Source organism: Wolbachia endosymbiont of Ostrinia scapulalis (assembly GCF_023559145.1).
Taxonomy (GTDB): Bacteria; Pseudomonadota; Alphaproteobacteria; order Rickettsiales; family Anaplasmataceae; genus Wolbachia.
Genome location: NZ_CP096926.1, coordinates 922747 through 980417, shown reverse-complemented (window position 1 = coordinate 980417; position 57671 = coordinate 922747). Strand labels below are relative to the sequence as shown.

Here is a 57671-nt window from a genome sequence, read left to right as displayed (position 1 = left end):
GTAATAAAAAACTGTGTACAGAACATTATAAGCGTCGGTTTTATCTTGATCTAAGTCACTTTTCCAAAAACGCTCGCGACTGCGACGAATATACCAATTATTTAGCACTTCAAAAAAATCTGTCAAGATTTTGCAAGCTTCCTGAGAGTTATAGTTGTTCATAGAAGCTCGCATACCTTCCACAGCTTCAAAACATTTTGAAATCATGTAGCAATCAATAGTATTCTGATAATCCCTACAAATCTCAGCTTTAATTCCATCTGCATTTGCATACATAGTAAAAAAGTGATAACTGTTCCAAATAGGTTTTATTACGTTTTTCAGAACATCACGCACTAAATTTCCTTCTTTGTCGAGTAGTAAATTACCACCGCAGACAATGGAACCAGACAGCATAAGAAAACGCAGCGCATCAGAACCATATTTGTCAAACACTTCCATTGGGTCCGCATAATTATTCAGACGTTTGGATAATTTCTGCCCTTTCACATCAAGAACCACACCGTGGCATATGCAGTTCTTAAATGGCTCACTGTCAAATAAAGCAGTGGAAAGCACAAAAAGCGTATAGAACCATCCTCTTGTTTGTGCTATATATTCAGTGATAAAATCCGCAGGGAAATTTTTCTCGAACCATTCTTTATTTTCAAACGGATAGTGAACTTGCGCGAACGGCATCGAGCCAGACTCAAACCAACAATCAAACACATCAGGCACACGACGCATAACTGATTTTCCTGTTGGATCATCAGGATTTGGTCTCGTCAAAGTATCGATAAACGGTCTGTGCAAGTCATCTATCTTAACATTAAAGTCTCGCTCTAGTTCTGCTATTGAGCCATACACATCCACTCTTGGATATTTTGCATCGTCTGATTTCCACACAGGAATTGGAGTACCCCAGAATCGATTGCGTGAAATAGACCAGTCGTGCGCTCCTTCAAGCCATTTTCCAAATTGACCATCTCTTATATGATTTGGCATCCAATTAACTCTCTTATTTAGCTCTGTCATTCTTCCCTTAAATTTTGTCACAGCAACATACCAAGAAGGCATAGTGCGGTAGATTAAAGGAGTGTCAGTTCTCCAGCAGTGTGGATAATTGTGAATATATTGCTCAGTTTTAAACCAGCTCCCCTGCCTTTTTAATTTCTTGATTACTGTATCATTGGCATCAAAAACATGAACTCCTGCCAAATCTGAAACTTCAGTAGTAAATTTTCCAGCGTTATCAACTGGACAAACAGCTCGAATATCATGGCTTTGGCAAAGGTAAAAATCTTCTTCACCAAATCCAGGAGCAGTGTGCACAACACCAGTACCATCTTCTGCTGTAACATAATCGGCAATGAAAACACGGAACGCATTCTTTGTATCTTTAAAGTAATCAAACAGTGGTCTATAAGGAAGACCTGCAAGATCACTTGCTTTAAGTTTTATATTACAGTTTTCATATTGAATATTGCTTTGTTCACAGTGGCTGACAAATTTCTCTAAATAACTTTCAGCAAAGATGCAAACTTCACCATTTACTAACACCATACAATACTCAATATCCTCCCCTACTGCCAGTGCGAGGTTGCTTGGCAACGTCCAAGGGGTTGTAGTCCAAGCAAGCAACTTACATTTTTGTTTAAATTGCTTTGGGTTTTCTAAAAGTTCAAACGCAACAGTTACAGCCTTGCTAGCTTTTTCTCTATAAGCATTATCTAGTCTTGTTTCAAAATTAGAGAGTGGAGTTTCGCACGCCCAGCTATAGGGAACAACGCGTATTGATTCATACACCAGACCTTTATCATAAAGCTGCTTAAATGCCCACATGACCGACTCCATGAATGACTTATCCATAGTCTTATAGTCATTGTGAAAATCTACCCATCTTGCTTGTCTATTTACATACTTCTCCCATTCTGATGAAAATTTCATCACAGAAGTACGGCAATGATTATTGAATTTTTCAATGCCAAACTTCTCTATCTCAGTTCTACCAGATATTCCAAGTTCCTTTTCTGCACCCATCTCAGCTGGTAAGCCATGGCAATCCCAACCAAATCTACGTTCAACCCTTTTTTGCAGCATAGTTTGATATCTTGCAAATGCATCTTTTATAAAACCAGTAAGCAAGTGTCCGTAATGCGGAAGTCCATTTGCAAACGGAGGCCCATCATAAAATACAAAACAATGACCCTTGGAACGTTTCTTGACTGACTGCTCAAAAATTTTATTTTCCTGCCAAAATTTTATGATTTCCTTTTCTAGCAATGAAAAATCAGGACTGCTGCTTGTATCAGGATAATACTTCATATTCATTTTAACTGGATAAAATCAAAGAATATAGAGCTTTCTGGAAAATTACAAATTCAAAAACTCTGTTTCTATAAACATAGATAGGTATTGACATCATTATACAACATATTAATTCATTAGACTTATTTATTGAGGTTGAAGATGAATAAAGACAATAGAAGTTGGCCTTATCATAAATTTCATGATGCTAACAAAAATAATAGTAAAAGTAGCTTTATTTGGAAATCGCTTTCTTATGAATACAACAATTCTGGAGAGATTGAGAGAATACGCTATCAGTGGGAAAAGAAAAAAAATCCCGCGAATCTATTATATCAAGTCTCATATGATTGCGTAACAGAGAGCTGTAGTCCTTTAAGGATTAAATCTAGATAGCTTATAAACTTATAAAACACACAAAGTACTTCTACATGAGACCATGGGAGCACTTTTCTCTAATTAGGCAGCGCATCCCAACAAACTATTTTGCCGAGCTTCCAATATCCTTACATTTACTATTTTATCTTTGTATTTATCGTCAGGATCATCAACGCATACTGATTGCATGTATGGGCTTTTACCAATAATTTGATTTTGGTGTTTACCTTTTTTATCACTGAATAGAACAGGAATAGTTTTTCCTATCATACTCTGATTAAATTCAAGTTGTTGCTTGCTAATTAATTCCTGTAACCGAAGAAGACGCTCTGTTTTAACCTCTTCTGGTACTTGATCTTTTCTTTCCGCCCCTGGCGTTCCTGGCCTTGGGCTATATTTAAAACTATAAGCCTGAGCGTACTTTACTTTTTCTACTAACTTCATAGTTTCCTCAAAATCTTTTTCAGTTTCTCCAGGAAAACCAACAATAAAATCAGAAGAAAATTCGATTTCAGGTTTCAATTTGCGAAATCTGTCTATTATTTCCAAATACTCCTCTGCAGTGTGTTTCCTGTTCATTGCATGCAATATTTTATTCGAACCTGACTGCACAGGTAGGTGAACAAACGGCATGAGTTTTGGCTCTTCCGCATGCACCAAGTAGAGAGATTCGTGCATATCTCTTGGATGAGAAGTTGTGTAGCGGATTCTTTCTAGGTTTTCAATTTTAGCAATGTGACTAATTAATTTTCCTAAATCCCAGACCTCTTCTTCGCACTCTCCATGATAAGCATTAACATTTTGACCGAGCAAATTGATTTCCCTTGCCCCATTTGCAACTAACTTCAATATTTCACGGAATATTTCATTTACTGGTCGTGAATACTCAGCCCCGCGAGTGTAAGGCACCACACAAAACGTACAAAATTTATCACAACCTTCTTGTATGGCAAGAAACGCAGAAGACCCCTGGCTATTGCCATAACATTCATCCGGCAATTTATCAAACTTTGCAACTTCAAGAAAGTCAGTATTTATTATATGACCTTTACTTCTACTTGCTTTGACTATCAATTCCGGTAAAGCAGCGATACTCTGTGGACCAACAACAATATCAACAAAAGGAGCTCTTTTGAATACCTCTTCCCCTTCTGCTTGCGCTACACATCCAGCCACTACTATGGTCCTTTCTTTTCTTGACGAATGAATTCTTCCAAGCTCTGAATAAAGCTTTTCTGCTGCCTTTTCTCTAATATGACAAGTATTCAATATCACCAAATCAGCTTGTTCTACATCACTAACAACGTTGAATCCTAGAGGCTTAACTATATTCTCCATTAAAATGGAGTCATAAACGTTCATCTGACAGCCGTAAGTTTTAATGTATAGGCCTTTCATATTTAAAATTCTTCACACAAATTCTAGCAAATTATACGAAAAACTGAATTCTAGTACAACAGCCAATAAAGATTGCTTGACAAACCTTCTCGCTTTCCTTACCCTAACAGTAGAGGTATTTTAAGAGCTCAAAAATCTATCTCCGTCTGCAGGCTTTTCAGTCAATTTCTCAATAAAAAGTGTAGCGTATCTTCTTCAGTGTATACTGTAGTATGTGCGCTGTATTTTTTTTCTAATCTTTCAGGGGGATTTTATGTCCAGAATTCCAGATACTTGACCTTTATTCTTAAGCTAAAAACCGATTGGTACCTATGGTTTTTATAAAGAAAGTGCAAAAAATACTTTAAAGAATATGAAATAAAGGTAGAAAAGGTTTGAGTAACCAAAAACTGTTTCCAGGCATAAATTTGCGATGCATACTTAAAAAGTAATTACATTAATATAATGTTCACACTTATATGCCAATATAGATATAATACTAATTAAAGAGCATGTTATGCAAGAAGAAGTATTAGATTTTACAGATGCTCTTTGTCAAAATAAATGTGATTCCTTTCGAGTGACACTCTCTTATATCCTTCTTTAGGTTATACAGAAGTCTAACACAATTATAGAACAAGCTTAAAAGTTCTGGTAAAGTAGTTTTATTTATAAAGAGCATGCTACTTGATATTGAAAAACGCAGCATAACAAATGCACTGTGGAAGTTACAAGAAGCAGATCAAAGGGAGATTTTTACTCTTATACAGAGATTTGAGTTGCCAGAAATATTAGCAAGAATATTAGTTGCTCGTGGTGTTAACATAGAAAATGCACATGACTTCTTACACCCACTAATCAGATCGCTATTACCAGATCCCTTTCACCTCCTTGATATGGATAAAGCTGTTTCTCACATAATAAAAGCAATAAACAATAATGAGAATATTGCAATATTTGGTGATTACGATGTTGATGGTGCAACGTCATCAGCATTGATTAATAGATACCTAAGAGCGATTGGGACACACTCTATAATCTATATTCCAGATCGTGTTGATGAGGGCTATGGATTGAACACAGATGCTTTATTACAACTTAAAAAGAATGGTATTGATTTATGTATTTCTGTTGATTGCGGTACGCTTGCATATCAACCAATAGAAGAGGCAAGGGTTTTTGGACTTGATATTATAGTTATCGATCATCACCTTGGTATAGAAAAATTACCAAGTGCTGTAGCAGTTGTTAATCCCAACCGCCTTGATGAGAGCTCTCCTTATAATAACTTAGCAGCAGTTGGAGTGTCATTTCTGCTAATTGTTGCTCTTAACAGAAGCCTACGTGAGCAAGGATTTTTTACCAACAAAAAAGAACCAGATTTATTTGATCTACTGGATTTGGTTGCTCTTGGAACTGTTTGCGATGTTATGCAGATTACAGGCCTAAATAGGGCTTTTGTTTTACAAGGATTAAAAGTTATGTCAGCAAGAAAAAATGTTGGCTTACGTGTTTTGTTTGACGCTTTGGGAATCCTTGAAAAACCAAGTGTTTCACGATTAGGGTTTAGTATTGGGCCATGTATAAATGCCGGAGGAAGAATTGGAGAAGCATCGCTCGGTGCAAGGTTGCTTTCCACTGATGATGAAGAAAAGGCGCATTCAATCGCGCTAAAACTAATAGATTTGAATAATGCAAGAAAAATGCTAGAAAATGAGGCTATTTTGGAAGCTACAACACAAGCGGAAAATTTTGCCCACTTAGGTGTAAATTTTATAATGGTAAGTGGTAATTGGCACCAGGGAATAATTGGTATCATTGCATCAAGACTAAAAGAGCAGTTTCACTTACCAACGATAGTGATATCTTTAAACAATGGAATAGGAAAAGCAAGCTGTAGGTCAATTTCTGGAGTAGATATTGGTGCTGCGGTTCTTTCTGCAAAATTTACCAACCTAATCATTGAAGGTGGTGGTCACAGTATGGCAGCAGGATTTTCGATTGAAGAAGATAAAATAAGTGATCTACATGATTTTTTTACTGAAAGATTTGCAAACTCTACAAATGACAAAATCATAAAAGCCGATGGCATAGTAACAGCTAAAGCAATAAACTTATCCCTTTGGAATCAATTGCAACGCTTAGAGCCATTTGGTGTTGGCAATCCTGAACCGAGATTCATCATTCAAGGAGCAAAGATAAGAAAGCCGGAAGTTATAGGAGTTGACCATATAAAATGTTTTATTGCTGACGATAATGTTATGGTCAAAGCTATTGCGTTTCGCTGTGCAAATACTGAGCTTGGCTCTGCTATTATGCAGGGTAATGTTAAAGCCATTTTGGGTAAAATCTCTATGAATTACTGGAATGGCAATGAATTTATACAATTTATGATAGAAGATGTCTTAACCATTAGTTAAGTTACTATTTTACAATAATTACCTATCAATCTCACCAAAGACTATGTCGAGTGAACCGATAATTGCTGCAATGTCAGCAAGCATGTGTCCTTTTGCCATGAAATCTAAGGCCTGTAAATGCGCAAAGCCAGGTGCTCTTATTCGACATCTATAAGGTCTATTGGTACCATCTGAAACTATATATACTCCAAACTCACCTTTTGGCGCTTCAACAGCTACGTAAGCCTCACCCTCTGGCACGTGATATCCTTCTGAATAAAGCTTAAAATGATGAATCATAGCTTCCATGGATTCTTTCATTTCCGCTCTTGGCGGTGGAGAAATTTTTCTATCTTCAGTTTTTATTGGCCCTTCAGGTATCTTCTCTATGCATTGCTTCACCAAGCTGATAGATTGCCTAATCTCCGCCATTCTTACTAAATAACGGTCATAACAGTCACCATTTTGACCGATTGGTATATCAAAATCTAACTGATCATATATCTCATATGGCTGGCTTTTTCGCAAGTCCCAAGCAAGTCCAGCAGCACGGAGCATTGGTCCAGTAAAGCCCCAATCAAGCGCCTGTTTTATTGATATTTCACTAATTCCTACAGTGCGTTGCTTCCATATCCTATTTTCTGTTAGAAGCTCATCAACATCATCTATATACCTTGGAAATTGCTCTATAAATTTTGCAATATCTTCAATCAAACCTTCTGGGATATCTGCTGCAAGTCCACCTGGCCTTATATAAGCTGCGTGAAATCTTGCACCTGAGGCCCTTTCATAGAACTCGAGTATTTTTTCTCTCTCTTCAAAGAGCCATAAAAGAGGAGTCATCGCCCCAACATCAAGTGCTTGGGAAGAGATATTTAGTAAATGATTTAGTATTCTTGTCAGCTCACAAAATAGAACACGCAAATATTTTGCCCTAATCGGAACTTCGCACTGCAATAATTTTTCTACACATAACGAATATGCATGCTCTTGTGACATTGGTGACACATAATCAAGGCGGTCAAAATAAGGCAGAGCTTGAAGATACGTTTTATGTTCTATTAACTTCTCAGTGCCGCGATGCAAAAGTCCAATGTGGGGATCTGCCCTCTCGATCACTTCACCATCCATTTCTAAAACAAGACGTAGCACCCCATGTGCAGCTGGGTGCTGAGGGCCAAAGTTTAGCATCATTGTCTTTAGATCTGGCATGTTTGGAAGTTTAAGATATTAAAATTGTATAGGGTAAAATGTGCTTAAAGTCAATAGGCTTCTTGTACAAGCTATAACTCATCGTTACAATAGAAAAACTCTCAAAAACTTCACCACTTCTTCATGATCTGATAGACAATGTTTATGTGTCACATACAATTATTGCACTTATGTTGATCAAGGCAGCGAAATTATGTATAGATAATTTTGATTGAGTTTGATTGAGAAATAGTTTTTCTACTATATAAATTCTACTTTAGAGTAATCAAAATTAATGAAAAACAATAAATATAGTTTAGGCTTAAGGATCATTCATTGGTTAATGTCTGCTCTTATTATTGGTATGCTTTATTCTGGACTGTACATGAAAAGTTTGCCGATTAGCAGTGAAATTAAATTCAGCATATACGCTATTCATAAGGCTTGTGGTATCACCGTTTTTGGATTAATTATAGTACGTATATTTTTTCGTGTCTTTACTTATGTTCCTCAATTACCGGCAAGTTTTTCTCGGTTCGTAATTAATGCGAGCAAAACGATACACTTTGGTTTGTATTTTTTGATGGTGCTAATGCCATTATCTGGTTATGTCATGTCTTCTGCTTCTAGTAAAGAGATCAAATATTTTGTTCATATCCCTTTGTTAATCAATGAAAACAAAGAGCTAGCTAGTGCAGCTAATCAGCTACATTCGATGCTTGCATATCTTATGATAGTCTTTATAACCTTGCATATACTTGGTGCTTTAAAACACACATTTATAGATAAACAAAACATTTTTAAACGTATGATATAGGCTATATGTTGAGCAACCTTTGGAAGAAAGGAACGAATTTTCTCGGTAGTGAGTTTGCAGTAATGGGTGGTGCTATGAGCTGGGTTTCAGAGAGAAATTTAGTTTCAGCAATCTCAAATGCCGGTGGTTTTGGTGTAATTGCATGTGGTGCAATGTTTCCAGACTTACTGAAAAAAGAAATCATAGAGACACAGAAATTAACTCATAAGCCATTTGGTGTCAATCTAATTACTATGCACCCAAATTTGAGTGAGTTAATAGATATATGCATTGAAACAAAAGTAAGCCATGTAGTTCTTGCTGGCGGATTACCAACAAAACCTAATATAGCAAAAATCAAGAATGCAGGCATTAAAGTTATGTGCTTTGCACCAGCATTAAGCCTTGCGAAAAGGTTAGTAAACATGGGAGTAGATGCGTTAATAATAGAAGGTATGGAAGCAGGAGGACATATCGGTCCTGTTAGCACTTCTGTTCTCGCACAAGAGATATTACCTCATTTTAAAAATGAGAAAACACCGGTGTTTGTTGCAGGTGGAATAGGAAGAGGCGAAATGATAGTGAACTACCTAGAAATGGGAGCAAGTGGCTGTCAAATAGGTACATTATTTGTCTGCACGAATGAGTCAATCGCTCACAAAAATTTTAAAGAAGTATTCATCAAATCAGCTGCGCGTAATGCTGTATCTTCTGTGCAGATTAGTGCTGATTTCCCTGTAATTCCAGTAAGAGCTATAGCCAACAAAGCAAGTGATGATTTTATGAAGCATCAAAGAGACATTATCGATAAATATCAAAATGGAGAAATCTCAAAAGAAGAGGGGCAACTTGAAATAGAAAAGTTCTGGGCTGGAGCTTTAAGAAGAGCAGTAATTGATGGAGATGTTGAAACAGGATCTTTAATGGCTGGTCAAAGTGTTGTCATGGTTGATAGAGAAAAGCCTGTAAAAGAAGTAATAGATATACTAGTTCAACAGGCAAGCAATTATGTTGAAATGTAAAATCAGTAATCAGCAAAGAAAATAGTTAGCAAATTGCTATAATTATCTGCAATAAGGCATAACTGCCCAGTTTTAATGTAAAATTAACGCTAAAGAGGTATTCATACATTTTGTTATGTATGGAGAAATGTTACGCTAAGTCGTTTTGCAAAACATCAGAAGAGTAAAGAAGATATTAATCAACAATTGTACAATGCTATATACAAAAAGGTCACAAAAAAAACACATAATAATGAAAGTCCAAAAAAGGGAGATGGAACTATCGCAAAATGCATAGAGTTGTTCAACAAAGGAGCTGCTCCCAACGTATTAATTGAATTAGAAAAGTCATTGAGAAAACAAGAAAAATATTATAATTATTACACCGAGAAATTTCTTCCAGAATTGGAAAAAGAAGTAATGGGATCAGAAGTCGGACTTCCAGTATTTAAGAATGAAATAGAACAATCACAAGGATCACCAACAAGAAGAGGAAAAATATTAGGAATAATTTCAAGGATTACTAATAAAAGTAGTGACAAAAATCATTCTAGTAGCGTTATTCAAAATCAAAAAGATAGACAAGGTAATGCTATGGAACTATTTAACAAACAAAGTCTTTCTGGTGAAGTTGAAATTCCCAAAAATTCAGGTATTAATCCTCTGGAAAAGGATTCTTTAGCTAAGGGTGTAAGTGGAAAAGGAACCCCTGGAATATATAATCCCTTGAGAAGTTCAGGTTGTTATGGTGCTTTAACAACTCCTACATCAGAACAATTGCAAGCAAGAGGTCCTGTAGAAGTGCCAAGCGGTGCAAATACTTCTAAACTCAGTAGTAGTAGTGATTTAGATAGTGGAATAAATTCATCTAGCTTGGCATCAAGTAGCAGAAGGAACAGCTTAACTTCAGTAACAAGCATTTCATCTGAGGAAAGTGTACACTTAAAATTAAACCCTGCTGAGGAAGATAATAGTTTGCAACTAGAAGATGAAGGAAAAACAAAATTAGCACATCCGAACAAAACAAGGCCCAAAGGCCCAAGCGGCAGAATATCCCCTTCTAAACATTATAAGAAGACTGAAGAAGGGCCTCATTGTGTGATCTCAGTGACAGGCAGTAAGGTAAAAGATACAATGCAATCCAATAATTATAAAAATAGTAGTAAAAACAAAAATCTTCACGTCGCACTTGTAACAAGTTCTGCTCTCTTAGCAATAGGGTGCATTGTTGCAGGAGCAATGACATCAGGATTAGTAGGAGCAGGACTGTTTGTGGTGGCTGCAGTGTTTGCTACAGCAGCTGCTGCTGAATTTTGTTCAAATATTCTGTCAAGTAAATTGACATCCATTAGTGTGAGTCCTCTTGTTGATAATAAAGAGCTAACACGGTGATAAAAGTTAAATATGAGTTACTTATGGTGAGCAAGTGAATTCGGTTCTTGCCTATTGATGTAAAAATTGTTACATTTGAGGAGTATCTTAAAGGTATTTAGCTGATGCATATTCAATTGGGTAGAGTTTTTGCTATTGTAGCCCTGTTAAGTTTTATCTTCATGTCATGTTCTAGCAAAGCAAGTGATGAATTGAAAAATATACCAGGAACGTTGAAAGAACTTATTTCTTCATTTTCAGTTAAAGATACTGTAGAAAATATGAGTCCCTCAACAATTATAGGTTTATGTATAGCTACAGTGATACTTGCAGTAGTGTTCAGAGGCCTAATTCTTTTCATGATAATATTTGGCGTACTGATCATGATGTTTGGAAGCACAGAAAAGGCAACAGATTACCTGAAAGAAAAATTCAACTTTGCAAAGGACATACAGTTACAATCCAATAACAAAAAAGAAGATAAGGATTAAGTAAGATAGATGATTCTTTATTATCTTTTTATTGAATACGCATGATATTATATGCAACCAAAAGTACCAGCCACTAGCTCTAATTCTGAAAAAAAGAACAATTTAGCGTTACTAGAAAGTATTAATTTAGATTTTATCCCTTATGCTTGCCAATACGATGAAGAAACTATACTAACAAAACAGGGGGAATTATTAAAAATAATCAAATTAGAAGACTATTCTTCAGTTGATAACTATGGTGATCTTAGAACTGAAATTAGAAAAAGTATATCAAAAAATATCAAGAGTTTATATTTTACCGTTTGGATTCACACTGTCCGTAAGCGCAATAAACTGAGCTTACAGTGGAATAAAACTGCAGACTTTTCCGATCAGCTACACTCAACGTGGTTTAATAAACTAGTTGATAGTAAACTACAGTATATAAATGAATTGTACATTGTGGTGTTACTTAGTGATTTTGGCAAACATATTAATAATGCATTTTTTTTTGGCGGGATAAAGAATAGGCACAAGTTATTTTTACAAAAAAATCATCAAGAATTACAAAAAATAACTGACCTGATTCAAAAAGATTTAGAACCTTTTGGAGCTAAAAAACTGGGCCTTAGGTCTAGTGAAGGCAAAATATATTCTCAAATGATGGAATTTCTCCATTACATTATTACATTAACGCACAAAGATTATCCAATATGTGAAAGGGATCTATCGCAGCATGTTAAAAATTTAAAAGTAGCTTTTGGTTTCAATAAATTTCAAACATCGTTTGAAGGTCAACAGAAGTTTGGTTCTATTTTTTGCATAAAGGAATATCGAGAAATCCCCTTAGAAAATATAGATAGGTGTTTGCAACTTGACTCTGAGCTTATCATCACAGAAATAATAATATTTACTAGTAATAATAAAGCAGTAAAAGAATTTAAAAAACAAATTAATATACTGCAAATCAGTGAGGACAATACCTTACTTCAAAACTCAGGAATAAATGAAATAATAGAGCTTGAAAAAATTTCTGCTATGGATTTTTGTCAACAGAAAATTATTGTTACAATCTTTGCAGATGATAAGAATAGGTTAGCTAAAAATATCAGCGATTTATCCTCTGTAATGTCGTTAATCGGGTTGATGATGTTTAGAACTGATCTGCACATGGAAAATCATTTTTGGGCACAGCTTCCTGGAAACTTTGCTTTTGTTACACAACCAAAAAATATATTAGAAAAATATGCTTGCAGCTTTGCTATGTTGCATGATTTTACATCAGGTACGTTAAAAGGAGGAAGATGGAAAGAAGCAGTAACAGTTTTTTTTTCAAAAAAAGGCAGTCCTTACTTTTTTAACTTTCATGGAAAGAAAAATAATGGTCATACCACAATACTTGGAGCTCCAAATTCAGGTAGAACCTCACTGATCAATTTCTTACTTTCGGAATCAAGAAAATTTAACCCTAGGATTGTTATATTGGATAATACTGGAAAATCAATAATATTTACTAAAGCAGTAAGCGGTCAATATTACATAATTGATCCAAAATATAAAGATAAAAGTCTAAAATTCAACCCACTGAACATTGAAAATAGTGCTTCTAATCGCAATATGCTTGTTGAATTGATCAAAAGGATGGTTGCAGATGCAAGTTTGGTAGACGTAGAAGAAAAGACAAAAAAAATTGTAGATTCTATATTTGCTATACCAAGAGAATCGCGATCTATTTCTCAAATTTCTGAAGTGCTTTTACTTCTTGGGGGTAAAATAAGTAAATGGTGTGGTGATGGTGAATTTGCTTACTTATTCCAAGATGGTGATGAGTCAGACATTGACTGGGGAACAAAAACTATATCCCTCAATACTGCAAATCTCACTAAGCAAAAAGAATGTATGTCCGTGATACTTTACTATTTCTTATACTCTTTCGAAGCAAAATGTGATGGCTCACCTGCAATACTTGTTTTGGATGAAGCATGGGAGATAAGTAATATTTTTCCTACAGAGGGAGAGTTTGACAACTGGATGCAAAGAATGACAAAGTTAAATGTTGTAGTAATTCTAAGTACTGAAAACTTAAACCTAGCATTTGCTAGCAAGTTTACTCAATATTTAGATAAGCATGTCGATACGAGAATCCTGATGCCGAACATAAATGCAAACAGGTTATACATGAAAGCATTTTCTCTGTCGAAAGAGGAACTGAATGTCATTTTGCAAACACCAACACAGGAAGGTTTATTTTTGATAAAGCAATACAAAGGTTTAGTAACTTTAAATCTAGATTTGAAGAATATGAAAGAAATACATGTACTTTCAGCTAATAAAGAGACTATAAAGTATATGTATGAAGCAATAAAGGAAAAAGGCGAAAAAGTGAGTAAGTGGTTACCGGCGTTCTATGAAAAATGTAAAGCTTAATTTTTTATTGATATTCTCCTTGATATTTTGTCTTTCTTATCAAGGATATGCTGATTGTCCAACATTTGTAAAAAGTAATACTGAAATTGAAGCTACAGGAAGTAAAGCAGGAAAAGGTATTGCGAATTTTTTTAAAGGCAAGTGGAGCGATTTAGATTTTGACGAAAAATTATTGCAATTTATTAAAGTTACAGCAGTAAATAATCAGGGACCAGAAGGTTACTTCGATCCAAAGATTAAGGTCTGCGATTACGAAGGGAACGACAACTGTTATATATTATCCAGTGGAACATTCTGCCGCCAGATATATGGAACGCAGAGTACAGGAGCTGGAGTTTCTGCAGCAGCTTTTATCGATTGGGAAGGAGATAAAACAAAAGCTGGAGGAGAAATTGCCCAAGGTCTTGGATGGGAATGGGCAGATGGTGTTACTGATGAAGAAAAAGTAAAATTTGCTAATGCCCCTAAAATATGCGCTTGTAGTCAAAAGGGGGCTTGTATGTCAGGAATTTCTTCATGGGGCTCTAGAGTATTTTCTGGGGAAAATATTTTTCGTCCTGGAGAGATGGAAAAAGCTTGTGATACATGCTATCAAACAAAAGTAAAGTGTGCCCCTGTGCAACTTGCACCTGGCCCACCTGCATTTTGTGAACAACTTGCGATGTCACCACCACAAGTTAAAATTGTTCCTATAACAAATGAAGAAAATGATTATTTCCATCCAAGAGTTGGAGTCATTATTGGTAAGCTGAAAGAAAGAAGGGAGATATATGTTCCATCTGCTGTTTCAAATCACAAGAATATTCCAAGTTGGGCATATACTATTCCAGATAAAGATACTATCCATTATTTCAAAACCTATAGAAAGAAAGATCAGCTCTGCGCTGAATATTATGGCACTGAAAAAGAAGAATCAAAAAGAAAATTACAATTTCCTGCCCGTTGTTTTCCATCACCAACTGCTCCAAAGCCTGAGGAAATAAAGGTAGTAAATGAAAATACGCTAGAGGTAAAAATGAAGATGGATGAGAGAGTTTGTACTGAGAGGGCACGTGGAACTCACAATAATGGAGTCTGTACTTTTAATATTAATGCTGACACCAGTCGCTCTATAGAAGTCGGCCCTCTATTCTTAAAAGTAGTAAAGCCGGCAATAGTAGAAAAAACAACTGGTACCGGTAACATAAAAAGCGATATCGATAACATAATAGAAGGTATATTAAAAAATAATTCGCAATTTGAAGTTCTAGAAAAATATGGGTATGTTCCCGATATCGAAGCAGAATGTAAAGAGTTTCAGGGAAATAAGTGCAAACTGGATAATTTAGGATATCCTAAAATAGAAGTAAAATATAAAGAAAATCCTAAAAGCAAAATGCTATGCCTTTCTGGTTGGCAGCCAGAACCGGAGGAATTCGTTCTTGAAAAAGGAAGTGAGCTAATATCACTGAAGTCAATGAGAGCAAGCTATGCTAAACACAATACTGTTTACTCGAAAGAATCAAATCAATCTTATTATTTTCCTTGCAAAAAAGGGGAAATTATTGAATTAGTTGATGTTTTAGCAAAGCCACAAGATGCACTAGATGAAATAATATTCAATAAGAAAGGATATATTTCTATTCCTGAAGAAAATAAGCCTAGAGATAATTGCATGGCAAAAGAGGATAAAGAGGTAGATACAAAACAAAATTGTGACAAATGCAAAATAGTATATGAGTTAACAGATGGAAAGTATGAAGAAAAAAACTGTAATCACGGTGATGATGGTTGCCTCTGCTTTGATGGAGTGTGTAGTCGCTCAACACAGCATGTGAACAAGGACAACAAGCCTTTTTACTTAAGAGTTTCACAGGATGAAAATGGAGTTGTAAAGAAGTTAGATCATCCAATTAAAGCAAATAGAACAGAAGTCTTTTTTGCTGATAAATTATGCAGATTCGATTTAGATGGTTTAAAAAAGAGATTGCGTGAAATAATAATAGCACAATTGAAACATAAGAAGCAGATTATTGAAGACAGGGATCAAAAACTTTATGAGCTTGGAGATGGCTATACAGATGATCTGTCAATGTATGATTACGTTGAAATAGAAGCATGGGGAGGTGGTGAAGCTGGTCATATAGCTGATAAAGCTCAGTCTACAGAAAATAGACCAGGAATGCCAGGTGATTACATTAAAGCTAAACTGAGAGTCAACCCTAGTTATCCATATATTAAAGTAAAAGTAACAGAAGGAGGTGGTGGACAAGAAAATGATAAATCTAACAAGGATGGGGGACCTACTTTAGTAAAAATGTGCAGAGACCTTTCAGAAACAATTTGTAAAGATTTAATTACTGTTGCAGGTGGAGGTACATACAGAACCTATGGGGGAAAGAATTACAAAGATACAATAATTCATGAACAAAGTTTAAAATTAAAAGAAGAAATTAAGAAAGGGGACAAGCTAAACTCTAGTAAAGATAATAAAATAGCATATATAGAAAATGGTGAGATTGGGTATAAAGATGTAACAAAATGTAGTAAAAACTACGTGAATAAAACATATGGTGCTGGTGGTTGTATCAACGAAAACAGCAAAAGTTATAGCAAGGGCGCTCCTGGTTATGTGAAAATTAAACCTATATTTGATGAAATTAATAAAGAAAGAGTAAAAAAAATAGATGATGCTATTGAAAAAATGATACAAAATCCAGATGACATCACAGGTATTGATGATTCCTTAATAAATAAACTTGATAAAAAGATTATTGATACAATTAAAGAAGAAATTAGAAAAGAATTGTTAGGTCTATAGTCAAAGAACCCTGATGGTTGCAAATGGGGTAAAGTTGAATTTACATCACTGAGAGTATCTGTTCAGATGCATGTGAAACCAGTGTTTCTTTTTTTGTATCTCAGTTCTCATAATGTCATCCCAGTGCATAATGCACAGCTGTACAGAACATTGAAGATGTCATTCCAGTGCGTGACACTGGAATCCATGTAAATTTAACTGGACGCCAATGTCACAAACTAGTTTTCCCATCTATCTTATTTTGCTACTCTGCTGAACAGATACGTCAATTTCATCTACTGATGAGCTAGGTCTGCTGTCCTTTATATGTTGTACCAAAAGCTCCATAATTTTTTTTTGCTCATAAAATTGCTGAAATGAATATATTCCATTCGAGCCAACTAACACGAAGAATCCTCCTTGTACATTTGGAGGATTATCATGCCAGCTAATGTTTCTTACGTATTCAGCAGCTTGTAAGGAAGTATCTCCTGAAAGGTTTTTAATATTAGGATCAGCACCTTTTTCTAGCAGTAATCTTGCCATTTTTTCATTACCTTTCATAGCTGCTATATGTAGAGGTGTATTGCCAAGCTGATTGCCAATATTGACATTCACCCCTCCTACACTAAGTAATAATTGAGCTACCTCGTCATGGCCATTATTAATAGCTACACACAAAGGATTCATACTGGTATCACAGCCATTGACTTTAGCACCATTATCAAGAAGCAACTTAACTACTGCTGCATGCCCATTCTGAGCAGCTAGATACAAGGGTGTGACATTATTTTTTTTATCTACTATGTTAACATCAGCATTTTTTGTGCTAATTAATAGTTCAACTATTTCAGTATGTCCGTTCTGAGAGGCTAAGTACAGAGCTGTTATACCAAATTCATTGTCTTTAGCATCAATCTTAATTTCTTGAGTATTAAGTAACACCTTTACAACTTCTACAAGTCCATTTTGAGCAGCAATATGTAAAGGTGTCTTACCATCAGTACAGTCTTTTATATTGGGATCAGCTCCCGCTTTAATTAACTCCTCTACTATAGCTTTGCTTTTAGCTACAACAGCAAAGTGTAAAACTGTACTGCCTTTAGTAGTTCTTGCATGAATATTAGCTTCTTTACTGATTAGTAACTTTACTACGTCTAAATGTCCTGAATAAACAGCAAAATGCAAGGCTGTAAATCCTTTTTTATCCTTGATATTGATATCAGTTTTTACATTAAGTAATAACCTAACTTCATTTATGTTACCGTTATAAGCGGCTTGATGTAATAGAATATTTTCAACCGGAAGCGATTGAGTGCTGAACATATTTACCTCTATATAATAGTATGCCTAGTGGTACTACATCAAAACAAGGAACATTCAAGAAAAATTTTTGCATCTGGCAATCTATTTTCTCTATTCTAATATATACAAACTCTTTAAACCCACCTTGTAATCAGGATAAACTAGAGAGACACCAAGATCTTTTTTAATTTTAGTATTGCTTACTTTTTTTGACCCTAAATAAAAACCCCGTGCGTAATTTGGTACGGAAGAAATCTCAACTGGCTCTGGAGGGCTAATATTGAGAAGCTCGGCTGCATACGTGACCACTTCAGATTGCGTAGCAGGTAAATCATCTGCACAATTGTATATCTCATAAGGCTTTATATTTTGCATGGAAGAAAATAAAATATTCGATATATCTTCAACATGAACACGAGAAAAAATTTTTTTCACATTTCTTGCTTTGCCAAGCTGCAGGTCAATTAGCGCATTTCTACCAGGACCATATATCCCAGCCAAACGAAAAATATGTACAGGCAATTTGCTACTTAGCCACTTCTTTTCAGACTCAAGGCGCTTTTCTCCTCTAATTTCTATAGGCTTTGTTTCAGATTCCTCATTCACCCAATTACCACAGTGGTCACCATAAACATTAGTTGCAGACAGATAACCAAGCCATTTAATATTCTCCAGACAATGACCGTATCTCTCCATAACATCATCGCCGTCTGGAGGAATAGAAACTAAAACATGCGTTACGCTTTTAAGCAGATCTTGATCAACCTTTTCATAATCAAAAAGTTGTATATCTTTATTTCTTGATGTACCGTTAACTTTCCAGCCTAAGTTTAGCAATTTTTTCGATAGAAATTTAGCTACATATCCGTAACCAAAGCAAAACAAGTGCATGGAAATTAATTTCCAAAATTCTTCTTGATAAACTCAACCCCTAACCTTATTCCTTCTTCATTAATAATATGGCCTAATCCATGAATTGGGTATCCTTGAGCGTTTACTCCATTTTCTTTCAGAGCTTTAACCGCTAAATCAAGGGAAGAAAAAGGTACCACATCATCAGCGTCACCATGAATAACACATATGCTGGGTTTTGATTTGATCTCCGGTGCAATTTTTGAAGGTGAAAGAAACCTACCAGAATATGCAACAACCGATGCACAAGACTGAAGCCGGGTAAGAGCTACATGCATTGCAAGCATTGCCCCTTGAGAAAATCCAACTAAAGAAAGCTGAGTATCTTTTAAATTAAGCTCCTTTAATTTTGTACCAATAAAATGATTTACAATTGATGCAGCATTTTTCACCCCATTATATAGTGCTTCCTCACTACGATCCTCTAAACTAAACCACTGATAACCATCACCTATTTCTCTTTCAAATGGAGCATTGGGAACTACTAAATATGAATCAGGCAAAAACTTGCTCATAACTTTAGCAAGATGCATGAAATTATCGCCACTTGAGCCCCAACCATGAAAAAAAATAATCAAATTTTTCTTATTTTCATTTGGGCAAATTTCTTGGCTTTGTAGTTTAATCATCTCTTTTGTGTTTATGTTTTTTTGTAAAACTGACTCATGCATCAATATTAAACAAAATTCTATAAAATTCAAGAATTTCCACATCACCCAAAAAGGTAAAATACTATTTTAAAGATAAAAATCCTATTTAAAAACAAAGCAGTATCTCAAAAGAGCTATATCTTTTCAAATACTTTTTTATTGTTATTTAAATCCGAGCTTCTCGTCCTTAGCATACTGTCGGCCAGGTACTCCATTGAATAGTAAGGATATTTTTAAGTGCAGTAACTACTGCTATACCTGGATCTTCACGTTTTTCTCTTTTTACTTTTATAGCTAAATAACCAACTACTGCACCCAATAATAAACCAGTAACAGCTGATGTTGCACACGTTGCAATAGCTGCTTGTGTATTATATGCTACCGCAAAACCTGTAATAAAACCTACTGCACCACAAACGCTAATGCAGACACGCTCCTTCCGAAGTTCTATTTCATTAATTTTTCGTACATGATTTTTCAAGTACTTTCTTACATCTTGAGTAGTACGTGTTAGAGCAGTTGCTCCATAGTAGTTTTTTGTGTTAGCATCTGCTTTTGCTTCTACCAGGCACTTTACTATACCTAAATCACCTCTCTGAGCAGCTAGCATTAGAGGAGTGTTTCCTTTTCTATCTTGCGTATTAACATCTGTATTTCCTTCTTTTACTAGATACTTTACTACATCCAAATGAACCTTATATATAGCTGATATTAGAGCAGTTGTTTCTTCAAAGCGTCTACCATTACTTCTTGCATTAACATCTGCTTTTGCCTCTACCAGGCACTTTACTATACCTAAATGACCCTTTTCAGCAGCAAATATTAGAGGAGTATCTTCACAGTCATTTCTTGCATTAACATTTGCTTTCGCTTCTTTTACTAGATACTTTACTACATCCAAATGACCATTTTTAGCAGCAAACATTAGAGCAGTTTCCCCAAATTCATTTTTTGCATTAACATTTGCTTTCGCTTCTTTTACTAGATACTTTACTACATCCAAATGACCATCTTCAGCAGCAAATATTAGAGGAGTGTTTCCAAATTCATTTCCTGCATTAACATCTACTTTTGCTTCTTTTACTAGATACTTTACTACATCCAAATGACCACTTTCAGCAGCAAACATTAGAGAAGTGAATTCAAACATATCTTGTGCATTAACATCCACTTCTGCTCTTTCTACCAGGTATTTCACTGCCTCTAAATCACCATTTTTGGCAGATGAAAATAATTTAGAAAGTAGCTCAGTACGACTTCTAACTATTCGTGCAATTGATAATGCTTGTAACGTAGAAGGTTGTCTCAATTCTTGAGTATCACCTTCTAATTTTGGTACAAGATTTTTTAGCCAAGGAGCTACATGTGTGAAATAATTAAGATTCTCTTTTGTGAAACAATTCAATAAATTTTTTACAGTATTAGATTTGTCACTTTCTTCAATTTCTCTATTTATACCATAATATTCTAACAAAGCATCAAGTATTGCTTTATTGTTAAAATTATACACCATTTACTAGCCCCCTGAATAAACTTCGAAACCATCTTAACCCCTATTAAGGAATGAAAGCATTTTGTAGACTTTTTCTTTTAATACTTATGCCTTTTATTTAAAATTGGAATGAGAGCAACCTCACTACTGCCATAGCTCTTTGAATACTACTTGTAATAAAAACTACTTAGCTTCAACTTTCTCTATCAATTTCTTGACCAAGCCTCTCAATCTTCTGCTGGAATCATCAAGCTCTTGAATTTGTGAAGGATCTTTTCCCATGAGCTCTTTGTGATTACTCTTTATGTAATCATACATCTCCTTCATCTGAGCAATCATCTTGTTGATATCCATACCACCCATATCAGGTATCATGCTAGGCATATTTCCTTCTAGCATACCACCAGCCATAAGTTGCTGAGACATTTGCATGAATGGCTTTAAGGTCTGTTGAAGCAAATTAGGGTCGCTTGCCAATTTTTCTATTTGCTCTTTGCAAGTATCCATGTACTGCTTCATAAATTCATCATCTTGCACTTTATCTGTCATAATTACACCTATTTGAAACTAATATTATATATTGTTTTTAATTAAAAACAATACAAGAACAACTATATTAATACTTGATTAAATGACAAATTAACTATTTTAAAGGTTCACATACTCTCTTTAACCATTCCTTATCTTTTATGCCATTTTCTATATTTTTATAAACAAATTGGTGATAGCTATTTATCCATTTAACTTCATCTTCAGTAAGCATTTGTATATCTATTAGCTTTTTATCATAAGGAACAGAGGTCAATTGTTTAAAGCTTAAAAAGACGTTTTCTCGCCTTTCAATATACATCAGATTCTCAATTCTTATTCCATACTTTCCTGGAATATAATAACCAGGCTCGTTAGAAAGTATCATGCCTGGAATGAGTTCCACTTTATTTCCTCTTGATATTGCTTGCGGTCCTTCGTGTACCGAAAGGTAACTTCCTACTCCATGTCCTGTACCGTGCATGTAATCCATTCCAAATTTCCATAAATGTATACGCGCTAATATGTCCAATTCCCCACCAGTGGTGCCAGAAGGAAAGACCGCACTTGCTATCGCAATGTGAGCTTTTAATACTATTGTGTAGTGAGCTCGTTGCTCATTGGTTGGACTACCAATTGCTATAGTTCTTGTAACATCGGTTGTGCCATCAAGGTACTGACCACCAGAGTCAATTAAATACAGCCCATCTTCTTGAATGACTTTATTTGTCTTATTGCTTGCACGGTAATGAATGATTGCTCCATTCTCGTTAAATGCTGAAATTGTTGGAAAACTCGATTGCTTAAACAAATTCTGCTCTTTTCTGTATTCTAAAACTTTTTCTTCAGCTTCAAGCTCAGTAATTTCACTGTCAATATTGTTTTCAAGCCAATATAGAAAATTTGTAACTGCTACTCCATCTTTGATGTGCGCACTTATAGCTCCAGTTATTTCAGTTTGATTTTTTACTGCTTTGTGAATCAAACAAGGATCCTCCTTCTCAATTATCTGCTTATTTTCTATTAGACCTCTTTCATTACTTATTGTCATCTCAGTGCTTGACACTGGGATCCATGCTTTTTTATTTCTGGTCAAGCACTGGAATGACACCGAAGCTGATTTTTCATTTAAATAATGGTTATACAAGGAATCTATTGCATTCATAATGCTCATTGGAGTCGTGCTTGGATCTATCACCACCAAATTTAACTTATGTAGTGAATTTTCTAGCTCACTAATATCAAAAACATTTATATGGTTATCAAAATTTGCTTCTATAGTTGAATGTTTTTTATCTTGAATAAATAAATCAACATTGGCATTTTTATACAATATAGCACGACCCAATATACAAGGAGTATATTCCGCACTTTCATTTCTTAAATTTAATAACCACGAAATTGAATTTGGATCAGTCAGAAGAACTGCTTCAGCCTCTATGTTTTTAGCTACTCTTTCACATTTATCCTTACTACTCTCACCAGATACATGTGAGACTATTGTTTGTGCTTTATGACTACTATCTTTTTTAATTAAGTATGGTACTAGTTTACAAATGCCTTCATATTTTCTTATGTCCTTCATAGTAAAATATTGCGGATAGTAACCCAGTGAGGTAGTCAATGTTAAGTTTGCTTTTACCCATTTGTGTGGATCCTCTTCTTGTATATTATATACTCGAAAACTGCCCTGATCGAGCTGACTGCGAGCTTGTGTGATATAGCGTCCATCTGTAAAAAATGGGCACTTATTACTCTTTGTAACGATAAGTAGCCCATTTGTTCCCGTGAAGCCACATAACTCTGCTAACTCTTTTGAATATTCATTTAAATACTCGTCTTTAGTATGCAACATAAATGCATCAACATTTATTTCGTGCATAAAAGAGCGAAATTCTTCGATTTTTGACATGGAATACCTTACGCAGAATTAGCAGCTATTTTCGTTTTCTTATTCCTAAGGTACACTAATATGCTAACTATTGCTGCTGGAGTGATGCCCTGTATTTGCTTTGCAATGCCAATTGTTGCTGGTTTTATTGATTGCAACTTCTCTATCACTTCAGTTGACAAGCCTTTAATCTGTGAGTAGTTGAAATTAGTTGGAATTTGAGTATTAACTTCCTCTTGTAGAAACTTCATATCGGCTTCTTGTCTTACTAAATAAGGCTTGTATTTTGCTTCAATTGCAACTGCTTCATATATTTCATTCTTGGCTATGCTATCAGTTATAGTGTTATTCCACCACATGACGCTGGAATCTACATTTTTTTCAGTGTCAACTGCATCCATTCTATCATCATTCAAGTACTGGATCCCAGTGTCAAGCACTGGGATGACAGGAAGAGGTGCTTTGGTGTTATGCAAGTAGCTGACACTGGAATCCATGTTTAACTCTGGCCATATTTCTCGTAATTTATTCCAGTCAATATTTGGATAACCGAGCAAATCTAATGCTGTTTTTCTTATTCCATCATAAGATATTTTAATGCCATAGGACCTGAGCTGCTCAGGAGTAATTGTTAGGCTCTCTAATTTCTCCTCAAGTTGCTTAATGGATTTAAGTTTACCCTGCAAAACAGAGTATCTCTCATGCGACACAAGAGAGATGTCATAACCTTTTTGTGTCAATCTTCTATCTGCATTATCTGACCTGATTGCCAGTCTATATTCTGCACGCGAGGTGAATAATCTGTAAGGCTCAGCAATTCCCTTAGTGACCAAGTCGTCTATCATTACACCGATATATGAGTCTGTACGATGAAGAACAAAACTTTTTTGAGATAAAGAGAGTGCTGCATTGATTCCGGCAATAATTCCCTGCCCAGCTGCTTCTTCATATCCAGTGGTACCATTAATTTGACCAGCAAAATATAGTCCTTTAACTTTCTTAGTTTCGAGAGTATGAAATAGCTCTCGTGGATCGATATAATCGTATTCAACTGCATATCCAGGTCTTAATATTTCTGCATTTTCAAGCCCTTTTATACTCTTTATCATTTCATACTGCACTTCGATGGGCAATGAATTTGAAATTCCATTTGGATATATAGTGTTATCATCAATCCCTTCTGGTTCTAGAAATATTTGGTGATTATTTTTTTCTGCAAATTTTTTAACTTTAGTTTCAATTGATGGGCAGTATCTTGGTGCAATAACGTTATCTAAATATGAAGAAGCTGATCTGTGAAGATTCTCTCGAATTACTCTGTGTGTATGTTCATTAGTATGAGTAATAAAACATGAAACCTGAGGCTGGTTAATTTTCTCTGTAAGATAAGAAAATGGTGTAGGTGGATTGTCACCCACTTGTTCTTGTAATACCGACCAGTTTATAGTGCCACGATCAAGCCTCGGTGGAGTTCCGGTACGTAATCTGCCCAGTTTAAAATCATACTTCTTTAGCGTGTTTGCAAGCTCTATTGCAGGTTTATCTCCCATTCTTCCAGAAGGAGTTGTTTGCTCTCCTATATGAATCACACCACGTAAAAAAGTCCCTGTAGTCAAAACAACTCTGCTTGTCAGTATACGTTCACCTGAGTCTGTTATTACAGCTTTTATATAAGATTCTCCATTGCTATCACTTTCGATAAGAAAATCGTCAACTGACTCTTCTTTTACTTTCAAGTTGTGATAATTTAGAATAATTTCCTGTATTGCTTTTTTGTATAATTTTCGGTCTGCCTGTGCACGTGGGCCCCATACCGCTGCGCCTCTGCTGCCATTTAAAACGACCGAGTGTATGCTTGCTCGGTCGATAGCTCTTCCCATTATTCCATCAAGGGCATCCACTTCCCTAACTACAACACCCTTTGCAACTCCTCCAATTGCTGGATTACAAGACATTTCTCCTATAGTTGAAATTTTGTGAGTTATAAGTAGCGTGCTTGCACCAAGGCGTGCTGCAGCTGTAGCTGCTTCACACCCGGCATGACCGCCACCTACTACCACTACGTCGTACTTATGCATCTTCTTGAGTAATTCCTACTCTATAATATTCCAACTATCAGTGATTGATGTCAAATTTTACAGATTCCAGTGTTACACACTAACTTAGCTCAAATTATCGTCTCTTTTACAGAAGAAAATCTTTCAACTGTAGGAGAGGTAATACACTCATCCACTTCTTCTTCCTGAGATATTCCAACATATTTAGAATCTGTAATCGAAGTTGCACTTGCTGCAAATGTAATTGCTGCTTCATCTGCACAATGCACTAAAGATGTGGCTACATAAACCCCCATAATTGTTGCTATTAGCCCTGTTATTGCACTTACTAAGATAATCACTGTTACTACTGGATTAGGAAGAACAGCAATCACACTTGCATTAAGCACTGCCCCAATCATAGTACTTATAGGTATAGCCATACCCAAAAAAATTGCTATTTTTCCATGATCTTCCTCAATAGGATCTCTTTTGCAAAACCTATATAGCAAACATCCTACGTGCAAAACCGCAATCAATACTAGAGCCATAGAACCAGCAATTGCACCCATGGCTAAAGGTGATGAAGTGTCAAAACTTAACCAACAAGCTAATACTCCTAGTGCTGACACTATACTATAAGCTAACAAACAAATATACATACAATCCCTCTCACTAATTAATAGGCATCATTTTTACTCTAAATTGCAAACTTTCCCTCCGCCATCTAAATACTAGAGCAACAAGGAATGCTAACGGCCGTGCAAAAATATCTAATGTTTATATTTATGTAAAGTGGAAATTTTGAGTGGGGCGAGCGACCAGGATTGAACTGGCGACATTCAGTACCACAAACTGACGCTCTACCAACTGAGCTACGCCCGCCAAGATATAAAATTTTTAACATACGAGCACAAATAGTCAATTGATTATTTAAGCTACCTCCTTTTGCAGAGGGTTTTAAATATTTTCATTCATGCTTTTATCATTATACTCAATCGTATTGACACCGTGATATGTTTAAAAGTATTTTCACATTTAGTTTTTTTACAGCTATTTCAAGAATCTTAGGGCTAATAAGAGATGTATTGATTGCTACGGTTATTGGTGCAACCTCTCTTGCAGATATATTCTTTTCCTCGTTTCGCTTTGCTAATTTATTTCGATCGTTTTTTGCAGAGGGGGCATTTACTACCTCATTCATACCATTATACTCTGCAGAGTCATATGATAATAAAAAGGCATTTAATTTCGCAAGTAGTGTAATATCCATTACGTTTATTATTCTAGTAATTTTTTGCCTTATCACACAAACCTTCTTCCCCTACATGATCAAAATCTTCACTCCTGGATTTGACCAAAATAAATTTACCTTTACTGTAACTTTGTCGAAAATTATGATGCCCTACATAATCTTCGTGTCAATCGCATCACTTATTGGTGGAATGTTGCAAGTAAAACAGCATTTTGCTTCAACAGCTATTTCACCAATCATTTTGAACCTCTGTTTAATCATCAGTTTGTTTTTACCTTACATTGAAACACCGGCTCATAACCTTTCTATAGCCGTCCTGATTGGAGGGATTTTGCAGCTACTTTTAATAATATTTAGTGCATACAAATTAAAGGCTTTCTTTTCTTTTAGTTTAGAATTAAGTAACGAAGTAAAATTATTTTTTAAACGTGTGATACCTGCAATTATCAACAATTGTGTAATACAAATAAGTGTATGGATTGACACAATCATGGCAAGTTTTATACCAAATGCAGTTTCTTATATATATTATGCCGATAGACTAAATCAACTACCGCAAGGAGTAATTGGCACTGCAATTGGTACAGTACTTCTTCCTCTGATTTCAAAACGAATAAATGATACTGAGAATATAGTCAAAATACAGAACAAGGCCCTTAATATAGGGTTAATATTAATTATGCCAATAACTGCTGCTTTTATCATTATTCCTGACATAATTTTACTTACGCTTTTTTCTTACGGCCGATTTGATTATTATGCAGTGCAGCAAACTGTTCCTACATTAGTAGCATTTTCTCTTTCTTTACCCGCATTTATTATAAATAAAGTATTGCTACCCACATTCTTTGCTAGGGGAAAGCTAAAAATACCAACTATGTTCTCATTAACGTGCCTTGGAATTAATGTAATACTAAATCTCATATTAATGAACAAATACCAACATATAGGAATTGCTATTGCTACTTCCATTTCCACTTGGATAAATTCTATTTTATTGATTAATTATTTAACAATAAATAAGATGTATAAGATTAGCCAAGCATTATTACTAAATATTGTAAAAATTCTCACTGCAACATTGGTTATGTCAATAGTTCTTTATCTCTCTAATTACTTATCAGCAGGGTTGTTTTGCGATAGAGGGCTAGCTCGTATTGTTTATTTAGTAACTTTAATAGCTTTGAGTGTTATTATTTATTCTAGCACTCTTTACCTAATTTTTAGAGGAAATTTGAATAATTTGAAATATGTATAAATTACACCCTTTGTATTGCTATATGTCATTTCAGCTACTATTCCAATATCCACTCCTTTCATCCCATAACCTATTCCTTTCATCCCAGTGTCAAGCACTGGGATCCAGAAATTTTGTTGATTATATAATCTGGAAAACCTTATTTAAGTCACACTGGATCACAGTGTCACACACACAACTGTATGAGTGTTGTGGTTTGAGAGCAATTTCCACTGGGAACCCAGTGCTCATCAGACCAGCTTCTCATGTAAAAATGCTGTGTTTTAACATAAGAATAGCTACTTTTTTGCTAATTAACTTAATGTCTAATCAAATTTCCTGGATCCCAGTGTCAAGCACTGGGATGACAAGAAGAGAAGGGATGCTGGAATGAGAGGTCTATTATGAAACTTTCTTTATACGCCATATTATCAATCTCGTTGCTATTAATTCTCATGCACGTTGCTGCAACTTTTAAGGATTGGAGTAGCTACAGAGAATATATCGTAAAAGAGTTAGAGAAGACGTATGATGCTAAAGTACATGTTGGAGGAAAAATTGAAGTTTCGCTCATTACTCCAAAACTTACTATTTACAATGTATATGTACAATATAACAAAAACAAGGAACAAAAATTATCAGATTTAATTAGTGCAAAAAAAATTGAAATAAGGCCATCGCTATTATCGTTGTTTTCATTTTCATTGCAACCAAAGTCAATCTCATTTTTGGGCATGAAAAGCAACAAAGAAAATTTACTTAATATTATAAATACGAAAGCCAATGATAATATAGTTGATATATTAATAAAGGACAGCCAAATAAGTTTTAACGCCGATACTATTAACATCAAGGAAGTTGCTATAAAAAAAAATAAGAAGTTTTTTGGTGAAGTACAGATTGGTGACAACAATTACGATTTTTCTGGAAAGGTTAATGTCACAAAAAATAATGTACACATTAGTGTTGATTCAAATTTTGCAAATTTGCTATTTAAAGGTAATAGAAATCAAGAAGAGCTCAAGGGCAATTTAGTATTGACGATTAATAATAATTCTGATTCTATGAGCGACTTGGCAAAAATCATTAATCTTAGCTTCCTTTCTTATGTGATTCCCAGCGAAAATATTGAGATATCATCCAATATCAATCTCAATGAAAGCGAATTTACGGCAACTGATTTAAAAATTGAGTCCAAAAGCATGCAAGGCACTGGTATAATACAAAATGATAGAAAAAGTGATCATACTAATATCAATATTAGTTTTAGTAAAGTCGACCTAAAAAACGGCTCACACAAAACAACAGATATGAAGGGTCTTTTAGAATCTTTTAGAGAGGTTGTGCCAAAGAACCTGAGCTTGGATTTTAATATGGAAGCTTCAAATATTCAATATCAAAACAGGATATTGGACAAATTTCATGCTACGCTAAAATTTGCTAATGGCGAAATAAACGTTGATACTCTTCTTCAATTTCCTGGAACCAATAATATATCTCGCTTATCAGGAAGAGTTTCAAACAATGGCAACTTGTCTGAATTTAATGGTGATATATTGATAAAGGGTGAGTCGTTCATTTCACATATTTTACCTTCTATCAAGATGCAAGAAAGAGAGAAAAGTCAATTTACAGCAAGTTCTAAACTATATTTAGCACCTAGAATATTATCTCTTTCAGATATCAGATTGCTAAATAACAAAGAATCTTGGCAAGGATCAATTAAGGTAAATCACACAAAAAAACACAATATGATCGATAGCAAATTTAGCATGCATAACATTAATATAGATAAATATGATTATTCATTATTCAGCAAAGTGCAATGGCTGAAAAATCTTAAATATGATGTAAATATAAGAACTAGTGTTAAAGATTCTATATTCAATGGTACAAAAATTGAAGATTTGGATTTTTCATTAAAAATACAAGAGAACAAGCTATTTGCAGATAAAATAAAGTTATTCGGAGAAGATTTCGACATTACCGGTAGTGTAAAAATATTAGTGGATCAAAAATACACTAAGCCTTTATTAGACGTAAACCTTACAGGTAATAAATTTAATGGAAATATCTTTAAATTACCAAAACTATTAGAGGTAAAAAGAAACTCAAGAAATGAAATAAATCAAATTCAATGGTCAACAAAGCAGCTTAATTTTTTAGATGAGAAAGGAGATTTTGATGCAAACGTGCAAATCAAAACTACAGAATTTAAAATTGGGCAAAACGTCTTAAAAGATTTTAACTTGGATACAGTGATAAGAAACAACACTATCACTATCAAACAGATAAGTTACATACTAGAACATGGACAAATGTTTTTTCAGGGTTATCTAAAAGCAGGCTCAATTCACACAAAATTTTCTATTGCAAATTTGGACACCAAGGAAGTTATAGGAGTTAATAACATAAATGGCAAGATAAGCTTAAGTGGTGAAATCAAAACTCAAGGAACAAGCTTTGATGATTGGGCTAGTAACTTATCAGGAAATGTAAACTTTCAAGCACAGAAAATAGAGTTTACAAATGTGGATTTTAATTCATTCATCACTAAGTTGTTAAGTAGTAAGAATAAACCTGAAATTTCCAAACTTGCTTACGTTGATATATATAATGGCAGTACGCTTTTTGAAAATATTAATGGAAAAGTAAGTATTAACAGTGGTGTATGTTCAACTAGTTCACAGTTTAGTACCGATCAAGCATCAGGTTCTATCTCTTCTAATTTAATCTTATCTAATTTCTCCTTAACTTCTATATTCAGACTCTTTTTCATACTACCAAATCATAATAGTCCTCTTTATATCGAGGCACACTTAGATGGCCCTATTTGGTGCCCTAAGATGAGTTTTGATGTAGACCAAATTTACAACACCTTAGTTAGCAAGAAAAATAGTTAACTCATTTAGATGTAGGATTTAAGGGACCATCTGTCTTTAAGTTAGACTTAGTAAAAGATGTTCCACTCTCACCAATGATAAAACTGATTGATTGTTTGTACCTTCTCAATGTTTGCGTCGCTGCAGCTTGTGCTTGGACTCTCTGTCTCTCCAAGCAATAAACGTGTTATCTCCCTATAGTCTTTGAGAACAGATAAATGTAAAACAGTAATACAAGAATTACTTGATATATTAATATCTGCTCCTTTTTCAAGCAATAATTTTACCATACTTGTGTGGCCTTCACGAACAGCATGGTATAAAGGAGTATAACCGAAACGATTTTTTATATCAATAACTGCTCCTTTTTTAAGCAATAATTTCACTTGCTCTAAGCGATTTCTTTTAGCAGCGTAATGTAAAGGAGTTTCACCATTACGATCTGCTGCATTAATATTTGCTTTGCGTCTCGATGACAATTCTATATGAGGAAGAATAAATCGAGAATTACCTACTGAATTTTCTTGTTCTTGATACATAAAATACCTCTAATTTCTTACAGCTTAGTATAAATATCTACACTATATAAATATCAATTCAACGCATCACCACCGGGTAACGGTAAAAGTTTCTCCTTTTATAATGAGCATAGGCCTGTGTACATTACTCTAATTATGAGCTTGAGCAGCTGCTTGAAGTTGTTCAGCACTTGGATTATCCAAATTCTGACTTGGAAATGCCTCTATAATGTTCTTTAACTCTTTATCTGTTAAGTGATAAGTTATTTCGTCAAAAACTTGATGTAACACCCGCAAATTAGAATTCTCTATAGCTGCTTTACTTTTATCTAATAAATCCCTTCTGTCCGATGCCTTATCAAATTGGCTTACTATTGTATCAACGTGTTCAGGAAATTCTGATATATATTCCAATGCGTCAGAACACCTTATTTCATCATATTCTCTATCAGACAAATAACCTGCTAATTTATTCTCATCAGTCTCTCGCAGAAACTGATATAACGATATATTGCTGTTACTAAGCCTGACGTTCATCATCTCATTCTGATAATCATCCCAAAATTTGGACAATTCAATATTTTTGACAATACACTCTGGTTTCGTTGTGATACCACTATGTACCACAGCATATGCAATTATAGTTCTTACTACCATCGGTTTATCGCAATACCCTATTTTGTAATCATCACTAGCTACAATAGATAAAGGGGTCCTTCCTGTCTTGTCTACTGCATTAACATTTGCTCCTCTATCAAGCAGCAACCTTACTAATTCCTCCCGATCATACTTAAGTGCAAAATGTAAAGGAGTCATATCCAGATTATCTACTGCATTAACATTTGCTCCTCTATCAAGCAGCAATTCTGCTACTTCCTTATGACCATACCTAACTGCAGTATGTAAAGGAGTCCACTTTCGCCTTTCTATTGCATTAACATTTGCCCCTTTATTAAGCAGCAATTCTTCTACTTCCTTATGACCATACCTAACTGCAATATGTAAAGGAGTCTCCTTTTGCACAGTTGTTACTGCATTAATATTTGCTCCAGCTTCTATCAACTCCGTAATCTGCTGTATATTCTCTCCTTTAGAAGAATTCATTAATAGTTCATCCAATTCTCTTTGTTCCCTTTCATTCATAATTTACCCCACAATTTCATTGTAGTTAATTTAATATGCAAAAAAATAATATCAACCCAATTTATCACCACCGGGTAACGGTTGCAAGCCAAAAGCTTCTCTTTTTTCATTAAGCGTCATGAAGCTTGCGTTTTGCACGTATTTCCACATCTTTTGTCTTTTCTCCATTAGAATTTCTATCGCGTCTTTATCATATGACAAACATAAATCTTTGCCAAACTTGGGCACTAGCCAAGAATTTAAGTGACAAATAATATTTTCTAGTGTTGGTAAAATCGTCTGTTCCCAAAGGGAAAGATGTGCTTCGATCAAATTGCTATAAGTATTATCACCTGGTATGCCAAGCAACTGCGGCGGAACGCCAAAAGCTAGAGCAATATCACGAGCTGAGCTATGTTTTGACTCAATAAAATCCATATCCCTCGGTGATAAGCTCATTTCCTTCCACTCTAGACCCCCTTCAAGCAATATAGGTCTTCCAGCATTGACAGGACCTGAGTAATGATCATTTATCTGTCCTTTTAAGCGTTGGTACTGCTCTTGACTTAAGTTTCCACCACTTCCATCCTTTTCTGATTTTACAACTATTGCACCACTTGGTCTTGCTCCATTTTGCAGCATTGCCTGATTCCAAGCTCCCGCTTGGTTATGCTGATCTATACTATATGCAGCTGCCTCAATTGGTGATAGTCCATACCAATCATTCAAAGGGTTAAAGGTTTTAAGATGCAGTACTGTTGAACGCCCAGTCAATTTATCAACTTTAAAGTCATAACTGTTGTTATTTACGGTATAACGATAGGCATAAGGAACGTTACTTCTCCCCGGAACAATTTCAACTCTATCAGGGCGCAGAAGATAAAGCTCTGTTGGTTTGTTCTGCGCCTCAATCATCAATACATAAGAATTGCCATTAACTAATCGATAAGTCACAATCCCTTCAATAAATTCCGATTTTGATGTCATTGGATTAGGAGAATAAAGTAACTTCAGTAATGGATGCGCTTTTAGTTGTGATTTTCCCTGGTCAGTAAGCTGGCAGAGAGTAAAAGGTACCGAAGATGCAGCACTTGCGATCATATTAATTGCTCGAAAGGCAATGACATTTTTTATGTAGCCTTCCTCAGCAAAACTTGCATAATCGCGCCTACTCCAACTTGGTTCCATCATTAGTTGCAAAGCAGAGTATTCACTGCTTTTCTTTCTTTGAAAAATATTAAAATTCATATGTGCCTCCTGAAAAATTGAATTTGTTAAAAGATTGAAATTGTAGTTGAATTATATCAATTAGTGTTACAAGAATGATGTCATCCCAGTGCTTGACACTGGGATCCAAGAATTTAATTGTAGATAGCCCACTTAACTGGTGAGCATAGCTGTTTTATACCAGAACGAACACCTTTGACTAGATTGTATGAAAAGCTAGATCCCAGTGTCAGCTACTCGGATGACAAACATGGACTACTTCAACTATACCATCGTTAAAGAAACCAGAAAAGCTATTATCAAAGCTGAAGCTCTCCTTGAAACCCCTCAATTTTTGGATCGTTAATTTTGCTATTGCAGCTACTCATTGCATAAACATTAAGACAAATGTTTGTCACTATTCCAACAAGCATACACATTCCTGTAATCATTGCAGCTACAGTAAAAGCTGTGCCTAAGGTTCCACTTGTAAATATAGCTGCTATTAACGTTGGAACAAATAGACAGAATGAAGGTTTGATTACGTAACTATAAATCTTTTCAATTCTATCGAAATTTTTCCATGGTCCAGCAAGATCTTTCAATGGACCAGTAAGATTTCTTGCCATTTTAACCTGGGTTTCTAAGTTTTGCTTAAAGTAATCACTAAAACTAGTACTTGGAGAATCGTTATCAAGAATTGAAAGAGAAAAAGAAAAACCTACCTTCTTCATCTTCTGGCCTTTAAATTCTCCTTTCATGTACTTAAAATTCCTAACATTCAATATGGATCCATCAATATACCTAAGGTTAAATTGCATGTTAGGATTCAATACATGATTTAAAGTGCTTGCCTTCCTATCTATTAAAGCTTCAAATTTTTCTTTATTCTGATCATAATAGTCAATAAAATCCTCTAACTCTTTTGATAGCTTTTCTAGATCTATTTTTATGCCATAGCTTCTCAATGTGGTCAGAAAGGTATAAAAGTTTTGTAAATAACTTTTGGTGCCACTAAAGATCAAATAAAATGATCTACCATGATCAATTTTTGCCCAGAGTTTTTCTTTTACTTTTTTACCCTTTGCATTTTCATACTCCTTTTCTATTACACCAAAATTTTCTGGGTTCACAATATCAGCTTCTACAAGTAATATTTGAGCAGCCAGTATTTTCTCAAAACCTTTTGCATCTTGGTGGTTTTTGCCTTTTTCTTTAAGATCCATTAATGTTGTAAATTTGTCCAAAAACTTTGATCTCAAATGAAGTTGCCCTTGATTTTTCTCTTGCTCAATGCGCTCTTTAAATTGATCATTACCATTAGCAAATCTTTCCTTTGGCAAATCGTTATTTGTTACCAATTCAACAATTGGAGCTCTATCATATAAAAACAGCTTATATAAATCACCAGCAACATATTCCCTGATAAAATCAGCAATATTAAGGTCATCATAACATATATCGCTTTCTACTGACTGCCATAATAAATCAAGATTATTATTTATCACAAAATTTGGCAAATTAAGGATTTTGCAATTTTGTAGCTTTTCTTGATCCTTTGTAAAAAGATTCTTTGAATTGTGCTAACTTAGACTGTTCTTCCTCTTTTGTAAGCGTGTGATTTAGAACAGACTTAATCATGAAAGCTGCCTTATCACCTTCATTGTCGCTATACTCGTGCTCTGCTTGAAATCCTGAACTGCAGACTACTTCTTTCTCTCCTACTTTCTTGAACTCGCTCATAGGCTGGAGTGTTCTATCATGGAAATGTTTTTCAAGAAGTTGAGTTTTTTGTTTAAACTCTGTACTTATATTTGGCATAATTACTCCCTAGCTAAAAATATAAATGTTAAATATTTATTAATGATGTTAGCATATCTAGCAACATATGTCAAATTTTTCATCATTAGGCGATAGCTTCCCTTTTTTGTTACAAAGCCTTATATAGCTTTATATGGAACGCTTTAAAAGCTCACTAACAACCTAAACTTGCTTGAAAATCAAGTAAGTATTATAAAATTAAATAAAAGAAATTGAATATGACAGAATGGCTAATATCTAACCAATTTGCTGATTATAACCATTCTGTGAAATTCATGGAAGCAAAAATTCAACAAATTCACAATAATTTATCTGATGAGTTAGTATGGCTACTCCAGCACCCTCCACTTTATACTGCAGGAATCGGTGCAACAGATGATGACATTATTGAAAAATTATTTCCTATATATAAAACAGGTAGGGGTGGTAAATATACATATCACGGACCAGGGCAGCGCATTATATATTTAATGCTAAATCTTAAAAAAAGAAACAAATGTGACATAAAACTATATATCAGAGACCTAAGTAATTGGATCATAAATGTTTTAAAACACTTTAATATATTTGGGGAATTTAAGGAAGATAGAATAGGCATTTGGGTGAACAACAACGGAGTAGAAGAAAAAATAGCAGCTTTTGGCATTCGCTTGAGAAAATGGATAACTTATCATGGCATAGCACTTAATGTCTCTCCAAACCTTTCCCACTATGAGGGTATTATTCCTTGTGGACTAAAAGATTACGGCGTTACATCAATGGAAAAACTAGGAGTAAAAGTTTCTCTTTGCGAATTAGATGATATATTAAAGCAAGAGTTTCATAAGATATTTTAATGTATTCCTTTATTCTTTATTTTCTATGCCTTTTACTCACTAATCCTGCACACACAATCAATCAAGTTGATATTATTGCTCCTTCTTCGAAAGGAAAAGAATCAGATCTGCCTACTATAAGAGAATACGTAAAAACTTTGGGTTTTAATCCCCATATTTCGGAGAAAATATACAGTAATGACAACCCATTTTATTCTAACTCTGATGAGTTTAGAGCGAATGATTTGGTTAATGCGCTCACTGATGATAGCAAAATAATTTGGTGTATCAGAGGAGGAGAAGGGGCTTCTCGGCTAATTCCTTACCTAGAAAAGCTGCCCAATGATAAAAAAGAAAGAATTGCTCAAAACAAAAAAATTCTTATAGGCTATAGTGATATCACTGCTTTACATATTTATCTGCAAGTTAAATATGACTGGCAAACTCTTCACGGTACCATGTTGGAAATGATAGTAAATAACTCTGTTGCTGAAAGCTCTGTTGAAAAATTAAAAGAATTAATTCTTAACCAACACAACTCTATCAGATTTGACAACTTAAAGATGATAAATAATGGAGTTAGACTAAAAAATGGCATATTAGAATCTAAAATCATCGGTGGTAATATGACTTTGGTTGAAAATAGCATAGGAACTGCTTGGCAAATAAACGCAAAAAACAAAATTCTATTTTTAGAAGACATAAGAGTTTATCCATATTCAATTGAACGCAGTTTAGATCACCTAAAACAAGCTCATATTTTTGATGGAGTAGATGCAGTAATATTCGGTGACTTTGTTAACTGTTATAATGATAATCTTGTCGAAATTGTAAAAGAAAGGTTTGCAAAAAGTGTCAACTTTCCAGTATTTACAATGAAAGGAGTAGGCCATGGAGATATAAATGACCCTTTACCTTTCAACACTCACGCTACCATTAGCGTTCAAGACGAGAAGGAGTTTATGGATGTGCAACAGTTATACAAGTAGCTTTATCTAACACTCCTTTCATTCCAGCACCTTCGTTGTCATCCGAGTAGCCCTCTTTCTTGTCATTCGAGTAGCCTCTTTGGTGTCATTCCAGTGCTTGACACTGGAATCCAACTAAGTTGGTAAACACGAAAGCGCTTTTTTTTGACGGAATTGCACAAAAAAAACTGGATGCCAGTGTCAGCTACTTGCATGACATCATCTTTTTTATCAGATGCATATGAAATCAGTGCTTTCTTGTCATCCCAGTACTCCTTATTCTTGTCATTCGAGTAACCCCTTCAGTGTCATCCCAGTGCCTAGACACTGGGATCCAGAAAACTTCACTTTAAATGAGTGAACTAGATTGCCTTTATATAGATTCCAGTGTCAGATAATTGCATGACATCTTCAACTCTGTACAGATGTGCGCAACGCGTTCCACTATGAAGAAATGACAGTAACTCCCTGCTGTTCATTTGTTAAGTTGACAATTGGTTTTTCTGCTCCATCAACTTTAGTACTAGGCTTTAACAATTCATATGTAGCACAACCAACTACCAGTGCTGCTGCTGTAACTGCAACCACTGCTATAACGATAGGTATCAACTGAGCTGCAATTGTTCCAGTTGTAAAAAGTGCCACTGCTATAGCAGTGCCTAATAATGTATTCACTCCACCAGCAATCATTGCCTTATTACGTGCTTTCACAAAAGAACCTCCTACTTCATTTAATAGAACTGTTACTACGTTTTGACTTACAGCATAATCTAAAGGGGTCTCTCCATATTGATCTGCTGCGTTAACATCTGCTCCTGCTTTGATTAAAACCTCTACTGTCTTTTCGTGACCATTACAAGCAGCGAAATGCAAAGGAGTCATATCGTGGTAACCTTTCTCATTAACATTTGCTCCTTTTGCTAGTAAAAACTCTACTGTCTTTTCGTGACCATTCTCAGCAGCTAAATACAAAGGAGTCATATCACACCAATTTTTCCGATTAACATCTGCTCCTTTTTCTAGTAAAAGTTTTACTATATCTACGTGACCATTCTCAGCAGCTAAATGCAAAACAGTATTACCCGAATGATATCTCTCATTAACATCTGCTCCTTTTTCTAGTAAAACATTTACTATATTTGTGTAACCATTCTTAGCAGCTATCTTTAATAACATACACTCAATACAGAAGGAGAGAGAAAATACATAATTTACATCAAAACTACCTATCTCCCACAACAAATATAGAAATAGATTCTGTTCCTTTAGTTCTTCTTGTATTTTCTTAATTATATTATATTTATCTAAGCCTTCCTTAACCTCAATCGTACTCAGTACTTTTTTCAGTGATTTATATTCTCCTGTCATAATTCTACCTTCAATATTAAACAATATGTTTAATTATTTCATAATTATGATGAAAAATCAACTCAAATAAGCTAATAACCGGGATTGTGAATAGTAAATTAGATTCAAATAGCCTCTTTGTGTTATTTCAGTGTTAGACCTTTTCATATCCTTACAAGCAAATTAATGTTATCCTTTTATTGCTAATCTAAAGTTTTTTATGTTCATACACTTGCGTGTTCATAGCGTTTATTCTCTGCTTGAGAGTTCGGTTAAAATTGAGGAGCTGATTGGTCTTTGTTTGCAGAACAAAATGCCGGCAGTTGCAGTTACTGACTCAGGTAACTTATTTGGCTCACTTGAATTTGCAGAATATGCAGCTAATAGGGGAATACAGCTAATAATAGGATGTAATATTATCGTTCGACACTTAGAACAAAATTTATCAATACTGCTACTTGCAAAAAATGAACAAGGGTACACTAATTTAGTCACTTTGGTGAGTGAGTCTTTTAAAAAGCGTAAAAATAGCAGCGATATTCCCTACGTTGATTTTGATGAGCTATTAAATTTAAGTTCAGGCCTAATCGCCTTAACTGGTGGATATGACGGCATATTGGCTCAACTGTTATTGAAGCAAGATAAAGAAACGATAAAAAGACTGCTCTCAGCATTTGATGGTCATTTATATGTTGAATTGCAGCGTCATGGGCTGAATAAAGAGCTAGAGCTTGAAGAAGCTTTAATAGATTTTGCTTATCAGCGCAATATACCACTAGTTGCAACGAATGATGTGTTTTTTTCAAATAGATCTGATTATGAAGCTTATGATATATTAACGTGCATATCGGAGGGCAGTTATGCTCTCGAGAATAACAGAAAGAAGCTAACCACTGAACATTATTTCAAATCTGTGGCGGAAATGGAGGAGCTATTTAGCGATATCCCCGAAGCAATTTATAACACTTTAGTGATAGCTAAGCGGTGCTCTTACATGCCAAGAAGCAGGCAGCCTATCTTGCCTAAATTTCCTTGTCGAGAAAATAAAACTGAGAATGAAGAACTGAGGGAGCAGGCAGTTTCAGGGTTGAAGCTGCGTATTGCAAATGAAACGGACATAGACCTTAAACAATACTACGATCGGCTGAATTACGAACTAAGCGTAATAACTTCGATGAACTACGCTGGCTACTTTTTGATAGTTTCTGATTTCATTCGTTGGAGCAAAGCAAATGGCATTCCAGTTGGACCGGGAAGAGGTTCTGGTGCTGGGTCGATTGTTGCTTGGAGCTTACAAATTACAGATCTTGATCCAATAAAATTTGGTCTGATCTTTGAAAGATTTTTGAATCCTGATCGTGTATCGATGCCTGACTTTGATATCGATTTCTGCCAAGAGAAAAGGGACCTGGTTATTGATTATGTTCAGAAAAAGTACGGTTATGTTGCTCAAATAATCACTTTTGGAAAATTGCAAGCAAGGGCAGTATTGCGTGATGTTGGTAGAGTATTGCAAATGCCTTACTCTCAAGTGGATAAAATATCTAAAATGGTTCCATTTAATCCAGTAAATCCTGTAACTTTATCGCAAGCGATAGAGCTTGATCAAAACCTACAGAAAGAACGAGATAGTGATGAGGTAATTGCAAAGCTTCTTGATATATCACTAAAGCTCGAAGGAATATATCGTCACGTTTCAACTCATGCTGCTGGAATTGTAATATGCGATCAAAAATTAGAAAATTTTGTTCCCGTCTATTATGATCCAAATTCGGCTCTGCCAATCACTCAATACAGCATGAAATATGTAGAGAAAGCTGGGTTAATAAAATTTGATTTTCTTGGACTTGGTACGCTAACACTAATAGATCATGTATGTCGTTTAATTAATCGTGATGAAAAAAAATTTGATATTTCCTCGGTTTCTTTGATTGATCAAAGAACCTATGAAATGCTCTCAAGAGGTGATTCAATCGGAGTGTTTCAGCTTGAAAGTTCGGGAATGAGAGAAGCTTTAATCAAACTAAAGCCAGACTGCATTGAAGATATCATCGCTTTAATTTCTCTTTATCGCCCAGGGCCTATGGATAACATTCCAACTTATGTTGCAAGAAAGCATGGACTTGAAAAGCCAGATTACATTCATCCATTGCTTGAGGAGGTGTTAAAAGAAACATTCGGAGTAATAATCTACCAAGAACAGGTAATGGAAATAGCGCGTATTCTCTCTGGATATAGCTTAGCAGAGGCGGATTTACTCAGACGTGCCATGGGTAAGAAAATTAAGGAAGAGATGGATAAACAACGTGAACTTTTTGTTCAAGGAGCAACAAAAAACGGTGTTGATTACGACAGGGCAAGTTATATTTTTGATCTTGTTGCAAAATTTGCTGGTTATGGATTTAATAAATCCCACGCTGCAGCATATGCGATTATATCTTACCAAACAGCTTACCTTAAGGCTAACTACCCGCTAGAATTTTTTACGGCCTTGATGAATCTCAACATTGATGATAGAGACAAACTGAATTTGTTTTATCATGCTGCAAAATTCAGTGGAGTTGCTGTTCTTTCGCCTGATATCAGCAAATCTAAGGCTGAATTTTCAATAGAGGGTGAGCACATACGCTACGGAATTGCTGCTTTGCGTAATGTTGGTTTTGCTATAGCAGAAGGAATAGTAAATGCACGCTCAAGTTCTTATAAGGACATATGGGAATTCATTCAAAATTTGGGGAATGTAATAAATAAAAGGGCATTAGAAAGTTTAATTAAATCTGGAACATTCGATAGTGTGCACAAAAATAGAAAGCAGTTATACGAGTCAATAGACACATTGATTTACTTTGCAAATAAAAATAGGCAGTCAAATCAAGCTGCTTTATTTGGTAATCTTGATATTCTGAAGCCAAAACTTGAGAACGTGGAAGATTTTAATGAAGAGGAAAAATTAGAGCATGAGTTATTTTCATTGGGATTTTACTTAACTAATCATCCACTTGAAAAGTTTAGAACTCTCTTGAAAAAATTAAATATTGGGTTTATCGGAGAGAGTAAAACGATAAAAACTGCTGGTGTAATATTAAATGTGCGTATGAGAACCTCAGAACGTGGAAGATTTGTTATCCTAACACTTTCTGATCCCCACAATGTTTCTGAAATAGCATTCTACAATAATGAAATAATAGAAGAAAAAAGGAATCTATTTTCACCTGGAGCATTTGTGATAATTGATCTTGAAATTTCAGAAAACACAACGAGACTATCAGGAAAGGACATATCTGAATTTACAGAAAAGGTTACTTCTCTAATGAAAGGATTAGTTTTAACTGCTGTATGTGCAGACTCGCAAAAAGTTGCTGAGGAGTTGAATGCAGTGTTGAAAAATGGAGGCAAAACCAAAATAATGCTAAAGTTTCTTCTCGAAAAACATAAAGTCAGCATCTTGTTGCCAGGTACATATTCAATCACCCCCCAAGCTATTTATGAAATATCTCACTTAAGTTGGATTGAAGGCGTAGAAATTAATACAAATAACTTGCTTACATAAAAAAGTTTTATATAATAAAGTGTTTAATTGATATTAAAGGAAGATATAGTGAATCTCTATGAATTTACTTTTATAGCACAACCGAACTTATTGCAGCAAGAAGTAGAAGAAATGGTCCAAGAATTGGCTATTTTGTTGAAAAATATTAAAGCAGATGTTATTTCTCAGGAGGTTAAAGGTCTCATAGAAAGAGAACATAGCACAGTTACAAAACAAGAGCTAGAGGCAAGTACTGAAAGCATTAAAAAAAGTCTGATTGTTTACTCTGATTTCTTGGAAACTCTGACAAAAATTTTATGGGTTGAATTGGAAGAAGATTTTTCAAATTTAAAAGAAATAAAGTCAAGAATCGATAAAGAATTGAAAAATGAACTAAGTGATACGGGAATAAAACAAAATTTTATGGACCTTCCAGGAGCTAACACTAAAAGTGCATTTATTTATAATGTAGTAAATGCTTTTAAGGAAAATATTTCACAACATCTAATAAAGCCCCTTCAAGAGGTTTTAAAAAGTTTTAAAATAGTAGACTCAAATCAATTGAATAAAACGCTGGAAGTGCTTTTGAAAAATATTGAAGCTTCAGGATTGATAAAATATGAATATTGGGGTCTATTAGATTTTGCATACCCAATAAATAAGATGAAAAGTGGTCATTACTGTATGATGTGTATAAGTTTTACTTCAAGCATTATGGATGAATTTGAGCGTAGAGTAAAACTGAATGAGAATATTATTCGCCACTTGTCTGTACGGGTTAATGAGTTTTTTAAAGGTAAATCTTACATGATGGATAAACAAATTGAGGAGAAAAGTGCATAATGATGAAAAGACGAAATAGTTTTAATAATTCTTACGTGTCTGTAAATAACAGAACTGGCTTTAGGCGTCCTAAGGTCTGTCCTCTTGCTGCATCTAAAGATGAGGACATAGACTATAAGAATATAGATTTATTGTCCAAATTCACCTCTGACTATGGTAGAATATTACCTAGAAGGTTAACAGGTGTGTGCGCAAGAAAACAAAGAAAGTTGCGCTTAGCAATTATAAGAGCACGCTTTTTAGCTCTTGCTCCTTACTGTACTAAAAAAGTTAGGTAATTTATGTTAATAATTTTAAAGGAAAATATAACAACTTTAGGTAAGATTGGTGAAGTTGTCAAAGTTAAGCCAGGTTATGCACGTAATTTTCTTTTTCCACAAAAAAAGGCGATGAAAGCCACTAAGGAAAATTTAATAAAGTTAGAGGAACAGCGTTTATTATTGGAAGAAGAAAATACCAAAAAATTAAATGTAGCAAAAGTGCTTGCATCATCACTGCATGATAAATTTATTATATTAATAAAGCAAGCTTCAGAGGATGGAAAGATTTTTGGCTCTGTAACCACACGTGAAATTGCAAAAACTTTATTACAAGAAGGATATGATATAAGTCATCATAGTTTATCTTTTGGTGGAATAAGTATCAAAAATTTGGGCGAGTATCAAGTGAATATAGAATTACATAGTAAAGTGATAGTGCCAATTACTATATACGTTGTCAGATCTGAGAAAGATGCACATGAATTAAGGCAAGCAAAGTTGCAAAATCAGAAATCTGAGCAACAAGAGGCAGAGCAAGATGCGAGTAAAGAAACTACTGATGGTGATGATAGCTGATCAAAGATGATCCCTTGTTATAGTCGTAAAGAAATGTCTTCCATTGCTAAGCTGGTATCATCCCAGTGCTCCTTTCATGTCATTCCAGTGCGTGACACTGGGATCCAGTTTATTTCATCATGGACATTATTTTATGCTTCTAGAATCCGTTGTCCATTGAATAATTTGCAAATACTTTTATATCTGGATTCCAGTGTCATGCACTGGAATGACACCATTATTGGAATAAATCAAAAATGATCCCACGCTATAGCCGCAAAGAAATCTCTTCTATTTGGGAAGAAAAAAATAAGTTCAACATATGGCTCAAAATAGAAAAATTAGCATGTGAAGCTCAAGCAAAATTAAAAGTTATTCCAAATGATGTTGCTGAAAAGCTCTCTGGTGCTATTGAATTTGATATTGAGCGTATTAACGAAATTGAATCCATTGTAAAACATGATGTTATAGCTTTTTTGACATATATTTCTGAAAAAGCGGGAGTTGATGTTCGTTATCTCCATTACGGAATGACAAGTTCTGATGTTTTAGATACATGCCTTGCAGTGCAGTTGAAAGAGTCATGTGATATTTTACTCAAGAATCTAAAAAATTTACTTATAGTATTGAAAAAAAAAGCTGAGGACTATAAAGATATTGTTTGTGTTGGGCGCAGTCATGGAATGCATGCAGAACCAATAACTCTTGGATTAAAATTTGCTAGATTTTATGCTGAATTTAAACGCAATTATCAGAGATTAATTAGCGCGCAAAAAGAGATCTCAATTTGTAAAATATCAGGTGCAGTAGGTAATTTTGCAAATATTAATCCATTTGTTGAAGAGTATGTAGCGAAAGAAATGGGACTCATACCTGAAACCATATCGTCTCAAGTCATCCCTCGTGATAGACATGCCATGTTCTTTTCAATTTTGGGAGTAATTGCAAGCTCAATAGAAAATATTGCAATTGAGATTCGTCATTTGCAAAAAACTGAAGTCGGCGAAATCTCTGAATATTTTTCCACTGGGCAGAAGGGAAGTTCTGCTATGCCGCATAAGTGTAATCCTATTTTAAGTGAGAATTTGACTGGGCTCTCACGCTTAGTACGCAGCTATGTTTTTCCTGCATTAGAAAATGTTGCATTATGGCACGAACGAGATATATCGCACTCGTCTGTGGAAAGGTGCATTGCCCCTGATGCTTGTATAACAATGGATTTTGCTTTAGTGCGATTAACAGATTTGATAGATAAATTGGCGATCGATAAGGAAAACATTGAAAAGAACTTAAACTCTTCAAAGGGTTTAATTTTCTCACAACGTGTATTGCTTGAGTTGGTAAGTAGTGGTTTAACTAGGGAAGAGGCATATAAAATTGTTCAGAATAATGCAATGAAAGTAAAGCAAGATAACAGTGATTTTCTGTTCGAATTGAAACAAGATAAATCCTTGCACGGAATTATTGACTCTGAAAAACTTGAGTCTTTGTTTGATTTGAAGTATTATATGAAACATATAGATTACATATATAGCAAGGTTTTTAATTAGGCTGAGTAGCTCAGCGGTAGAGCAGGAGGATCATAATCTCTTGGTCGGGGGTTCAAATCCCTCCTCAGCCACTCAAGCTAAGCTATGGTTTGGCGATAGCAGCGCACTTGACAAAATAACGTGATTCATTGTCAATTAACTGAAGTTTTTTTTCAGTTGTTCATATAGTATATGGAATAATGTATGTGAAGTGATAAAGATACAACATTTGTTGTATCTATTCAGGGGAATGGCTAATGGTATCCGTTCAAGAAAGTGGTAAGGTAGATGAGAAAAGACAACTAAATGAATTTCATCCGAGTAGCTGACACTGGCATCTATATAAAGACAATCTAATGCACTCATTTAAAGTGAAGTTTTCTGGATCCCAGTGTCTAGGCACTGGGATGACAAGAAAAGAGTTGACTTGAATGACACCGAATAGGCACTGGGACAGAGGCTACTTGAATAATATTTCACCATGTCATTCCAGCACTTGATGCTGGAATCCAGAAGTTTTTGAGCACAAAAGTCATGCTAAGTTTTTGTTGTTAAGAAAGGCTGGATAGCTACTTGCATGACACCATTTGTTACTGTATTTTTGTCTATCTTATTTTGCTACCCTACCGAACGAATACACAAAATCTAACTTTTTTCTATACAACCAGCCAGGTCAAGAAAGGTGAATCTATCTCTTGTTGCAAATGTAAGATTGACTACCTTGCAGTATTGCTCTTTGTTCCAATTAAGATGCTCCGGTAAGTACGGAATTGATAGATCTTCAAATACTTTCTGCAGGTGTTTTGCAGATAGTAAATTTTGCTTAATTAAACTAGAAATATTACTCCATTCTTTGCAAATAATCTCTTGAATTTTTTGCTGCATCATTTGCTTCTGCTTTAGAATTTTTATAAATTCGGTATTACCAAAGCACTGAGTTATATGTTTTACATCTAAAGTGATCGGTTTGGTAATCGGGTTTTGTATTGACAATATCTCCTCTTGCAAGTTAGCCATGGTAATCGTTGTCACAGCAATTTTTTCCCCATGTAACGAGGAGGAATAATCCTGTGTTACCATCTCAATTGCATGAGCTATCATATGTTCTCCTTGACTTGCAGAGTAGCTGCCTTTTGACATCACCATTCCGAGTCCTGAAATCAATAAGGCTTCCATAAGTAATAAAACTACTCTTTTATCTTTTTTAGCAAGTGCCAAGTGTTCTCTGAGCAAAATTTCCTCCAGATTGCGAACAAGTTTAAAGGGTAATTCATTATATTCTGTGCCAAGTAATAGATGAGATAATAGCCAATCGGCTTGTACTGTTGAACGGCAGATGAAATCTGCAAATCCACTTAATGTGAGGCGTGGTGGTGCGTTGGCAATTATATCGGTATCAATGTATATTGCCTTTGGAAGATGTGCTCCGAACGATTTTTTATATCCATCAACTAATATTGAAGCGTTTGCAGAGCTATATCCATTCATGGAAGCAGCTGTTGGAAAGGATATGTAGTCTTTGCCTTCTAAATAGCTTGCGCACTTACAGATATCATTAACAGTGCCACTGCCAAATGCAACCATTAAGTCACTATCTTTTGCTTTATTTCTAACTAGGTTTACAGCTTGGAGAGAAGCAGCACTGTTCAGTCCATTTGGTGTCATCCAAGTAGCGTGACACTGCGATCCATCATAGTCACGCGCTGGAATGACAGGTGTGGCTGGAATAATTAAATGAGAAACTTTATTAAGTATGTTTTTGTTTAAAAGTTTTGCTGTATTTTCATCTGCAATCAGAAAAATGTCATTTCCGTATTGTCTACATATTTCATAGATATTATCAGCAAGTACTTTTACTTCCCTAATAAGAACTTGTTCTGTGTGCTGTAATATTTGTTTTAAATATCGCATAGAATGTTTACAATACGGTAATGTTAGTATTTCAAGATTGATATGAAGATTGACCCTGTAGAACTAACTAAGAAATTAATTTCTTTTAGAAGTATAACACCAAAAGACGATGGGGCAATAGAGCATATAGCAGCCATTCTCAAGAAAAGTGGTTTTGAATGTGAGATTTTAGAGTTTGGTGATAAAGTTAAAAATCTTTATGCGAAATATATAAATGGAGTACCAAACTTGTGTTTTGCTGGACATGTTGATGTTGTACCACCAGGTGAGTTAAAAGATTGGATATCTGATCCATTTAAGCCAGAAGTTAGAGATGGAATGCTATATGGAAGAGGAGCATCTGATATGAAAGGCGGAGTAGCTGCATTTATTGCTGCTATCGTAGATTCAGTTGCAGGTAAGTTTCGATTCAGCGGTTCAATCAGTGCATTGATTACCAGCGCTGAAGAAAGCACGGAAGAACATGGAACAAAGGCCGTTTTGGAATGGATGAAAAGCAAGCAAAAAAAGATAGATTTTTGTGTAGTTGGCGAACCAACTAGTAGTGAGAAATTAGGTGATACCATAAAAATAGGTAGAAGAGGTTCTGCAACATTTAAATTGATTTGCCATGGTAAACAAGGGCACGTTGCCTACCCAGATCTAGCAGATAATCCAATATATAAAATGGTATCGATACTAAGTAAGATAAAAGATACCACTTTTGATACTGGTAATAAATACTTTCAGCCTTCACATTGCGAAATTACTACTATCGACGTTGGAAATAATACTAATAATCTAATACCTAGTTCAATAGCAGCAGGTTTTAATGTTCGATATAACAATACACAAACACCAGACGTTTTATATAAGATGATTGATGCAATATGCACCAATGTGACTAACGATTATAAACTGTCTATGCAGAGCAGCAGAAACGTTTTTCTCTCTATTCCTGATAGAAATACTGATATTATGCTTGATGCGATAAATAAAATTACCGGCATTGATGCTGTGCTGAGTACAAATGGTGGCACATCTGATGCTGCGTTTACTAAGGATATTTGTCCAGTAATTGAATTTGGTATGATCAACAAAACCGCACATCAGGTAAATGAATGCGTATCAATAGACGATATACATAAATTAACAGCTATATATAAGGAGTTTATAAAAAATTATTTTTACCCCACTAATAAAATATTAAACCAGATCAATGTAATTGGTAATACGCCTGATGGTCCATTATTAGCTTGAGGTGCAGTTGCATAGAGAAGAAAACTTACTAGACACATTTTACCAGCCCCTTATTATAATATTAAGGGTATTTTTGACTCAAAACTTGTCTTTGATCTGTGTGAGCTCAATAACAAAAATTCAGTAGAAAGCTTATTGGCGAAAATTATCTGTTCAGCAGAGTGACAAAATAAGATAGACAAAAAAGCTATAAGAACAAATAGTGTCATGCAACACTGGCTTTTGTACACAAAACGTTGTAAAGCGCTTTTGTCAACCTGGATCCCAGCTCGGATAACAAGAAAAGAAGCACTGGTTTCACATAGATCTGAATAGATATAATTTCTTAAACATTTATAGCTCACATAAAACCCGGTCTGACTGTCATAAAGGCTACTCATTGCAGCAGACAACTTTCGCACTACTTCAAATTCTAATTTTCAACTTAAAGAGGTACATAATGTCAAATAACTTCAATTTCAAAGAATTTTTTCACCATCACGAAGCAAATAGCACTTTAGATGATATACAAAGGTACTGCATACTGTGGCAATCAGTGATATCACAGGCAATGATTGATGCAGCAAGTAACTGTAAAAAAACAGAAAGCTTGGTAGAGAAACGTAAAGCAATTTCCTGGCTATCAGACTTCAGTCAAGATTTTGTTGAAACATGTATACTGGCTGATTGCGATCGGTTATACGTAAAAAACAAAATACAGCCAATTCTAAAAAAGATAAAGCCCTTTTAATGAGGTTTACCCCTCTCACCAAGAAAAATATCATTTAATCTTTTTTCTATAGCTTCATCTATATCTTGGATTAATAGCTGCTTTATCATATTCACTTTCCGTTCTGCCTCTTGAAGATTATTGTTACCGTAACTGTTCTTATTACTATAACCATAACTACTGCCATTTGGTTTATTACCCATTTTTCTTCTTGTGCTGAGTATCTGAACTATCTTCTCCTTGAAAAAAGACTTCCAGCCTGTGCCAGAAAATAATTTGTAGAGAAAATGCGGAGTAAGAAACGCTACTAATATTCTAATAGAAACTCCATAACCCAAATCATCTCTATTTTCATAATACCATTTTAAATATTGATATAAATGGTAAAATGCATTTTTGAAAGAGCTAAATTCTACAGCATACCAAAAGCCACTGGTGAGAAACATGAGCATAATGCTCGATGTATAAAGATACAAAGTGAAAAAAAATAGCTTGACAACTATATCTTTCAAACTGCCCAGTATGTAATTAAATAACCTTAATTTATAAAAAAGTGATATCATTTCACGCACACTTCAATAAAGCTGGGGTGGAAGGATTCGAACCTTCGCGTGGCGGTATCAAAAACCGCTGCCTTACCACTTGGCTACACCCCAATATTGTTTATATCAATAACATTATTAACCCAATTAGTAAAAGATTTATTCGCTTTTCCTATGGGTATTATCAAAACGGCTGGTTGACCATAAGAATGCATTGCCTCGATTTTTTCTACAATCTTATCAGCCTGATCATTCCTACTTTTCATAATTGCCACTACTTCACAATTACTATTAATTTTACCTTCCCATAAATACAGAGAATTTACTTCAGGAAATATATTTACACACACAATTAACTTCTCGTTTAACAATTCTTCAGAAATAGCCTGAGCCTCTTTCAAGTTTGAAAAAGTTATATAGACTAAAACTAAATTGCTCATTAATCGCTACATAAATGCATTTTTACTATACTCTACTTAGATTTATTCATCAAGAGAAAATAGGAGAGACCTCTTCAGTGCTTGACACACAGAAATTGAAGATGTAATTTAGTAGTTCTCCTCTTGTCATCCCAGTGCGTGACACTGGGATCCAGCCTTTTTTACCAACAAAAACTTAGCATAAACTTTCGTGCTCAAAAAATTTCTGGATTCCAGTGGGCTTTGTTGCATAGGTCAAATAAAAAGAACTGGCAGTTACTGACAAAATTCACTATAAGACAAGCATTTAACCTACTAAAGAAAAATATGCCACAAAAAATGAGAGTCAGTAACTGCCATGAATATAACAAATTTCTCCAAGAGAGGGGAAATATTTTTTATTACGTCAATGATGCCATAGAAAATTGGTACGAAAAAGGTCCAAAAATGGCTGGTGGCAACTATATTTATAGCGATAAGGTCGTGATTCTGGTTCACATAATAACTTATTTATTTAGAATAGGTCTGAGACAAACAGCGGGATTTATAGCAGGGTACCTTGAGCAAGTAAGGAAAAACTTGCAAGTTATTAGCTATTCCCAGGCCTCAAGAAGGCTTAAAAAACTTAACATCAAAATTAATGATCGAAGACATGATAAAAATAATACAGAAGATATTGAGATTGCCATAGATAGTACTGATCTACAATAATATTCCAGGTCATAGCAAGGCAAATGGTACAGATAGAAAGTATCGCTGCTATGAGCAAACAAGAAAACTGCATGTAATGCTAGAGATAGGTAGCAAAAAAGTTATAGCAGCAAAATACAGTGGCGGAGTTTATTCTGACCACTATGGAGCATGTGATCTTATTGCAAGGATTGATGTTAAATATAATATAAGCACACTATATGCAGACAGGGCATATAATCGAAAGAAGTTATACAAACTGTGCGATGAGCTTGACATAAAGACAAGGATTCCTCCGCAAAATAATGCAATAGAGCATCCAAAGTTGGATTATATGGATGAGAGAAATTCTACAATCAAGCTCATAAAGTCATATGATGAAGATGGTATGAAGAGGTGGAAAAAAGAGATAAATTATGGGAAGAGATCTTATATAGAAAGTTTTTTCTCGCGACTGAAGCAAACATTTGGGTTTAGTTTTAGAAACAAATCTGAGGTTAATCGTGAGAGAGAACTGCTACTCAAGTGTTATTTGCTTAACAAATTTACTGATATAGGCATGGCTAAATTTGAGATAGCTTCATGAATTTATTCCACGTTACCTATTATCCGAAGAGTGATGCAACAAAGCCATTCCAGAATCAAGTGCTGGAGTGGAATGTTATCCAAGTAGCTGACAATGGCATGACATCACCATAAAGGAATCAGTGTCAGCTACTTGAATGACATCATTTATTCCTCTAGTCGTCTTTTCTCTTTTTCTTATTTTACTACTCTGCCGAACGGATACAATTGAATATAGTATAGTCTTCTGTTCTGACGAGAATAGTTTTATTCCATCCATTAAAAAATGCTAAATTGAGGTATGTATCACCCTTATAGGGCTTGTGAATTTCAGTTATAATAAATTCTGAGATTAGGTTATGCTCTAAAAAAAGGTGTGCTATTTGTGCCCCACCAATCACAAAGACTTGAGAACTACTTTGAATTGACAGAAATTCTTGCATGGAAGAGACAACAGTACATTTTGGACCTCTATTAAAACACTTGTTACGGGAGAAAACAATAGGTGTACGATTCTTTAGTATGCTTTGAGGCACGGTTTCAAATGTCTTTCTTCCCATCACAATAATTTGTTTGTCGGTCACTTGACAAAAATGTTTAAACTCACTTGGATAACGCCAGGGCAAATCATTATTTATTCCAATTACCCCATTAGGGTCAACAGCCATAATTCCAATAATCTTCATCCTTTTAAGACAGCTTGGGCTACAAAAAATCTCATGTGGTCGCGTACATTATGCACTCTAAGGAAATCAACCTTATTTTGCAGTACAGCAGATGTAGCAATTGTTTCTAAATCTCTATTAGAGGGAGATTCTATGGAAAAAGAGGAAATAAATGACTTTCTGGAATGGCCAACTAAAACCTTGCAGCCAAAATTTTGTAAAGTTTCTATACTGCGTAAAATCTGAATATTCTGATACATAGATTTGCCAAAACCAATACCAGGGTCAATAATTATTGAATTTTCATCAAAACCCAGGCCTAGTAGTTTGTTAATGCTCTTCTCTGCCCAATTATTTATGATATCAATTGGGTCAGTGTCATGTGGAATAATATTGTCCTTATGTGGTGGTATCGAAAGTGAATGCATAATAACGACACTACACCCACTGCTAGCAACTTCTTTTAAGGTATTACTACTCAGATCTCCCTTCTGATCATTTACCCAGGCAATATTGTAGTGCTTCAAAACGTTTAAAATAACGTCTGGCAAAAAACTATCAATGCTGACTTCAATATCACCATTTTTCATATAGTCGCTAAGATTATCAAGTACTGGTTTTAGACGTTCATACTCTTCCTCTGGCGTCTTTATTGAAGCTCCAGGCCTTGTTGATTGAGCTCCAAGATCAACTATGCTTGCACCATCTGATACCAGCTGCAATGCCTGCTTGGTTGCTCGATTCGCATCATAATAAAGACCACCATCTGAAAATGAATCAGGGGTAATATTGACGATACCCATAAGCTTTGGTGAAAGCGTAAAACTCTTTGAAAAACAGTCTTGAACATTGAAAGCAAAGGTTTTGTTAACCATTGCCATCAAGTGGAGCAAAAATGGTCTATTTACTAATTCTGGGTGAGGAATTTTAAGGTCAGGTATATCAAGCGTTAGATCATCCCATAACAAAATATCTAAATCAATAACACGAGGTGCCCATTTTTCGTAGACTTGTGGACGACCAATATCACATTCGATTTGTTTTAAGCCTTTTAGTAGCTCCTCAGGAGAAGAAGAACAACTTCCATAGACAATCATGTTGAGAAATGGCTTGTTCCAATCAGGTGGAGCACCATTTGGTAAAATAGCCTTAGTTTCTAGAATGATCGAAGACTTTAAGTCTTTTAAATAGCGCTTCTTTATTAACTCAGTAGCTCTTTGTAAATGGGAAAGGCGATTCCCTATATTTGATCCAATAGAAATATAGATCATTCTTGCAATTCATTACAGTAAGTAAAAAAAACGCCCCCATGCACACCAGGAACTGGTGGTGCGATTTTGTGAGTAGTCACCCTGACAGAAGAAATAATATGCTTCTTTCGCAGCAAAAGGTTATTAATGGCTCTGTATATCTCATGAGTTAAATGCTCGATTAAATTAAATTGCTTGCCCTGAACAAGAGATTGAATATTTTGCACTACTTCCAAATAGCAGATAGTATCTTTAAGTTGATCAGTTGTAAGCCCTGAAGGAGGAGATTTAAAAGTGAAATCAACGTCAATACTCACCAATTGGGGAGAAGACTTCTCTTCTGCACTACATCCCAAATGAACCCAAAGCCGTAAATCAGATATAAGAAGATTACATGCTACCACTGAATTTAGTATCTACTTATAATTAATGACAAACATCAACATTCATCATGCCATCAAGAAAACCCCATAAGAGTTTTGCTCCTTTTTCAGCGCCTTGCATAACTTTCTCTTGTTCTTCTTCGTTTAAATCTGCAATAAGGTTTGCACATTCTTCAGAATGCCACTCATCAGCTTCCATATGAACGGTAAAAAATTTGAGAGAACGCTCATCATTTATTGAATAGTGTTTTTTCAGACCTTCAATTTTAGATTTAGAAACCTCTGGAGTTTGACGTTCATAAGCGTACAGAGCTCCAAGACCTTCTACAAAACCTGATCTTACAATATCAAAGTAACCGTCAACTAATTCTCGTGTCTCCTTAACCTGTGCATCCTCAAGAAGTTGAGATCGTGCTACTCCCAGTCCTTCAGCAAAACGCTGCCATAATTCTGGGTGATTCTCGTCGCCTTGTTCTTCCTCTATTAAATTACCAAGTAAAACTTGCCGCATTTTCAAATTTGGACACAAGGAATGTATACCGCTGATATAACGAGGAAAAGCAGCAACATGGTGATAATATTCCTTAGCGTAGGTTTGCAGAGCCTGCAGACTTAAGCTACCTTCATTCCATGACTCGTAAAACGGGTGCTTTAATAAGTGTAAACTATCTAATTGATTATTAAGTGATTGAACAAATGTCATAAATAAATAGTAAATTGTTTTAGGCTACGTTTAGGTTTATCAAATGTCAAGAGGCATTTCTCACTACTACTTTAATTCCAATAAATATAAAGATAGATATGCTATAAGTTAATTTTTTAGTAAAATTGATTTTTTCTAAAATTTCATGTATTATTAAATCAATATAATGAAAAACGCAAAATGAAAGTAACAGAAGAAAATACAATAAAAATTAGGGAAGAGTTCGTAGAAGTTCAAAATGGAATGCGAATTCAAAAGATAGTGATGTCAAACTCGAAGAGCAGTGCAGATAGCAGAAAGAAAAAGCATATAGTTTACTTTCCAGGGCTTACATATACTTTTGAAAAAGAGCCAAATGAAGACAAAAGTGAATGGAATTGGGCAGCTGAAGCAGGTATGGATGTTCACCTTATTAATTTTCCTGGTTCTGGAAAAAGCAAAGGCCATTCTTTAAACGGTCGAAATCGAGTAAATGCAGGAATTGGAGTCATTTCAGATCTTCTAAAGCAAGGCATTCACCCAGACAATATAGTACTGTATGGAAGCTGTGCTGGAGGACCAATAGCTGCGGAGGTTTATAAAAAGTTTAAAAAAGATGACAATATTCATTTAAGATGCATTATCAATAAATCCTTTAGCTCATTCAAAAAACTTGTAGTGAAATTACTACACATATCAAAACCTAAATGGCTATTTCCTCCTATAATAAAATTCATACTCAAATGCTTTGGTTGGCACTTTAAGCCACACACAATAGTAAACGACATTACTCCATACACAATTTGTTTTAACTTAGAGAACGATGGCTTTATTAGTAAGCAGGCAAATATAGGTACTAAAATTGCTGACATAGAAAAAAGTCATAGGAAAAAAAACTACCAAAAAAAAGAAACTTTTGAAGGTTTTGAGCAATATAAAGAGTTTTTTATGGAGCATGCCAACTTAGCTAAAATAAAAAACCTTGAACCTGAAGTTGGAATAATGAAAAAATGCTGGAATAAGTTTCTATCGTTACTACCTATTAAGGCAGATGATATTCACTTTTCTTCGATTACAGAATTGTGCTCATCAAGTGAACACAAATACACTATTCCTGAGCTGATTTCACTCTTTTTAGAATTCACAGATAATTATTTTGAAAAGAAGGGCTCTCTCAATCAAGAGAAACAACCAGAGATAAAAACAGAAGCGATATGTGGAAAGAATAGTGAAAAAGAAATAGAGGAAAAGAAACAGTATTTTACCAATTTAAAGAATTATTCAATAAGTCAAAGTATATCTAAAAAGCTAACATCTCTGCAAATATTGAAATAAGTGTTTCTTTTGTGATTAAAAAAACATTGCATCTAGAGTATCTGCCATAAGTGATAATTTTGTGCTTTCATCATAGAGATTGTTTTCACTAGCTAATAATTTCTCACTAATTTGTGGATAAAGTTTAGAAACGTACTTCTCATAGCATTTATCTAGGCATTCTTGGTCTGTCCGTTTTGTTTTGTAGGAATGGCATTTCTGCTTACATTGATTATATCTAAATTCAATCCCTTTCTCTTTGTTTGATGCTTGTTGTTCCATAATACTCTTCAATTTAAATGATATTAATATTAGCATACAAATATGAACATTATGCTAATATCATTACTTTTTAGGTATACACGGCAAATTTATGCCTGGAAACAGTTTTTGGTTATTTCCTAGATTTTCTTTATAAAAACCAAAGGCGCCAGTTGGTTTTTATTAGCTAAGGTAAAGGTCAAATATCTGGAATTCTGGACATAAAATCCTCCTGTATAAATTAGAAAAAAATGCAGCGCACATATGACAGACGTGTGTATACGCTACGTTTTTTATTGAAAAGTTAATTGAAAGTCTGCAGACAAAGATAAATTTTTGAGCTCTTAAAATATCTCTAATCGCAATTATAATTAGATTGAAAATATGCGGAAGTAATTTTTATATAATGGAATTTTCAAACACTAACAACCAAGTACTTTAATAAGGCAAAAAGCTTATCTAAGAGAGTAGGCCTTGCAATTGTATCAATAGCGGTGGGATTGGTAGGACTCGAACCTACGACCAATTCGTTATGAGCGAACTGCTCTAACCGACTGAGCTACAATCCCTTTTATTAACACTTATAATACACGCAAAAGGAAATTTGTCTACTCGCTTATTTCACTATCAACCCAACTGTGTAAATCATTTATTGCGCCAATTTTGCGTGCAATTTCCTTACCATCTTGAAATATGATTAAAGTAGGTATAGATTGAACTCCATACTTACTTGGCACTTCAGTTTCTCCATCTATGTCAAACTTACAGATTTTGATCTTGTCTTTTCTATCCTTGGCTAACTGCTCGATACGTGGCATCAGACTTTTGCATGGTCCACACCATTCTGCCCAAAAATCTACCAGCACAAATCCTTTGTGGTTAGCAACTTCAGATTCGAAATTTTGATCATTTACCGCTTTAATATCATCACTCATAAAATACCTAAATTTTTATAAATATAGCGTATCAATTAACAGCTGATCAACTAAATTTTTCTGGATTCAAGTGAAGTGATTACATCTGATGATTAAAGATATCTACACTCCCCCAACCCATTGAATCTAGCTCAATACGAGTAGGAAGAAATGCAAAGCACTTTTCGGCTAATTCTTTTCTATTTTCACGTTCTAGCATTAAATCTAGCTTTTCCTTTATTCTATGAAGATATAAAACATCAGATGCAGCATAACTTTTTTGCTTGTCTGTTAAATTTTCATTTCCCCAATCAGAAGATTGTTGTTGCTTGTTTAGTTTTATATCAAGTAGTTCTAAGCACAACTCTTTTAAGCTATGACTATCTGTATAAGTGCGAACTAAACGTGAGGCTATTTTCGTGCAATAGCAAGGCAGTGCCCAGGTTTTTAAATAATAATGTATTATGCTTACATCAAATCGCGCAAAGTGAAATATTTTGGTTATATTTTTATCCTCTAATATTTTTCTCAAATTTGGAGCTGTATAATCGTTTTTGAATTGAATCAAATGAGCGTTGCCATCACCAAAAGAAAGCTGCACAAGGCATAATCTATCTCTGCTATGCAGTAGCCCCATTGCCTCTGTATCAACAGCTATAGATTTTATATCACTTGGTATTGCACTGGCTGGCAGGTCGTCTTTATATACAAATATTCTCATAAATTTAATATGTTTTATGACACATATAATAATCAAAAATGAGCTTTAAGTATACGAAAAGATCATAGAAAATTGGCTCTCATGATTTTCATGCATGTAGGGTTTACAAATTATGATACGCACCTATAATAAGAATAAGCAGAATTTAACTGCGGGAGTAGCTCAGTTGGTAGAGCGCAACCTTGCCAAGGTTGAGGTCGAGGGTTCGAACCCCTTCTCCCGCTCTTCGAG

Annotated in this window: 46 protein-coding genes, 5 tRNA genes and 1 pseudogene (1 of these 52 running past the window's edge); 22 read left to right on the top strand and 30 right to left on the bottom strand. The window is 34.8% G+C overall.

Translation table 11 applies throughout. The features are described 5' to 3' along the window. Both ileS and miaB read right to left on the bottom strand, forming a co-directional pair. Nucleotides 1–2310: the 5' portion of an isoleucine--tRNA ligase gene (gene ileS / locus M1L26_RS04790; RefSeq protein WP_250120047.1), read on the bottom strand. The gene continues 861 nt to the left of window position 1, outside the view; 2310 of the gene's 3171 nt are visible here — the first part of the coding sequence; the start codon lies at nucleotides 2308–2310; its stop codon lies off the left edge, out of view. Nucleotides 2311–2745: 435 nt separating this feature from the next. Beyond that, on the bottom strand, nucleotides 2746–4062 hold the full coding sequence (miaB, locus tag M1L26_RS04785; RefSeq protein ID WP_211908595.1) for a tRNA (N6-isopentenyl adenosine(37)-C2)-methylthiotransferase MiaB: 1317 nt from the start codon (nucleotides 4060–4062) through the stop codon (nucleotides 2746–2748). Nucleotides 4063–4721: 659 nt separating this feature from the next. Between miaB and recJ the strand changes: the two genes are divergently transcribed. Next, nucleotides 4722–6461 (top strand): single-stranded-DNA-specific exonuclease RecJ, encoded by a 1740-nt coding sequence (gene recJ, locus M1L26_RS04780; protein ID WP_250120046.1) that lies wholly within the window; start codon nucleotides 4722–4724, stop codon nucleotides 6459–6461. 18 nt (nucleotides 6462–6479) lie between these two features. On the opposite strand, the gene M1L26_RS04775 is transcribed toward recJ, so the two are convergent. Beyond that, the gene (locus tag M1L26_RS04775) at nucleotides 6480–7652 is read right to left on the bottom strand and encodes an NADH-quinone oxidoreductase subunit D (RefSeq protein ID WP_211908599.1); all 1173 of its coding nucleotides are present in this window, start codon (nucleotides 7650–7652) and stop codon (nucleotides 6480–6482) included. A gap of 274 nt (nucleotides 7653–7926) precedes the next feature. Between M1L26_RS04775 and M1L26_RS04770 the strand changes: the two genes are divergently transcribed. The 6 genes from M1L26_RS04770 to M1L26_RS04745 all read left to right on the top strand — a co-directional run bounded on the left by M1L26_RS04770 (nucleotide 7927) and on the right by M1L26_RS04745 (nucleotide 16496). Continuing rightward, a complete protein-coding gene (locus M1L26_RS04770) occupies nucleotides 7927–8448 on the top strand; it encodes a cytochrome b (RefSeq protein WP_211908601.1) in 522 nt (173 codons plus the stop codon). A gap of 5 nt (nucleotides 8449–8453) precedes the next feature. Next, complete coding sequence (locus M1L26_RS04765) at nucleotides 8454–9449, top strand: NAD(P)H-dependent flavin oxidoreductase (protein ID WP_211908603.1); 996 nt, start codon at nucleotides 8454–8456, stop codon at nucleotides 9447–9449. A 186-nt stretch (nucleotides 9450–9635) separates the two neighbouring features. Continuing rightward, complete coding sequence (locus tag M1L26_RS04760; protein ID WP_250120045.1) at nucleotides 9636–10820, top strand: DUF350 domain-containing protein; 1185 nt, start codon at nucleotides 9636–9638, stop codon at nucleotides 10818–10820. A 104-nt stretch (nucleotides 10821–10924) separates the two neighbouring features. Next, nucleotides 10925–11290 carry a hypothetical protein gene (locus M1L26_RS04755; protein ID WP_211908607.1) on the top strand — a complete coding sequence of 122 codons (366 nt, stop codon included), beginning with the start codon at nucleotides 10925–10927 and terminating at the stop codon, nucleotides 11288–11290. A 51-nt stretch (nucleotides 11291–11341) separates the two neighbouring features. Continuing rightward, on the top strand, nucleotides 11342–13696 hold the full coding sequence (locus M1L26_RS04750) for a VirB4 family type IV secretion/conjugal transfer ATPase (RefSeq protein WP_250120044.1): 2355 nt from the start codon (nucleotides 11342–11344) through the stop codon (nucleotides 13694–13696). Next, entirely contained in the window at nucleotides 13677–16496 is a 2820-nt protein-coding gene (locus tag M1L26_RS04745) for a glycine-rich domain-containing protein (RefSeq protein ID WP_250120043.1), read from the top strand. Before M1L26_RS04750 ends, M1L26_RS04745 begins: the two co-directional genes overlap by 20 nt. A 231-nt stretch (nucleotides 16497–16727) precedes the next feature. Here the strand turns inward: M1L26_RS04745 and M1L26_RS04740 are convergent, their stop codons facing one another. The 9 genes from M1L26_RS04740 to M1L26_RS04700 all read right to left on the bottom strand — a co-directional run bounded on the left by M1L26_RS04740 (nucleotide 16728) and on the right by M1L26_RS04700 (nucleotide 26174). Further along, nucleotides 16728–17801 (bottom strand): ankyrin repeat domain-containing protein, encoded by a 1074-nt coding sequence (locus M1L26_RS04740; RefSeq protein ID WP_211908612.1) that lies wholly within the window; start codon nucleotides 17799–17801, stop codon nucleotides 16728–16730. Between the two features lie 90 nt (nucleotides 17802–17891). Further along, complete coding sequence (locus M1L26_RS04735; RefSeq protein WP_007302062.1) at nucleotides 17892–18671, bottom strand: SDR family oxidoreductase; 780 nt, start codon at nucleotides 18669–18671, stop codon at nucleotides 17892–17894. Between the two features lie 5 nt (nucleotides 18672–18676). Beyond that, on the bottom strand, nucleotides 18677–19321 hold the full coding sequence (locus M1L26_RS04730; protein WP_353281075.1) for an alpha/beta hydrolase: 645 nt from the start codon (nucleotides 19319–19321) through the stop codon (nucleotides 18677–18679). 208 nt (nucleotides 19322–19529) lie between these two features. Next, a complete protein-coding gene (locus M1L26_RS04725) occupies nucleotides 19530–20855 on the bottom strand; it encodes an ankyrin repeat domain-containing protein (protein ID WP_250120041.1) in 1326 nt (441 codons plus the stop codon). 162 nt (nucleotides 20856–21017) lie between these two features. Next, nucleotides 21018–21383 carry an arsenical pump-driving ATPase GET3 gene (locus tag M1L26_RS04720; protein WP_250120040.1) on the bottom strand — a complete coding sequence of 122 codons (366 nt, stop codon included), beginning with the start codon at nucleotides 21381–21383 and terminating at the stop codon, nucleotides 21018–21020. Between the two features lie 94 nt (nucleotides 21384–21477). Beyond that, nucleotides 21478–23274, bottom strand: a complete 1797-nt coding sequence (locus tag M1L26_RS04715; RefSeq protein WP_211908617.1) for an aminopeptidase P family protein — start codon at nucleotides 23272–23274, stop codon at nucleotides 21478–21480. A gap of 8 nt (nucleotides 23275–23282) precedes the next feature. Beyond that, nucleotides 23283–25331 carry a tRNA uridine-5-carboxymethylaminomethyl(34) synthesis enzyme MnmG gene (gene mnmG, locus M1L26_RS04710; protein ID WP_250120039.1) on the bottom strand — a complete coding sequence of 683 codons (2049 nt, stop codon included), beginning with the start codon at nucleotides 25329–25331 and terminating at the stop codon, nucleotides 23283–23285. Between the two features lie 89 nt (nucleotides 25332–25420). Then, nucleotides 25421–25951 (bottom strand): hypothetical protein, encoded by a 531-nt coding sequence (locus M1L26_RS04705; RefSeq protein WP_211908619.1) that lies wholly within the window; start codon nucleotides 25949–25951, stop codon nucleotides 25421–25423. Nucleotides 25952–26098: 147 nt separating this feature from the next. Beyond that, nucleotides 26099–26174, bottom strand: a tRNA-His gene (locus M1L26_RS04700). A gap of 131 nt (nucleotides 26175–26305) precedes the next feature. Between M1L26_RS04700 and murJ the strand changes: the two genes are divergently transcribed. After that, nucleotides 26306–27802, top strand: a complete 1497-nt coding sequence (gene murJ / locus M1L26_RS04695) for a murein biosynthesis integral membrane protein MurJ (protein WP_250120038.1) — start codon at nucleotides 26306–26308, stop codon at nucleotides 27800–27802. A 383-nt stretch (nucleotides 27803–28185) separates the two neighbouring features. After that, complete coding sequence (locus M1L26_RS04690) at nucleotides 28186–30684, top strand: AsmA-like C-terminal region-containing protein (protein WP_250120037.1); 2499 nt, start codon at nucleotides 28186–28188, stop codon at nucleotides 30682–30684. A 68-nt stretch (nucleotides 30685–30752) separates the two neighbouring features. On the opposite strand, the gene M1L26_RS04685 is transcribed toward M1L26_RS04690, so the two are convergent. The 5 genes from M1L26_RS04685 to M1L26_RS04665 all read right to left on the bottom strand — a co-directional run bounded on the left by M1L26_RS04685 (nucleotide 30753) and on the right by M1L26_RS04665 (nucleotide 35330). Beyond that, the gene (locus M1L26_RS04685; RefSeq protein WP_211908622.1) at nucleotides 30753–31202 is read right to left on the bottom strand and encodes an ankyrin repeat domain-containing protein; all 450 of its coding nucleotides are present in this window, start codon (nucleotides 31200–31202) and stop codon (nucleotides 30753–30755) included. Between the two features lie 129 nt (nucleotides 31203–31331). Beyond that, nucleotides 31332–32324 carry an ankyrin repeat domain-containing protein gene (locus tag M1L26_RS04680; RefSeq protein WP_211908623.1) on the bottom strand — a complete coding sequence of 331 codons (993 nt, stop codon included), beginning with the start codon at nucleotides 32322–32324 and terminating at the stop codon, nucleotides 31332–31334. Between the two features lie 51 nt (nucleotides 32325–32375). Next, complete coding sequence (locus M1L26_RS04675) at nucleotides 32376–33551, bottom strand: phage portal protein (RefSeq protein ID WP_211908625.1); 1176 nt, start codon at nucleotides 33549–33551, stop codon at nucleotides 32376–32378. Between the two features lie 278 nt (nucleotides 33552–33829). After that, nucleotides 33830–35017 carry a hypothetical protein gene (locus tag M1L26_RS04670; protein WP_250120036.1) on the bottom strand — a complete coding sequence of 396 codons (1188 nt, stop codon included), beginning with the start codon at nucleotides 35015–35017 and terminating at the stop codon, nucleotides 33830–33832. A gap of 13 nt (nucleotides 35018–35030) precedes the next feature. Continuing rightward, nucleotides 35031–35330, bottom strand: coding sequence for a hypothetical protein (locus M1L26_RS04665; RefSeq protein ID WP_250120035.1), 300 nt, complete (start codon nucleotides 35328–35330; stop codon nucleotides 35031–35033). 218 nt (nucleotides 35331–35548) lie between these two features. On the opposite strand from M1L26_RS04665, the gene lipB reads away from it, so the two are divergent. Beyond that, on the top strand, nucleotides 35549–36166 hold the full coding sequence (lipB, locus tag M1L26_RS04660; RefSeq protein ID WP_211908628.1) for a lipoyl(octanoyl) transferase LipB: 618 nt from the start codon (nucleotides 35549–35551) through the stop codon (nucleotides 36164–36166). Continuing rightward, complete coding sequence (locus M1L26_RS04655; protein WP_211908629.1) at nucleotides 36166–37134, top strand: LD-carboxypeptidase; 969 nt, start codon at nucleotides 36166–36168, stop codon at nucleotides 37132–37134. The genes lipB and M1L26_RS04655 overlap by 1 nt, the downstream gene beginning before the upstream one ends. Nucleotides 37135–37557: 423 nt before the next feature. On the opposite strand, the gene M1L26_RS04650 is transcribed toward M1L26_RS04655, so the two are convergent. Further along, the gene (locus tag M1L26_RS04650; RefSeq protein WP_211908631.1) at nucleotides 37558–38481 is read right to left on the bottom strand and encodes an ankyrin repeat domain-containing protein; all 924 of its coding nucleotides are present in this window, start codon (nucleotides 38479–38481) and stop codon (nucleotides 37558–37560) included. A gap of 199 nt (nucleotides 38482–38680) precedes the next feature. On the opposite strand from M1L26_RS04650, the gene dnaE reads away from it, so the two are divergent. The 6 genes from dnaE to M1L26_RS04620 all read left to right on the top strand — a co-directional run bounded on the left by dnaE (nucleotide 38681) and on the right by M1L26_RS04620 (nucleotide 45268). Further along, the gene (gene dnaE, locus M1L26_RS04645) at nucleotides 38681–42010 is read left to right on the top strand and encodes a DNA polymerase III subunit alpha (RefSeq protein ID WP_250120034.1); all 3330 of its coding nucleotides are present in this window, start codon (nucleotides 38681–38683) and stop codon (nucleotides 42008–42010) included. Nucleotides 42011–42058: 48 nt separating this feature from the next. Next, nucleotides 42059–42832 carry a 30S ribosomal protein S6 gene (gene rpsF, locus M1L26_RS04640; RefSeq protein ID WP_211908633.1) on the top strand — a complete coding sequence of 258 codons (774 nt, stop codon included), beginning with the start codon at nucleotides 42059–42061 and terminating at the stop codon, nucleotides 42830–42832. Then, nucleotides 42832–43110 (top strand): 30S ribosomal protein S18, encoded by a 279-nt coding sequence (rpsR, locus tag M1L26_RS04635; RefSeq protein ID WP_015587948.1) that lies wholly within the window; start codon nucleotides 42832–42834, stop codon nucleotides 43108–43110. Before rpsF ends, rpsR begins: the two co-directional genes overlap by 1 nt. A gap of 3 nt (nucleotides 43111–43113) precedes the next feature. Continuing rightward, nucleotides 43114–43668 (top strand): 50S ribosomal protein L9, encoded by a 555-nt coding sequence (gene rplI / locus M1L26_RS04630; protein ID WP_211908635.1) that lies wholly within the window; start codon nucleotides 43114–43116, stop codon nucleotides 43666–43668. A gap of 236 nt (nucleotides 43669–43904) precedes the next feature. Further along, complete coding sequence (gene purB, locus M1L26_RS04625) at nucleotides 43905–45197, top strand: adenylosuccinate lyase (protein ID WP_250120032.1); 1293 nt, start codon at nucleotides 43905–43907, stop codon at nucleotides 45195–45197. Then, a tRNA-Met gene (locus tag M1L26_RS04620) sits at nucleotides 45197–45268 on the top strand. Before purB ends, M1L26_RS04620 begins: the two co-directional genes overlap by 1 nt. 553 nt (nucleotides 45269–45821) lie before the next feature. Here the strand turns inward: M1L26_RS04620 and M1L26_RS04615 are convergent. Beyond that, nucleotides 45822–47087, bottom strand: coding sequence for an iron-containing alcohol dehydrogenase (locus M1L26_RS04615; RefSeq protein WP_250120031.1), 1266 nt, complete (start codon nucleotides 47085–47087; stop codon nucleotides 45822–45824). A gap of 42 nt (nucleotides 47088–47129) precedes the next feature. On the opposite strand from M1L26_RS04615, the gene dapE reads away from it, so the two are divergent. Together dapE and M1L26_RS04605 are read left to right on the top strand one after the other, a co-directional pair. Then, nucleotides 47130–48326, top strand: a complete 1197-nt coding sequence (gene dapE, locus M1L26_RS04610) for a succinyl-diaminopimelate desuccinylase (RefSeq protein WP_250120030.1) — start codon at nucleotides 47130–47132, stop codon at nucleotides 48324–48326. 439 nt (nucleotides 48327–48765) lie between these two features. Continuing rightward, entirely contained in the window at nucleotides 48766–49056 is a 291-nt protein-coding gene (locus M1L26_RS04605) for a hypothetical protein (protein ID WP_211908641.1), read from the top strand. Here the strand turns inward: M1L26_RS04605 and M1L26_RS04600 are convergent. The 3 genes from M1L26_RS04600 to cutA all read right to left on the bottom strand — a co-directional run bounded on the left by M1L26_RS04600 (nucleotide 49053) and on the right by cutA (nucleotide 50017). Next, on the bottom strand, nucleotides 49053–49481 hold the full coding sequence (locus M1L26_RS04600; RefSeq protein WP_246433248.1) for a hypothetical protein: 429 nt from the start codon (nucleotides 49479–49481) through the stop codon (nucleotides 49053–49055). The two genes, M1L26_RS04605 and M1L26_RS04600, sit on opposite strands and share 4 nt — an antisense overlap. A 138-nt stretch (nucleotides 49482–49619) precedes the next feature. Then, nucleotides 49620–49691, bottom strand: a tRNA-Gln gene (locus tag M1L26_RS04595). Further along, nucleotides 49682–50017 (bottom strand): divalent-cation tolerance protein CutA, encoded by a 336-nt coding sequence (gene cutA, locus M1L26_RS04590; protein WP_211908645.1) that lies wholly within the window; start codon nucleotides 50015–50017, stop codon nucleotides 49682–49684. Before cutA ends, M1L26_RS04595 begins: the two co-directional genes overlap by 10 nt. A 306-nt stretch (nucleotides 50018–50323) precedes the next feature. On the opposite strand from cutA, the pseudogene M1L26_RS06595 reads away from it, so the two are divergent. Further along, a pseudogene (locus M1L26_RS06595) lies at nucleotides 50324–51272 on the top strand (IS5 family transposase). A 184-nt stretch (nucleotides 51273–51456) separates the two neighbouring features. On the opposite strand, the gene M1L26_RS04575 reads toward M1L26_RS06595, so the two are convergent. Genes M1L26_RS04575 through M1L26_RS04560 form a run of 4 tightly spaced genes read right to left on the bottom strand, consistent with a single transcriptional unit; the run spans nucleotide 51457 to nucleotide 54251 of the window. Then, nucleotides 51457–51936, bottom strand: coding sequence for a dihydrofolate reductase (locus M1L26_RS04575; protein WP_250120029.1), 480 nt, complete (start codon nucleotides 51934–51936; stop codon nucleotides 51457–51459). Beyond that, nucleotides 51933–53186: a dihydropteroate synthase gene (gene folP, locus M1L26_RS04570; RefSeq protein WP_250120028.1), complete on the bottom strand. Its 1254-nt coding sequence runs from the start codon at nucleotides 53184–53186 to the stop codon at nucleotides 51933–51935. Before folP ends, M1L26_RS04575 begins: the two co-directional genes overlap by 4 nt. Next, entirely contained in the window at nucleotides 53183–53569 is a 387-nt protein-coding gene (locus M1L26_RS04565; protein WP_052264775.1) for a dihydroneopterin aldolase, read from the bottom strand. Before M1L26_RS04565 ends, folP begins: the two co-directional genes overlap by 4 nt. A gap of 22 nt (nucleotides 53570–53591) precedes the next feature. Beyond that, the gene (locus M1L26_RS04560) at nucleotides 53592–54251 is read right to left on the bottom strand and encodes a CADD family putative folate metabolism protein (protein WP_250120027.1); all 660 of its coding nucleotides are present in this window, start codon (nucleotides 54249–54251) and stop codon (nucleotides 53592–53594) included. Nucleotides 54252–54431: 180 nt separating this feature from the next. Between M1L26_RS04560 and M1L26_RS04555 the strand changes: the two genes are divergently transcribed. After that, on the top strand, nucleotides 54432–55565 hold the full coding sequence (locus M1L26_RS04555) for an alpha/beta hydrolase (RefSeq protein ID WP_211908652.1): 1134 nt from the start codon (nucleotides 54432–54434) through the stop codon (nucleotides 55563–55565). A gap of 15 nt (nucleotides 55566–55580) precedes the next feature. On the opposite strand, the gene M1L26_RS04550 is transcribed toward M1L26_RS04555, so the two are convergent. The 4 genes from M1L26_RS04550 to M1L26_RS04535 form a co-directional block, all read right to left on the bottom strand. Further along, nucleotides 55581–55826 (bottom strand): hypothetical protein, encoded by a 246-nt coding sequence (locus M1L26_RS04550; protein WP_246433250.1) that lies wholly within the window; start codon nucleotides 55824–55826, stop codon nucleotides 55581–55583. 474 nt (nucleotides 55827–56300) lie between these two features. After that, a tRNA-Ile gene (locus tag M1L26_RS04545) sits at nucleotides 56301–56374 on the bottom strand. A gap of 39 nt (nucleotides 56375–56413) precedes the next feature. Further along, nucleotides 56414–56740: a thioredoxin gene (gene trxA / locus M1L26_RS04540; RefSeq protein WP_064085368.1), complete on the bottom strand. Its 327-nt coding sequence runs from the start codon at nucleotides 56738–56740 to the stop codon at nucleotides 56414–56416. A gap of 79 nt (nucleotides 56741–56819) precedes the next feature. Further along, entirely contained in the window at nucleotides 56820–57440 is a 621-nt protein-coding gene (locus M1L26_RS04535) for a ribonuclease D (RefSeq protein WP_250120026.1), read from the bottom strand. Between the two features lie 151 nt (nucleotides 57441–57591). On the opposite strand from M1L26_RS04535, the gene M1L26_RS04530 reads away from it, so the two are divergent. Then, nucleotides 57592–57664 (top strand) — tRNA-Gly (locus M1L26_RS04530). Nucleotides 57665–57671: the final 7 nt, after the last annotated feature.

Bases quoted from the DNA above. Each gene is read 5' to 3' on its own strand.
- M1L26_RS04655 (WP_211908629.1), top strand. From the start codon at position 36,166: ATGTATTCCTTTATTCTTTATTTTCTATGCCTTTTACTCACTAATCCT.
- trxA (WP_064085368.1), bottom strand. From the start codon at position 56,740: ATGAGTGATGATATTAAAGCGGTAAATGATCAAAATTTCGAATCTGAA.
- lipB (WP_211908628.1), top strand. From the start codon at position 35,549: ATGACAGAATGGCTAATATCTAACCAATTTGCTGATTATAACCATTCT.
- M1L26_RS04775 (WP_211908599.1), bottom strand. From the start codon at position 7,652: ATGCCAGATCTAAAGACAATGATGCTAAACTTTGGCCCTCAGCACCCA.
- M1L26_RS04600 (WP_246433248.1), bottom strand. From the start codon at position 49,481: ATGTTTCTCACCAGTGGCTTTTGGTATGCTGTAGAATTTAGCTCTTTC.
- M1L26_RS04755 (WP_211908607.1), top strand. From the start codon at position 10,925: ATGCATATTCAATTGGGTAGAGTTTTTGCTATTGTAGCCCTGTTAAGT.
- M1L26_RS04715 (WP_211908617.1), bottom strand. From the start codon at position 23,274: ATGTCAAAAATCGAAGAATTTCGCTCTTTTATGCACGAAATAAATGTT.
- M1L26_RS04675 (WP_211908625.1), bottom strand. From the start codon at position 33,551: ATGAATTTTAATATTTTTCAAAGAAAGAAAAGCAGTGAATACTCTGCT.
- M1L26_RS04535 (WP_250120026.1), bottom strand. From the start codon at position 57,440: ATGAGAATATTTGTATATAAAGACGACCTGCCAGCCAGTGCAATACCA.
- cutA (WP_211908645.1), bottom strand. From the start codon at position 50,017: ATGAGCAATTTAGTTTTAGTCTATATAACTTTTTCAAACTTGAAAGAG.
- M1L26_RS04615 (WP_250120031.1), bottom strand. From the start codon at position 47,087: ATGCGATATTTAAAACAAATATTACAGCACACAGAACAAGTTCTTATT.
- rpsR (WP_015587948.1), top strand. From the start codon at position 42,832: ATGATGAAAAGACGAAATAGTTTTAATAATTCTTACGTGTCTGTAAAT.
- rplI (WP_211908635.1), top strand. From the start codon at position 43,114: ATGTTAATAATTTTAAAGGAAAATATAACAACTTTAGGTAAGATTGGT.
- M1L26_RS04680 (WP_211908623.1), bottom strand. From the start codon at position 32,324: ATGAATGAAAGGGAACAAAGAGAATTGGATGAACTATTAATGAATTCT.
- M1L26_RS04650 (WP_211908631.1), bottom strand. From the start codon at position 38,481: ATGACAGGAGAATATAAATCACTGAAAAAAGTACTGAGTACGATTGAG.
- M1L26_RS04560 (WP_250120027.1), bottom strand. From the start codon at position 54,251: ATGACATTTGTTCAATCACTTAATAATCAATTAGATAGTTTACACTTA.
- M1L26_RS04750 (WP_250120044.1), top strand. From the start codon at position 11,342: ATGCAACCAAAAGTACCAGCCACTAGCTCTAATTCTGAAAAAAAGAAC.
- M1L26_RS04735 (WP_007302062.1), bottom strand. From the start codon at position 18,671: ATGCACTTGTTTTGCTTTGGTTACGGATATGTAGCTAAATTTCTATCG.
- M1L26_RS04730 (WP_353281075.1), bottom strand. From the start codon at position 19,321: ATGATTAAACTACAAAGCCAAGAAATTTGCCCAAATGAAAATAAGAAA.
- M1L26_RS04745 (WP_250120043.1), top strand. From the start codon at position 13,677: ATGAAAAATGTAAAGCTTAATTTTTTATTGATATTCTCCTTGATATTT.
- M1L26_RS04555 (WP_211908652.1), top strand. From the start codon at position 54,432: ATGAAAGTAACAGAAGAAAATACAATAAAAATTAGGGAAGAGTTCGTA.
- M1L26_RS04720 (WP_250120040.1), bottom strand. From the start codon at position 21,383: ATGACAGATAAAGTGCAAGATGATGAATTTATGAAGCAGTACATGGAT.
- M1L26_RS04665 (WP_250120035.1), bottom strand. From the start codon at position 35,330: ATGCCAAATATAAGTACAGAGTTTAAACAAAAAACTCAACTTCTTGAA.
- M1L26_RS04765 (WP_211908603.1), top strand. From the start codon at position 8,454: ATGTTGAGCAACCTTTGGAAGAAAGGAACGAATTTTCTCGGTAGTGAG.
- M1L26_RS04705 (WP_211908619.1), bottom strand. From the start codon at position 25,951: ATGTATATTTGTTTGTTAGCTTATAGTATAGTGTCAGCACTAGGAGTA.
- M1L26_RS04725 (WP_250120041.1), bottom strand. From the start codon at position 20,855: ATGGTGTATAATTTTAACAATAAAGCAATACTTGATGCTTTGTTAGAA.
- dapE (WP_250120030.1), top strand. From the start codon at position 47,130: ATGAAGATTGACCCTGTAGAACTAACTAAGAAATTAATTTCTTTTAGA.
- M1L26_RS04770 (WP_211908601.1), top strand. From the start codon at position 7,927: ATGAAAAACAATAAATATAGTTTAGGCTTAAGGATCATTCATTGGTTA.
- miaB (WP_211908595.1), bottom strand. From the start codon at position 4,062: ATGAAAGGCCTATACATTAAAACTTACGGCTGTCAGATGAACGTTTAT.
- folP (WP_250120028.1), bottom strand. From the start codon at position 53,186: ATGATCTATATTTCTATTGGATCAAATATAGGGAATCGCCTTTCCCAT.
- M1L26_RS04740 (WP_211908612.1), bottom strand. From the start codon at position 17,801: ATGTTCAGCACTCAATCGCTTCCGGTTGAAAATATTCTATTACATCAA.
- dnaE (WP_250120034.1), top strand. From the start codon at position 38,681: ATGTTCATACACTTGCGTGTTCATAGCGTTTATTCTCTGCTTGAGAGT.
- M1L26_RS04575 (WP_250120029.1), bottom strand. From the start codon at position 51,936: ATGAAGATTATTGGAATTATGGCTGTTGACCCTAATGGGGTAATTGGA.
- M1L26_RS04685 (WP_211908622.1), bottom strand. From the start codon at position 31,202: ATGTATCAAGAACAAGAAAATTCAGTAGGTAATTCTCGATTTATTCTT.
- M1L26_RS04605 (WP_211908641.1), top strand. From the start codon at position 48,766: ATGTCAAATAACTTCAATTTCAAAGAATTTTTTCACCATCACGAAGCA.
- M1L26_RS04690 (WP_250120037.1), top strand. From the start codon at position 28,186: ATGAAACTTTCTTTATACGCCATATTATCAATCTCGTTGCTATTAATT.
- recJ (WP_250120046.1), top strand. From the start codon at position 4,722: ATGCTACTTGATATTGAAAAACGCAGCATAACAAATGCACTGTGGAAG.
- mnmG (WP_250120039.1), bottom strand. From the start codon at position 25,331: ATGCATAAGTACGACGTAGTGGTAGTAGGTGGCGGTCATGCCGGGTGT.
- M1L26_RS04550 (WP_246433250.1), bottom strand. From the start codon at position 55,826: ATGGAACAACAAGCATCAAACAAAGAGAAAGGGATTGAATTTAGATAT.
- purB (WP_250120032.1), top strand. From the start codon at position 43,905: ATGATCCCACGCTATAGCCGCAAAGAAATCTCTTCTATTTGGGAAGAA.
- murJ (WP_250120038.1), top strand. From the start codon at position 26,306: ATGTTTAAAAGTATTTTCACATTTAGTTTTTTTACAGCTATTTCAAGA.